Consider the following 57,671-nt stretch of genomic DNA (forward strand, 5'->3'; position numbering starts at 1 on the left):
CCGTTCACGGGCTTATCGGCGGGAAGCCGGCCGTCCAGCAGCTTAATATGCGCGCCGAGATCGCTGTATGCGCGAATCGCGGCCGTAGGCGCATTTTTCTTGTCGGGATCGTACTCCGTGTAGACTCGAAACGACTTGGTACGCAGTTCCTGCACGATCTCCTTGACCGGAACGCCGAAGCTCGGGCCGGCTTCCTGCTTGATGTACCGATCCATCGCATCGATCGTCGACGTCCGTTTCCCCGCGTCTTCGTTGCCAAAGCTGATCAGCGACCAGTGCTGTCCCGGATACAGATTTCTTTCTTTCTGGAACGTCTCCAAATCTTTGACCAGCATGCGGCTCAATATCGCTTCCGAATAGATCGGCATCGTGCCGACGAGCGCTACGGTCATAAGGATGCCGAAAAACAAGCTTAAGACGAGCCATTTATTGTTGATCATTTTACGGATGATCATGATGAAGAGCGCCAAATCGTTACCTCCTTGCAACCGTTTGCAACCCGTTTATTGCAGCACGACGAGCTGGCCTTCCTTGAGCCCTTGAACAATCTCGACCTCCGTCGAGCCGACCAGGCCGGGCTCCACGTCGACCTCGCGAAGCTTTTGATCGTCCTCCAGCACCCGCACGAAATTGCGGCCAAGATAGGAGCGCAAGCCGCTGCGAGGTATTTTCACGACATCGTCCCTTTGTTCCGTAACGATCTTCACATCCGCGATCGAGCCGATTTTGGCCTCCTTCGGAATGCTCGGCAAATCAATGTACAGCGTTCGCGCGTATTTCTCGGTCAGCCGCTGATTGGTCGTCTCCGGCGCGGAGGAAGGCGTCTGCGTAACCGTACCGGTTATCTTCTCACCTTTGTAGGTGACTTCCACCGGCAATCCGACCTGTACGTCTTTGATGGAATCGCCGCTGTCCGCTCGCAAGGCCAAGCGCATGTTGCTAGGGTCGGCAATCGTAACCAGCGTCTGGTAAGGCTCGACGAAATCGCCTTCTACAAGGGTTTCGGCGAACACGACCTGACCGTCGATTTCGGAGATCAGCTGTTTGGAGTTAAACTGCTTATCGAGCCTGTCGTATTTCAATTGTTCGACCTCAACCTGAAGTCCGGCAATCTTGAATGCCTGCTCGTCGGAATCGCGCGCATTCCGGAAGGCGTATTTCGCCTTCTCCAACGCAAGCTGCTGCTCCTTCAGCTGGATGTCCAAGCCGTCCACGATCAGCTGTGCGAGCAGATCCCCTTTCTTGACCTTGTCGCCGGATTTGACGAAAATCTTGTCGATTCGCCCCCCTTGCCCCGAAAATTGCGCGGAGCTTGTCTCCTCCGATTCGAACACTCCGCTGCCGTTGATCGACTTGACGATCGATCCTTTGTCCGCGGCGACCGTCTTATAGTTTTCCTGCTTCGGCTTGACGAGAGGCGGCTTAAGCGCTTCTTCTTCCTTAGGCAGCAGCGAACAGCCGGCCAGCGCGCCGCCGATGGAGAAAGCGATTCCAAGAGTAACAACTTTTCTAAGAATGCGAGACAATTTGCCCATCCTCCAGTTCGTATACTTGGTCTACGATTTCCATAATCGCCGGGTCGTGCGTCGTTAGCGCGATCGTCATTCCGCTGCGCTCCACAAGATCTCTGAACACTTTGATAATATGCAGCCCCGTTCGACTGTCGAGCTCGGCCGTAGGTTCATCCGCCAAAATCAGCTTCGGCTTGTGCGCAATGGCGCGGGCAATGGCCGTTCTCTGCTGCTCGCCCCCGGACAGCTCGAAAGGACGATGGTGCATGCGCGGCTTTAATCCGACTCTTTCCAGAGCCTCGACCGCGGCTTGTTTTCGCTCCTGTGCCGGATAGCCGGACACCCTTAGCACGAATTCGACGTTCTCATATGCCGACATGAGAGGGATTAGAGCGAACGATTGAAAGATGAGCCCCATCTCCTTGCGCCTGACCTCGTCCCTCTGCTTGCCGGTCATCGAAGTCAACTCGCGTCCGTTAAACGTAATTTTCCCTTCGGTGGGTTGGTCAAGCGCGCTTAACAGATTGATCAGCGTCGTTTTGCCGGAACCCGATCTCCCTTTCAAGGCAACCAGCTTTCCTTGGAACAATTGAATATCCACGTCCTTCAGCACAGTGACCGCTCCGGAACCTCTGCCAAATACGCGCTTGATCCCTTCGGCGCGAATGATTTCCTTGCCGGCCGCCTCACCGCTCGCCATCGCTGCTCTCCCCCTCGGCGGAACGCCGCTGCTTTTCCATTATTTTCAATACTGATTTTACTATAAATAAGAGAATGTACGCGCGTCAATCCACTCTTACAAGTATAGTTTGAAATAATCAATAAAAGTGCGGAAGTATCAAATTCAATAAGATAAGCCACGATTTAGAGTAGATTGCACACAAGTCCGCCGCCGATTTCGCAATTGCAGGAAACCGTTATTTACAGTAGAATGTTTATGAAAATGATTTTCTTGAATTATTACGTTTTGAAGAAACTAATTTTCTAATCGGAGTTGTCCGCCATGAGCATACTGAATGCCATCGGGGAGAGATTGGACAGTCTGCATCAGAAAGAACGCGCGCTCGCCGAATATTTGCTCCGCCATCCGAAGGAAGCGGTGCAGATGACGATAACGGAGCTGGCCGCGCAGTCGGGAAGCAGTCCGTCGACGATCTCGCGCTTTTGCAAAACGTTCCATTCCCACAGCTTTCCCGACTTCAAGCAGCGGCTGGCTACCGAGCTCGTCCAGCAGACGGCGGCGACAAACCGTTATCAGGACATCGTAGCCGGCAATCCTCTGCATGAGGTCGTATCCGCGATTACGGCTAACCATCTGCGCTCGATTACGGATACGACGCAAGTGCTCGATCTGACGCAGCTGCGGCTGGCGATCGACGCGCTGCACCGCGCGTCGCGCGTCGACCTGTACGGCTCGGCGACTTCGGGCATCGTTGCGCAGGATTTCTTCCATAAGCTGATCCAGATCGGCAAAGCGGCGGCCGCATTCTCCGATCCGCATCTGCAATTGACGTCTGCCTCTTCGCTGACGTCGCACGACGTTGCGATCGGCATTTCGTATTCGGGAGAGACGCCCGAGACGATCCACTCGCTGCGCTGCGCCGCCGCTAACGGAGCGACGACGCTGTCCATTACCCGCTTCGGCGCGAACTCGCTGTCGGAGCAAGCAAGCATTAAGCTGTTCACCTCCTCCGCGGAGGTCGGCATGCGCCGCGGCGACATGGCTTCGCGAATGGCGACGCTGCATGTCATCGACGTCTTGTTTACCGGCCTGGTCAGCGAGCACTTCGAGGTGTACGTCCCCCGGCTGAAGCAATCTTATTTAACGGTTGACCATTACACTATGGGCAAAGAGGAGAGAAAATCGAAATGAATATCCTGATTTTCGACAGCGAAGAAAAGCTCAACCTGGCGGGAGCCAACATTATCGTCAGCCAGGTGCAAACCGTTCCGCGGGCGGTGCTCGGTCTGGCTACGGGAGGAACTCCGGTCGGCATCTACAAGGAAATCGTAAGCGACTTTCAAAAAGGCATGGTCAGCTTCCGTAACGCGACTTCGTTTAACCTCGACGAATACGTCAATCTGAAGAGCGATCACCCTGAAAGCTACTATACCTATATGAACACCCATTTGTTCGCGCACATCGACCTGCCTGAAGCGCAGCGCCACATTCCGAACGGCAACGCGTCCGATCTGGAAGCCGAATGCGCGCGCTACGACGAAGCGATCGAGCTGGCGGGACAGATCGACCTGCAGCTGCTCGGCCTTGGCCATAACGGCCACATCGGCTTCAACGAGCCTGCGCACGCTTTGATCAAAGGCACGCATATCGTCGAGCTGGCCGAGAAGACGCGCGAAGCGAACGCCCGCTTCTTCGACTCGATCGACGATGTGCCGAAGCAGGCGCTAACGATGGGCGTAGGCACGATCCTCAAGGCGAAGAAAATTTTGCTCGTCGTCAAGGGCGCGGACAAAGCCGACATTATCCAGAAGGCGCTGCAAGGTCCGATCACGACCGACGTGCCGGCTTCGCTGCTGCAGACGCATCCGAATCTGATCGTGCTGCTCGACTCCGCTGCAGCAGGTAAACTGGCATGAGCGGGGCGCTGAAGGAGCTGCTCGTCGTCAACGCCCGAGTGCTTGCCCCTGCCGGTACGATTGAGCAGGGCTACGTCCGGATCCAGGACGGCAAAATTACCGCAATCGGAGCCGTTGCGGAACTGGACGGCGGGTCCGCCGATCTTGAGCGGATTGACGCTCAAGGCGCATGGCTGATTCCCGGCTTCGTCGACGTTCACGTCCACGGCGGCGCGAATCACGATTTTATGGATGCCGATGCCGACGGTATTCGGGAAATTACGAAATTTCATGCTTCGAACGGAACGACGAGCATGCTCGCTACGACGCTGACGGCTCCCCGGGAGGAATTGACGGCGGTGGTCGAGGTGGCCGCCGATTTTATGTCCAAGCCGATGCCTTACGCCAAGCTGGTCGGCGTGCACCTGGAAGGTCCGTTCGTCAGCGTCAAATGGAAGGGCGCCCAGAACCCCGCCTACATTCTTCCTCCGCAGACCGAATGGCTGGAGGAGTGGGTCAGCCGCTTCCCCGGCGTCATCAAGCTGCAGACGCTTGCGCCGGAGCTCGAAGGCTCGCTCGAATATATCGAAAAGCTGGCGGCCAACAACATCGTTCCGAGCTGCGGTCATACCGACGCGACCTACGATCAGATTATCGCTGCGGCCGACCACGGCTTGCGCCACGCTACTCATACGTTTAACGCAATGACGCCGCTGCATCACCGCAATCCGGGCACCGTCGGCGCGGTGCTGTCGGACGACCGCATCGTCGCCGAAGTCATCGCCGACGGCCACCACGTTCACCCGGCGGGAATCAAAATCGTCACTCGCGCCAAGGGCGTGCATAACGTCATTCTCGTCACCGACGCGATGGCCGCCGCCGGCATGCCCGACGGAGATTACGATCTCGGCGGACTGCCCGTTCATATGAAATGCGGCGTCGCCCGGCTGAAGGAGAACGACAGCCTCGCCGGCAGCACGCTGACGATGATCAGCGCCGTGCGCTACCTCGTCAAGGAGGTCGGCGTTGAGCTGGCGGACGCCAGCCGCATGGCCAGCGCCAATCCGGCGCGTCAGCTTGGCCTGGACGACTCGATCGGCACGCTTGAAGTCGGTAAGCAGGCGGACTTCCTGCTGCTTGACGACGAGCTGAATTTGCAGTCGACATGGGTCGACGGCCGCAAGCTGTTTGCTTAGTATTGCGCAGCGGCTCTCCCTTGCCTCATGGAGGCGGGCGGGGAGCCGCTTTTTTTTGATAGGTTTGAACTTGAGCGCATTTGTACGATAAACCGTACAGATAGCGCTGTTTTGTTGGGCGATGCGTCCATTTTATGCAATTAATCGTACAAAATACGACGTTGGAGGGGTCGGGCTGGTGGATTTATAGGATAAATCGTACAAGTTCGTACGCGAGCGGATTCGTCGGTTGGCCGCTCTCGCCATGAGTTGTCACAATTCATCCTAATTTTACAAGAAAAAAAGGATTATCCGACAAATAGGTCGAATTACCTTCCTCATGATGACTATCGGGAAAACCGATTTTGAACAAATGCAGGAGGAAAGTCATGAATTGGCGGAATAAGAAATTTACCTTCATGGTGATTCCGGATGCGAACGGCTCGGTAAAACGATTTCAGCTATCGGCGCTGGCGATTGCGGGAGCAGGCGCGTTGATCGGGGTTCTGATCGTCTGCTGCATTGCCGCGTTCCTGCTCTACCGGGACAATATTGAGCGAGTCGGACAGCTCCAACAGGAGCTGGCGGCGGCGACCGGAGACTACGAGAAAATATTAGAAAACAAAAACTTGCATATCAACGAGCTTCAAACCGATCTGACCGATCTGGCCGAGCAGACGAAATCGATGGCTACGCGGCTGCAGGATATCAACGAGCTGGAATCCGAGTTGAAGGAAATGGTCGGTCTCGATCCCTCCGCCTCCTCCAAATCTCCGCAGGCATACGCAGCGGACGACGGAAGCGAACAAATCGCTATGGACGGCGGAACGGGAGGAGAGGAGCTGCCGATCAACAAAGCGGAGATGGACAGGCTTGTCGACCGGACGCGCGACAATCTTCAGTCGTTAGACGAGCAGTTGGAGGCGATGAAGCCGAAGCTGGAGCTGACCAAGGAATCGGTAGCGAAACAGCTGCAAGCGCTGGCCGTCACACCGACAATATGGCCGACCGACTCCCGCCGCGTTACGTCGACGTTCGGCATCCGCAAGGACCCGTTTACGCGCAGAGCGACCTATCATGCCGGCCTCGACATCGGCGGCACAACGGGTGATCCGATCTATGCGGCAGCGGACGGTACCGTCGTCGAAGCGAATCGCAGCAGCTCGCACGGCAACCACGTGCTGGTTCAGCATTCCAACGGCTTGCAGACGCATTACTCCCATATGAGCAAAATTATCGCCGCCGTCGGCGATAAGGTTCGCAAAGGCGATATTATCGGAGAGCTCGGCTCCACAGGACGCAGCACCGGTCCCCATCTTCATTACGAGGTGATCGTAAACGGAGAGCACGTCGATCCCGAGCCTTATCTGAAAGCGTCAAGGAGGAGCCCGTAACGATGTTCAAAGCGAAAAAAAGCAAAATCGACCCGAATACGACCGATACGCTGATCGGAGAAGGCACATCATTCGAAGGCAGCATTCGCTCGGAGGGCGGACTGCGCGTGGAAGGCCGGATCGTCGGCGACATCGAATGCGCGGGCGATGTGACGATCGGCGAAAGCGGAGTCGCCCGCTCCCGCATTCAAGCGCGCAACATTATTATTTCCGGACAAGTCGACGGCAATGTCGCGGCGACGGGCAAGCTGACGATCAAATCCACCGGCAAGCTGCACGGCAATTTGTCGACGCCGGAGCTGTCCGTCGAGTCCGGCGGTATTTTCCACGGCACAAGCGAGATGAACGCCGGCACGAAAGCCGAAGCGGCGGAAGGAAACGCTGCGGCGGGGCGCAAACCGGACGGAGAGGCGAAGACCGCCCAAAAAATCGGATAAGTTTGCGCTAGCTTCCGCACTTCGTGTATCATTCATAGATAGACAGACAGAACGGAAGGCGGACGGGAGTGACCGAATTGGACGAGCAATTAAAAAAAGCTTACGAATTGTTGGGACTGCCTGAGGACGCAACGCGCGAACAGGTAGAGAATCGGTATTTTATTTTGCTGAAACGGGCTCGGTCGGGCAAAACCCGTTCCGAATCGGGCGAAGAGAACGAAGAGTCCCTCGACCTGAGCGAAATCAACCAAGCCTACAACCGCATCATCGGCATCGAATCGGAGAAATCCGGCACAATGGAGAAGCAGTCGAAAGTCGGCCATTTTTTCTACTACTACAAGACTCATGTCATCATCGGCCTCCTCATCGTGCTCATTGGAGGCTATATGATCAAAGAAGGCGTCGACAAGAGACGGGAAGCCGCCAACACGCCTCCCGCCAACCTCGCGGTAAGCGTATTCGGCAACTTCTATTTCGCGGATATGGAGCTGCTGGAGCAAAATATGCTCAAGCTCGTGCCCGAGTGGCAGCGCATCAAGACAACTCTTGTCTATAATCCGCGTGAGATCCAGAGCCAGCAGGACATGGCGCTGCAGCAAAAAAGCGTGCTTATGCTGATTACGGAAAAAGACGATTTGTACGTCACCGACGAGCTAAGCTTCCAGAGTCTGGCCGTACAAGGACTATTCGTTAAGCTGGACGATTTCGTCGCGAAGACCGGTCTGAAAATTCCGGAGCAGCTGCTCCGAAAATCGAAAACCGAAGAAGATACGGCCGAAGCCGCTTACGGCATCGACCTTACCGGCAGCTCCGTGTTTAACGGCATCGAAATGGCCGGAGAGCGCCAGATTATCGGTATAAGAGCAACCGAAGACAAATGGGACGACACCCGCAAGCTGCTTGAGAAGCTGCTCGCGTCGATGCCATAAGAAGCGACAAATGAAAAGGCTAATCTCTCGATCGCATTTGACGACGGTCGGGAGATCAGCCTTTTTTCATTGTGTCAGACAATCGTTACTTCCAATACCAATAAGCGAGCGCAAGCTGGACGATCAAAATCGCCGGCATGCCGAACCTGAACGAAGCATGCTTCGTCTTATGCCTCCAGAAGCTCATGCCAACGATCGCACCTGCCGAGCCTCCTATAACCGCCGAGAGAAACAGCGTTCTCTCCGGTATTCTCCGCTCGCGCCTTCTCGCCTTCTGCTTGTCGCTGCCCATCAAATAAAAGGCAATCAGATTAACGACGATCAAATATCCGACAACCGCGTACATCCCCGAATCCTCCCATGCCGATTCTTCCTGCCGATCCGTCCGGCCCGCGCTCAAGCGCGGCGCCGTGGACAGCTTCTCGACCATTGTAACGCGACGGCTCGGATTTGGATATACGATCATGGGCTACGCGGTTCTGATTTACGTGTTAAATCGCACTACGTAGGCATTGTCTCCGTCTTTGGTCTTCCACCCGTTCCAGCCCGCCGCGTCCGTAATCGTATTCGAACGGAACGTCAATTCGTACTGGCGGTTAGACTTCAGCTCGTCGTCCAGCTTCAGCACCGCTTCCGTCACGATCTTGCCCGGATCGCCCTGCTCGATATAGTCGATATCGTTTCCGCGTCCGTCCTTCTCGCGAAGCTGGAACGCGGACGGTTTCACATTGCGAACCGGCTCGCTGAACAGCACCTTAACCGTGGAACGATCAAGCACAATCGCATGTGTGACAAACGGAACCGCATTGTCGACGACCGTGCCGGCAAATACCGCCGTGTCGGCCCCGCCCGTCGTATTCAGCGCGGCTATGCCGGCAGCGCGTACCGTGTAGACGTGCCCGGAACGGAACAGGTCGGGATTGGTCGAAGATTTCGTGCGATACTGAATCGTCACCGCCCTGTCGCTTCCCGGCTTGCGCTGAACGAATGCGCTCCAATCCGCCATGGACACCTCGTTCCCGTTGTCCGTCATGGCGACAAGCTTAACGCCGCCGACATCCGCATCGGACAGCGCCCGCGTAAACGTCAGCTCCACCGTATTTTTGTCGATGGCGACCGCGCTTTGCAAGGCGGCCTGCTCGACCGGATTGGCTACGGCTCCGAAGCGCCAGTTCGTCGACGTATCCATCACGTTGCCGGCCAGGTCGGTAATGCCGCCAACCGTCAGTGTATAGTAGGTGGCGTCGCGCTGCGGCCCGGTTCTCAGCGTGACGGTTTTGCCGTCGCTCTCAAGCGTCGCTTGGAGCACGGCCAGCCCTTTGTCGATCGAATAGTGATTTGTCAGCACTGCGTGCTGAGGGTCGATCTTCTCGCTGAACTTTACCGTGATCAGCGCCGTCGTCACATCGACCTTCACCTCGGTCACTTTCGGCTTCACATTGTCGTTGCTGCCTGTCAAATACAGATCGCTGCGCGTATCCATGACATTGCCGGCCGGGTCCTTAACATTCTGCACCGTCAACTGATAGTTGCGTCCGTCCGTCTGCTCCGAGGTTGTAAACGTAACTTTGCGTTTGTCGTCGGACAGCTTAACGCCCGTAATCCGCAGACCGCCGTTCAACCGATAATTGGCGGAGTTCGTCGCCGAACTGGTCTCTACCGGCTCGGAGAACGTCAACTCGTATGTCCGGTGGGCCACTTTGACCGGCTGCGACACAAGCTGCGGCTTCGTCGTGTCTTCCAGCGCGGACGTATAGCTCCATGTCGCGCCGTCGATCGTAACTGTGTGCACCACGCCTCCAAGCTGCCGATCTGTCCATAGCACGATCGACATCCTGTCTTGGGAGACCGTCGCCTGCAGCACGTTGCGCGTGTTCCCGTATACGTCCTTGACGAGAAAACGGCTTTTGTCGATCGATTTGTCGTTCGGATCCGCTCTCTGGAACAGTTGAATGCCGATGGATTGGTTCGTCAATTGCTCAACGGAACGTACATACAGCGGCTTGACGTTCGACTGCTCGTAAATCGCGTAGGCCGCCTCCACCAACAAACCGCGCGTCGCCTCCAACGTATAGTCGCTCAGCTGCGGAATAAGCTTGCGGTCAAGCGCCATGCTGACCGCTCCCCTTGCCCACGGGGATACTCTTCCAGCTACCGGAGTAGAACCGGAGCCGCTCAAGCCGTAGCTTCTTGTCAGAATGGCGGCAAGCTGCTCCACCGTCACATTGCTCGCCGGCGAGAACGTTCTTGTCTTCGTGCCGTTAATTAGCCCCGCTCTGGCGACCGCCTCGATCTCATGGAATGACCAGCGAGTTGTCCGCACATCGTCATAGCTCGGCGCCGAGCTTCCGGACGGCAGCTTTAACAGTCGATACAGCACTGCGGCAAGCTGCTCCCGAGACATCGGATCGTACAGACGCGAGCTACCGTCGGAGAAACCTGTAAATATGCTTTTCTGCCTAAGCTCCTCGAACTTCTGATCCGTCGTTAAGCCCGAGGCTCCCCATGCGGTCCAAGGAACGCTTAACATCAGCAGCAACGCGAGCATTCCCGCTACGATTTTTCTCATCCCGCTACTCCTCCTATTCGCTGCCCGATCGCCTCATTAGACTGAACGGGATATTGCGGTATAGGGTTTGACGCAGAAAAGATACGTTTTGTTTCTTTTATGAGAAAATTCTTAGGATAAAGGATACAATTGGTAACAGGCTTGTCTACGAATTTTTAAGTCGCGGAGGAGTTGATGCGGAGATAAAAAACTGTGGAGCCTTTCAGCCTATGCCCGCGAAAACCAGCTCGGCCAGTGGCGATGAGGGTGATCGACCTTGTGGCCGTTCGCTAGCCGAAGCCATGTCGAGAAGCCCTCCTCTCCGTCGCGGAGCCGGATCACCCGCGCCCCCCTCCGGTGGAACCAACGGCCATAGGTGTTGTAGCCGGTCGCTCTGCCGTAAACCAGCTTGATGCCTCTCAGTTCGCCGAAATAATCGTTAGAATGATCGTGCCCGCAAAATACGCCCGTCACGCCTCCGGTCTCCACCAGCGCGGAGAACAGCCCCGAGTTGACCCGAGGAGCGTGCACCTTCTCGTGACGATGACCGTTGCAGACGCTGGTATTCCATACTTCGCGATACTCCGGGAGCGGAATATGCTGGAACAGCAGCGCCGGAACCGGAGTCCCCCCGTTGGCCCGCCGCAGCGCGCTCGCCTGTTCGCGATACCAAGCGATCTGATCCGCGCGAATCCAATCGTAGCCGCCCACGGACGGAAGCTCCGAGTACGCGCCGCTGTCGAGAAAATAGAGCGCAGCACCCGTTTGTCCCGCCGCATTGCCGATTCGCGCGACAAAGTTGCCGACCCCGGAGACATTGTCCGGTCCCGGTTCGGCAATCGCGCCGCTTAGCTCCAACTGCGCACTCATCAGTTTCTGCCGCGAGACGGCCCCTTCGCTATCGTGATTGCCGAAGACTGTCGCCCACGGAATTCCGCTGCCGGCGGAGACGGACAGCGCATCGCGGAAAGAGCTAACCGGGTCGGCGCAGCGCAAGCTGTCGATAATGTCGCCGGTCAGCACGATCAAATCGGGACGTTCCTCCTCCAGTACGCGCTCCATCAAAGCGCGGGTAAGCGCATCCTTCCTGCCGCCGTTCGTCCAGTGCAGATCGGTGAACTGCACAATCGTGAACGTGCCGTCGGAACGAAATTCCAAGCTGCTTCCCATGCTTCCAACCCAATCCTCTCTCTAATGCCGTCTACTCTCTTAGCGCATCGTAAAGCTTGCTAGACATACTTGATCCCATGCCGGCCGACTTCGAAGCGAGCGTTTTTCGCGCCTTGTGCAGCTCGTCCTTGAGCCGCTTATTTTCCTCCAGCAGCGATTCCGTTTCCCGTTCTACCGATTCCGCAGCCGGTTCCCTTAGCGACTTTCCGTTGGCGTAATAGCTTTCCCTCTCATAATTGCGGAAGGCAATTTCCAGCTCCGGCACGCCCAGCGAACGGATATGGCGATCGATGCAGGCCGCGGCGAGATCCCTTACGGCTGTGCCCCGGTCGAACCAGGCTACCTCGACGAAGGGGTAAGAGGGAACAACTTTCCCTTCGAATAGGGCGGTCGTATGCACACACTCCAACAAAATATAATCCTCCGGGCACCGGCACACGGCTGCCAGCTCCGCGACAAGAGTTTCGCTGATCGCGCGAACCTGCTCCGGATTTACGCCCCTGAACAACAGATGAGGCATCTATACGTACACTCCTTTTTTTCCAATTCATTCGGTCCCGCTCTTCGACGGGTCTTTAGTTCCTATTATAGCCTAAACCCTAGCTTAATCCTCGAACAAGTCTCGCAAATAAGGTGTCAGGAATATCCCGTCGGGATCTAATTGTCTGCGGCATTCCTGAAACTTATCCCACATCGGGTAGGCCTTGCGCAGCTCCGCCGCTTTCAAGGAATGCAGCTTGCCCCAGTGCGGACGCCCTCCGTGCCGCAGAAAAATCCGCTCCATATCCGCAAAATAACGCTCATGAGGCATACCTCGGTACATATGAATGGCAATATAGGCAGAATCCCTGTCGTAGGCGGGACTCAGCCAGATTGGATCGCCCTTGGCGAAGCGGCACTCAATCGGAAAATGAACGCGATAATTGCCGCGCTCCATCTGCTCACGCATCTCTCGAATGACCGATTCCATCGCCTCGGCCGGCAAATTATACTCCATTTCGTTAAAACGGACAAGCCGCTTCGTCGCGTATACTCGGTGGCTTAGCCCCACCTTGCTGGCCGTCGGAACGACTGCGGCGCACAGTCGGCTCACCGGGGCGCTCAGCGGAGGAACCCAGCGGCATAGTCCGGACAAAGCGCCGAACACCCCGTTCTCCAACACAAGATCGCTCAAATAGCCCGATAGCTTATCCGGAACGACGGGTTCCTCCGTCTCGTTCATCATTTTCAACTGGCATGGCTCCGCGTACGGAAACCAGTAAAATTCGAAGTTGCGATGATTGCGCGCCAATTCGTCCAAACGCTGAAGACAGTCGGACAGCGAGACGCGGGCGCTCTCGTATTTTAACTTATAAGAAGGCCGCAGCCTCAGCGTTACTTGAACGATTATCCCCAATGCGCCCAGCGAAATCTGTAAAGCTCTAAACAGCTCGGGATGAGAGGTTTCGGTTACGTCCAGCACTTCGCCGGTTCCGGTCACAACGGTTAAGCCGATCACCTGCGTCGAAATGTTCCCGAACGTCAGTCCGGTTCCGTGCGTGCCGGTGCTGATCGCCCCGGCGATCGATTGCACGTCGATATCGCCAAGGTTCTCCTGTGCCATGCCCTCCGAATAAAGCAGCTCGCCGAGCATCCTCAGCTTCGTTCCGGCCCATACCGTCGCCGTACAGGCTTCCTTATCCACTTGCAGAACGCCCTGCATTCGATCCAGGGAGACGAAGACGTCGTCCGACGCGGCGACAGCCGTAAACGAATGCCCCGAGCCGACGACGCGCAGCGTTCTCCCTTCTCTACGGCATAGTCCGACCGCTTCCGCAACCTCTTCGATGTGCAAGGGATACAGAACCGTGCGCGGAGTCGCGCTCACGAGCCCCGACCAATTTCGCCACTTGCGACCGCTCTTCATCATAAGAAGTTTTCCCCCGTCCCCCTATAGGTCGCGTAACGATCGACGACAGCGCCGTTCGAGATGACATACAAGGAGTCGAATCGTTCGCACAGCTCGCCTGCCTTAGCATGACGGAAAAACACGGGATCGCCCAGCGCAAGCGCCGGTTCCGACTCCCCCTTGCGGCGGAGCGGCGTCTGCACCTCCCCCGCGCCTTCAAACGGCATCAGTTCAAGGCCTGCCGGCAAAAAGGGCCGCGGCAGCTTCGATCTCTCCGCCGCGCCGGAAGCGACATATCCTCCCCCCATGCAGGTAACGATGTCCGCTCGCGGCCTTCTGACGACCTCAACCGCAAACCCGGCGGCCGGAGCATAACGGAATCCGCGGTAATCGTCGAACAGTCCCGGAGAATAAAATCCCGAGCCGGCTGTCAGCTCAGTGACGACCTCTTCCTCCCTGGAGCTGGCTAGGCTGCCTGTGCCTCCCGCGTTCACGAGACCGGGGGCCGCGCCCATCGAACGAAGGTTTTCCACGACGGCTTTCCTGCGCGCTGCCACCTCGCGGATCGAGCGTTTTTTCAGCAATCGAATCAAGCCGTTCTTTAACGAGGCTCCCGGAACGTTATCGCCGACTCCGGCGATCTGCGCTTCGTATCCCATCACGCCTTCGAGCCATACCGATTCGGATCGGACAATCCGCTCCGCAACCGGACGCACGCTATCCCATCCGCTCAGGGGAGAACGCCACACGCCAAAGCGCAGGCCCGGATAGTCGGACGACATGTCGATATCGAGGCATAGCGGAACGCGCACTCCTCTCGCCCGGGCAATTCCTTCGATTCGTTCGACATGCTCGAGACAATCCGTCATGAAAACGATGCGGCGCCCTTCTCCAATCCACTCGACCAGCCTCTCAATGCCCGATGCCTGCCATGTCGGATAGCCGAGCAGCAGATTATCGAACCCTTTTTCCGCCAGAAAACAAGCCTCCTCCGCAGAGTAGCACATCACGCCCTCGAACCGGTCGTCCGCATTGAGAATGTAGCGAAGCGTCTCCACGGAACGAATCGACTTGCTGGCGATGCGGATGGTTTTGCTTCCGGCCGCGGCTGCGATCCGGCGAATATTCAGATCCAGCAAATCCCGGTCCAAATAAGCGAACGGCATCGGGATATTCGCAAACGCTTGCTTATATATGGCATAATCGGGCGTCAGAAGGATCTTCCTCTCGTCGTATTATCGAAGCAGCTTGCGTATGATATTTAAGCCGTTTTTGGCTTTCGGATACCGAAACGGAAAATCGAAGCGGCTTGTCTGCTTCAACACGCTTTTGTAATGAGAGAACGTCCGGAAGCCGTGCTCTCCGTGATAGCTGCCGAGTCCGCTCGTCCCCACGCCGCCGAACGGCAAATACGGCGTGCCCAGATGCATAAGCGTATCGTTAATGCAGCCCCCTCCGAACGGTACCTCGCGGATGATATCCTGCTGGAATCGGGCGTTTTCCGAAAAAACATACAGCGCAAGCGGCTTGGGATTTGCCCGTACGATCGCCAGCAGCTCCTCGGTCGTCTCGTATTCGAGTACGGGCAAAATCGGGCCGAAAATCTCCTCTCGCATGACGCGCGAGTTCGTGGATACGCCCTCTAGCAGCGTCGGAGCGATTTGCAGCGCTTCGTCGTCGGTCTGACCTCCGTAAGCGATGCGGCCTTCCTCCAAGTACCCTAGCAATCTGCGATAGTGCCGCTCGTTGACGATCCGCCCGTAATCAGGGTCGCGAAGCGGCTCCTGCCCGTAAAAGGCTTCGACAGCGTTGGCGATTTCCTTAAGCAGCTCTGCCTTCGCCTCTTTGTGCACGAGCAAATAGTCGGGCGCGACGCATGTCTGTCCGGCATTCGTCAGCTTGCCGTAGACGACCCGCTTCGCGGCAAGGGCGAGACGAGCATCCTTGTGGACGATGCACGGGCTTTTGCCGCCGAGCTCCAGCGTGACCGGGACAAGCTGCTTCGCGGCAGCCTCCATCACGATGCGTCCGACCTGCGGGCTCCCGGTAAAAAAGATATGATCGAAAGGGCGCTTCAACAGCTCCGTGCTGACGGACGCTTCTCCTTCAAGTAACGCCACGTATTCGGGACGGAACGTTTCGCGCACAAGCGCCGCCAGCGTACGTGAGGTGGCCGGCGCCATCTCCGACGGCTTCATGACGATCGTATTGCCGGCGGCGATCGCCGAGACGACCGGAACGAGCATCAGGTTCACCGGATAATTCCAAGGACCTATAATAAGCGTCGTTCCGTAAGGCTCCGGAACAATTCGGCTGCTTGCTCCGAAGTGAGTCATCGGCGTACGGACCCTGTCCGGCTTCGACCAGCGGCGAACATGCCGCAGCGCGATTCTGATTTCCGAAAGTACGATGCCGATCTCCGTTGTATACGCTTCCGCTTCCGATTTGTTCAAGTCCCGCTTCAGCGCGTCAAGCAGCTTCGGCTCGAAGCGCAGCACCGCTTCCCGCAGTTTGATCAGCTGCTCCCGGCGGAACGGGATCGACCTCGTCTCTCCCGTCAGGAAATACTGCTTTTGCCGCTCTACGACGGCGTCTATTTCACTAGGTTCGATGGCTTGAATCGAATTTTGAGCATTCAACGCATTCTCTCCTTCGTCGACTCTTGGCCGCTCCGGTTTCAATCTGATTATCTAGGTAAAAGGACCCTGCTGTAAAGAGTTTTCTGACAACTTCAGCTGCATGGCACGCCTTATTTCCTCTTGGCGCTGCCGCTTCCGCTCGATAGTATCGTGTTGCGTGCTTATTCGCCTCGCCCGACAGCATCTCCCCTGTTGCCATACGCGTTTTAGATAAGTTATGATCATATTATGAAACGGAGGAATAAACCTATGAGCAAATCCCACACAAAAAAGCGTAAAAAAGAGGCCATGCAAGCCGGACTCATCGATCCCGAGCTGAATCGCCTGCACTGGCACAGAAAGCCGCAAACGCAAATTGTCATGAACAAAAAAGCAGAACAGCGCCGCACGCAATGCCGCCGTAAGGGCAGCCGCGAGGGCGCTGATTTTTTTGTCGCGATATCGTTGCTCCGGGAGGTAGCCTCATGAATTTCGTTCATCGTTCTGCGGAAAAGAAAGATTACCCCTCATGATGATAGCGACGACGGGCCAGCAGCTCCAGCAAATTCACCACGCCGTACAATAGAGCGGAGAGCAGCGCCAACATGGCGATACTGACCATGACGAGCGTCATTTGGAACACCTGTCCGCCATAGATGATCAGATAGCCCAGCCCCGCCTTCGACGAGAGAAACTCGCCCATCACGACGCCGACCAAAGTAAGCCCGACATTGACCTTCAGCGTGGCGATAAAATAAGGAATGCTGGCCGGAAGCAGCACCATTCGCAGCATCTGGCCGCGCGTCGCCCCGAACGATTCCATCAGCTTCAGCTTCGTTTTGCTAATCTCGCGAAAGCCGCTCTCCACCATTATGATCGTCACGATGATCGAGATCGCCACCGCCATGCCATAGATCGAGTAGCGATCGCCAAGCCAAATGTAGAAAATCGGACCGAGCGCCACCTTGGGCAGCGCGTTAAGCACAACGACGTACGGCTCCAGCACCTTGGAGGCAAAGGTCGACCACCAGAACCCGACGGCGATGCCCGTACCGAGCAGCATCGACACGACGATGCCGACAAGCGTTTCCCAGCCGGTAATCCAAGTGTGCCTTAACAGGCTGCCCTCGAAGGCCAGCTCCCGAAACGCGGACGCAAGCTGCGAAGGGCGGCTCGTCAGCATCGGATCGATCCAGCCCGAACGGGCGGCGAACTCCCATAAACCCAGGAAAGCGGCGAGCACGGCCAGACGCGATAACAACACCAGTCGCTGCCCGCGCTTCTGAAGGCGCAAATAACGTTCATAAAGCGGAGACGACATGGCCATCCAGCTCCTTCCAGATCGCATTGAACATGTCGTTGTAGCCGTTCGCTTGCCTTTTCTGCCACGGCGACAGTCCCACGCTCTCCTCGAAGCGAATCTCGTGAACCGCCGAAATCGTGCTTGGCCGCTGCGACATGACCATTACCCGGTCGGTCATGCTGATCGCCTCGGACAGATCGTGCGTAACGAGCACGGCCGTTTTCCCCTGCTCCTTGATGATGCGATGCACCTCGTCGGACAGCTTGAGCCGAGTCTGATAATCCAAAGCGGAGAACGGCTCGTCAAGAAGTAAAATGTCCGGTTCCGCCACAAGCGTACGGATCAGCGCGACCCGCTGACGCATTCCCCCGGACAACTGGCCCGGTCCATGCGAAGCAAATCCCCCAAGCCCGTATCGCTCCAGCAGCTCCAGCGCCTTGCGCCTCGCTCGCCCGCGATCCATCCGCCGGATCTCCGCGCCGACAAGCAAATTGTTCAGCACGTTCCGCCATTCGAACAGATGGTCGTGCTGCAGCATGTAGCCGACTTTGCGCGAAGGGCCGGACACGTCCTCTCCGTCGATGCGGACTCTCCCCTTGGTCGGCGCAAGCATGCCGGAGACAAGGGAGAGCAGCGTGCTCTTGCCGCAGCCGCTCGGCCCGACAATGCTGATAAACTCCCCCTGGCCGATCGACAGATTCACGTCGCGCAGCGCCTCGGTTTCCTGCTTCGGCGTAAAATAGCTTAGCCCAACTTCGTTCAGCTCGATGTGCGCCATGGCCTCATCATTCCGTTTTCCCGAGTTTGTACACGAAGCTCATGTCGACGACATCGCCCATGTTCGCGATCCGCTCCGCGTCCTTCAGCACGCCGTTAGCGATCAGCACATTTTGCAGCGTATCGAATTGATCCTGCGACAGCTCCGGGTTCGTCGGCCAGGTTCCCTGATTTTTATAGCGATGCACCGATTGCAAAATAAGCTCCTTCGAGGTTCCTTCGAAGAACGGAGCCAGCGCCTCCGCAATCTCGTCGTCCGAAGCGGTATTCAGCCACTCTGCGCCCTTGGCGACTGCGCGAACAAAACTTTGAATGACTTCCGGATTGCTCTTAATGTAATCCGACGTGGCGACGTACGATGTCTCCGGGAACGCTCCGAACGCTTCGCCGAGCGAACCTACGTAATGAGCTTTCCCTTCCTGAACGAGCATGGAAGCCACCGGCTCGAACAACTGAATGAAATCGCCCTGTCCGCTCGTGAATGCGCCCGCCATTGCCGGGGAAGCGATGTTGGTGATCACGTTAACTCCGGACACTCCCTCTTGAAGCAGCGTAGAATTCAACACCATCTGCGGCGCGCTTCCGGGCCGCCAGCCGATGACCGTTTTGCCGCTCAGGTCGCCCCACTTGAAGTCGTCCAGCTTCTCGCGCGACAGCAGGAACGAGCCGTCCTTGGCCGTCAGCTGATGGAAAACTTTAAGCGTCTTCTCCCCCTTCTGGTTGAAAATGTAGATCGTTGTCTCCGGTCCGACCAGCGAAATGTCCGCCGTTCCCGCAAGCAAGGCGGCCGCGCCCTTGTCCGAGCCCTGCGCCGTATTCATATCGACGTTAAGCCCTTCATCCTTGAAAAAGCCCTGAGACATAGCCACATAGTGCGGCGCGTAAAAGATCGAACGGATGACCTCGGAAAATTTGACCGTCTTCAGCTCTCCCGACTTGCCTCCGTCCTTTCCGCAGGCCGAGACGGCCAGCGCGACAAGCGCAGCCGCCAGCAGCATTGCCCATCTGCCCTTGTTCCTCATCCTTATTCTCTCCCTCATGAAAAAAAGCTTTGAATAGGTATTATCCTATTCAAAGCCGAGGGCAGGCGTTCATCCGCCGAGTCAGTCGTCCTTCAACACAATGCCGAGCAGATGGGCCACGCCGGATAGCTGGTCCGTTCTCATGATGCAGCCCTGCAAATCTTCCAACGTCGAACTGAGCGTCCGAAACTCGCAGCTGCTCAAATCGATCCCCTTCAGCTTCGCGCCGACGAGCTGAGCCTGATCAAGCTCGCATCGCGAAAATTCCGTCTGATTCAACTGCGCCTCGTAGAAATCGGACTTGTCGAAATTGCCGTCGCGAAAGGCGACATATTTCATATCCGCAAAACGGAACATCGCATATTGGCCGAAGCATTCCTCGAATTTGACGTTGCGAAGCGTCGCCGTCGACAGGTCCAGGCCGAGCATTTTGCAATGATTAAACTCCACCCGGTGCAGCACCGCATCGCGGAAAACAACGTTGGACAGATCGCAATGATCGAACACGACGTCGACGAACTCGGCGCGCTCCAGAGTCACGTTGTCGAACGTCACCCGATCGAATACGACGCAGTCGAACAGCACTTTGTCCGCCGACTGATTCGAAACCGTACCGGGAACGAACCGACACGTCTCGAACGGCATTTTGTCCTCCATCTCATAGTCGCTCACCGTCAAGTCCGCCAATGCGAACGGTTCGAGCAGCCGCGGCGCCTCCGGCGCGTTTTTATCTTTTTTCGTTGCCATTCCTTCCAGCCTCCGATCGAATAGTAGAACACTCTCGTCCTATTATGGACGAAATCCGATCGGTTGAGAAGCTCTTTTTTCGAACATTCGTTCCCCATACGTCGCTATCTTCAAGCAGCCATTCGGACAATTGCCTTTTGCCTCGATGGATATCCGACTTGACGGTGTTTTCCGGATAATCGAGCAGCCTGGAGATTTCTCCGCTTCCGGCCTGTTTATACAATCTCATGTACAAGGCCGTCCGTTTTCGGAGCTTGAACCTCAGAAGCAATCGCTGTACAGCGCTCTCGAATTCCCGGTCGAGCGCCGCTTGCTCGGGGGCGGCGAACTGCGCGAACGGAATAGGCTCAAATCGCAGTCCTGCGGTGCGCTTGCGGCGTCGCCACTGGTCCACGAACAGCCGGTAACCCGTTAAGGCCATCCATTCCTTCGCGTGCTCCGGCAGCCGATCCTGCAGACACAGCCGCACGAACACCTCCTGCACCAGATCGGCGGCTTCCTCCCGATTGCGGGTCAGTCGAAGCATGAATTTGTTCAAGTACTGAGCGTGCTGCACATACAATTCGGCTAATTCAGCTTGTTTCCGTTCCATCCTTTCGTCCTCCTGCGATCTGCCCGTCGACACCGGCTGCCGAACCCGGCGGACCGAGGATCACCCTCCTTCCGTCGAATTCCAGCACCGCTTTCCCTTCAACGCCCATTGCGTCTAAATAGCTCTTCGGAATCTGCAGCCGTCCGGCCCGATCGAGCACGACGAATTCCTCGTGACGATCCCCGAACGCGTGGGGCGCTCCCGGGACCTCGTTCTCTCCGGTCTCCCCCTCCCGCTTCACCCACTCCGTGCTCGTCATGCCGTCCCGAATGGCGACGACGCGATCGACCTTATCCGCGACGGACAGATCGTGGGTGACGATGACGATCGTGACCCCGAATTTCCGGTTAAGATTGCGGAAAATATCGAGCACCCTTTCGCCGGTGGCGCTGTCTACCGAGCCCGTCGGCTCGTCGGCCAGCACGAGCGACGGCCGGTTGGCCAACGCGATCGCGATCGCGACTCGCTGCTGTTCCCCTCCGCTCAGCTGCGCAAGACGGCTGCCCATCCGATGCTCAAGCCCGACCGCGGCCAGCAATTGCTTGGCATAGGCGCGATCGGCTTTCCCCCGAATTAGCATCGGCAATTCGACGTTGCGTAAAGCGGATAGATAGGGAACTAGGTTTCTTCCGTTATTTTGCCAAATAAATCCGACGGTCCCGCGCTTATATTCAATCAACTGCTCCGGAGTCATTTTCAGCAGATTCCACTGCCCTACGATCGCCTGTCCGGCCGAAGGACGGTCCAAGCCTCCCAATATATTCAGCAAGGTGGACTTGCCGCTCCCGCTATTGCCGATAATCGCCATCATCTCGCCGTCTTCGACGGTCAGATTCAGTCCTTGCAGCGCCACGACTTCGACGTCGTCGGTTTTGTAGATTTTGACCAACCCTTCGCAATGAATCATCGCTTCGCCTCCTTGTTCGCGCCGTCATTATCTCTCCTCGCCCAGCTTGACGGCTTGCGTAATTCGCAATCTCCGCAGCTGCAGGACGAGCAAGCAGGCGCCTGCGGCAAGCATGATTCCGGTCGCCGCGTACAGCTTCATCGTATCGTCCGAATCGAAAACGATCCGAAACGGCGGCACCTGCCGGCCTGCCTGGTCTCCGCTTTGGAGGAAGGGCAGAAACAGCCGGCTCGCGAGCGTGCCTAGCCCAAGCCCGGCGGCAACGGACAAGCCGGTCGTGAACAGCTGCTCGAGCAGCAGCATGCCGGTCACCTGAACGCGCGACAGTCCCATCGCCCGCAAAATGCCAAGCTGTACCGCTCGGCGGGACAAAGCGAAAAACCAAAAGATCAGATAGCCTAGCAGCGAGATCAACAACGAGATGAGAAAACCCAGGCTCAGAATACCGAATACGCCGCCCTGCGCGGGATGGTTGCGCCGATCGATCAGTTCTCCGCGCACGTCGTCGGCTTGCACAACCGAGATTCCCCGCTCGGCCAGCGTCTCGAGCGCAGGAGCGAGCTTCGCCCCGTCCTCCATGTTCAACCAGACGTCGTAAGGTATTTTCTCGGTCTGCTGATAAATATAATCGAGATTGGCCACCAGGAAGGGGGATTCGTCGGGATACAGACTCGGCCAATACGGGACGATCGCGACAACGACCAGGTCTAGCGGTTCGTTGCCGTAACCGATCCCGACGCGAATCGGATCGCCAGGCTGCAAACCGTACCGCTCGGCAAAAGCCGCCGAGACGAGCGCCGCTTGCTCCGTCTGGCCAAGCGCATCGAGATAGATGTAAGGATGAAGCGGAAACAGATCCTCCCGGAACCAAGCCGCGCCGGCAAAATCCGTGTTGTCGATGCCGAAGAGCCGAACGTTGCCGGCCGCTTTGCCGCCGACAGAGGCTTTGCCGGTCGCCGACAGAACCCGAGCGGCCGCCTCCACGCCCTGCAGATCTCGATAAGCCTGAAACGAGGGCTCGTTGTAATAGAGTTTGTTCGCGTCGTTCTCGTCTTGAATGCCTTCCCACGCCGTCTTCAACACGACATCGCTTCCGTATTGGTATAACGCCCGATCGTTCGCATTAACGTCCATCGTCCGTGCCGCCGAAGCGTTATATACGCCGAGGCCGATCGTCAAGATCATCAGAATCATCAACGGGTAAAAGGTCGCAGCAGATCGCGACAGCTGCGTTAGCGTCAGGTACATCGTAACCGGCACGCGATTGTTCATCACGGCGCTCCACGCGCGCAGCATTAGCGGGAACAGTCTGAGGCACAGCAGCCCCGCCGCAAACAGGAACAACGCCGGCAGAACGAACAGAATCGGCTGAATGCCCGCTTCGTTGTCCGCGCCGCCGGCAAGAGGGACACGGCCGGCGTTCAGCAAGTACCACCCGGCCGCGCACGCCGCCAGAAGCGCAAGGTCCGCATACCATCGCTGCCAGAGAGGCGGTCGGTTCGAGTTCGCCCGTCGTCGAGCATGCTCGACGACGGAAGTGCCGGCGTGCGCGCGAATCGGCATCGCCGTGGCGACGACCGCGAGCAAAGTCGCCGTGCCGCCGAACAACCATGCGGCGTCGTTCCAGCCGACCGGAATCGACTTGCGGCCCACGAACGAGAGAAATCCGCTGGAGGAACCGATCGTCTTGGCCATGAACCAGGCGAGGGCGAGACCGGCAAGGAGCGCGACACAACCGAGAATCGCCGCTTCGATCGCATAGAGCGCGACAATCTGACGCGGACTGGCTCCCCGGCTTTGGAGCACCGAAATGTCTCCCTTCTGCCGGTCCAACGCCTGCTTCGCGTTCAGCGTGACGTAGTAGAGCACCATCGCCAGCACCGGAGCGGCCAGCGCGAACAGCATCGCCTGCAGCAAGACGCTCTGGCGGTTGAACTCATGAAGCAGGTCGAGAAACGACAGGTTCACTTTCGTATTCTCTAACATCCGATGCAGCTCGATCTCCAATCGGCTTAATTGCCCGATTAACGAGGACAGATCTCCGATGCGGATCTCGCTGAGATCGAAGGCGTAGAACCAGTCGGCCGAATCGAGGGCGAGCCGCTGGTCTTCAAGCAGCGCTCCCTCCATCGTGACGCGGGTTACGAGCAGCGTATCGGCCAGCTTTTCTTTGCCGTCGATGGCCCAGCTCAGGTCCGTCTCATCCTTCAATTCATACGCCCCGACAAGCCGGACGCTAAGCCGCCTCGTCTTCCCGTCGGCGTCTTTGGCATCGTAGGCCAGCGTATCGCCGACCTTCCAGCCGTAGCGGCTTAACGTCTCGTGAAGGACGAGCGCTTCAACGACTCCGTCCTTCATGCCGTCCCGCGGCATGCGACCCTCCTTAAGCTCGATCTTCTCCTCGACTCCGCTCTGCTCCGCCAGCTCCATTCGGGCAAGCTGCGCAGAGCCCTCGCCCGAGGCCGTCTGAACCTTCCGCACGGTGGAAGGAGGCAGGGCGGTTCGGCTCGAGAACGCCTCCGTCGGAAATCCGATGCGCCCGGGCAGCTCCTCCCGAATCCAACGATCCGCTTCGGCGAGACCTTCCAGATCGGTCTCCTTGGCGACGCCGGATTGAAACTTCATATACAGAGAGCCGGCCGGCAAGCCTTTCGTCTTCTCCGCGAGCGAATTGGCGACCACGCGCTTCAATGTGCCGTCGGCGTACATCGGAATGCTCATCGCGAACGCCGCAGCTACAGTGAGCCCAAGCAGAGTGCTGATCGTAAACCAGCGGTTCTGCCACATTTTCAGAAACAGGTAGACGAGAATCCGCATTATTTTCCCACGACCTTCTGGCCTTCCTCCAGCCCTTTAATGATTTCGACGGCCGTCGAGGTCTGCATGCCGATCTCCACGTCCACCTCGCCTTTGCTCCCGTCAGGATTAGTTACGAGCACGTAATTGCGACTATTCTGTTTTCGCAGCGCCGCCGGGGGAATGTACAACGCATTCTCCCTTCTCTCGACGGTCACGGCGGCGGTCAGCGGATTGCCGTGCAGCGCTGTCGCCGGGAGCTTGCCGACCTCGATCAACGCGTACGCATCCAACGTATCTTCGTCCTTGGGATCCGTGCTTACCGGCAGCCTTCTCACCGTTCCCTGCAAATCTCCGGCTGCGTTCAGCGACACCTTTGCCTTCATGCCCGGAGCGATATTTTTAAGATCGCCGCTATTAAATCGCACGGCTACGACGAGAGAGCTTAAGTCGGCGATTCGCCCGATTTTCTCGTACGCTTTGGCGAAGTCCCCTTTCTCCGCCGTGAAGCTGACGATCGTGCCGTCGTAAGGGGCGAGCAGCCGCGATTCGGCCTTTTGCTCCCTCAACTTGGCCAACTCGTGCTTCATCAACTCGTACTCGAGCTGCCTCTTGCGCAGAGAGATATCCTGATCGGTCGTCGATTCCCGAAGCGCGGCTTTCATGTCCAGCTCCGCCTTCTCGATGTCGATCTCTTTGCGAACGATCTGGCTCTCCAGATCTCCCGAGTCCAGCTCGGCCAACACCTGATCTTTCTTTACCCGATCTCCCGCTTTTACCCGAACGTCGATGATCCGGCGGTTGTCGACCGTGAATACCAGATTCTCTTCCCGGTCGGACATCAGCTTGCCGCTTCCGCTTGCGGTCTGCTCCAGAGCCCCGCGCTTGACGGGATATTCCGGCTTTTGCGAGATTTTCGGCGTGCGGATCTCGGGCAGTTTCTCCGGCTCCTCCTCCTGGGGCAGCAAGGAACAACCGGCCAACATCGCGATCATTGCCGTCCAGGCAAGCGCTTTGACGGCCGTACGCCCGGCTTTAGTCCGGAACGATCCGGCCGTCGACCATTTGATAGACAACATCCGCCGCCCCCCATAGTGTAGAATCATGCGTCGTCATGCAGATCGCCATGCCTTCCCGATCCGCGATGTCTCGAAACAAGGCAATGATGCGAGCGGCCATCACCGAATCGAGCTCCGCGGTCGGCTCGTCCGCCAGCAAGACGCGCGGCTTATGCGCGATCGCCTTGGCGATCGCCGCCCGCTGCTGCTCGCCTCCGGACAGCTCGGACGGACGATGGCTCGACCGCTTCGCGAGCCCGACAAGATCCAGGCATTCCTCCGCCCTTCCTCGCCATTCCAATCGCGGAAGCTTCGCCATTCGCATGCTCAGCTCCACATTCTCCTTTACCGTCAATAACGGCAATAGCGCGAACGATTGAAAAATAAAACCGATCTCCTTGCGGCGGACGACGGTCAGCTGCTTATCGCTCCAGCGGGACAAGGAGCGATCCCGGAATACGACTTCGCCTTCGGTCGGCCGGTCGAGACCGCCGAGCAGGTTCAACAAGGTCGTTTTTCCCGAGCCGGATCGGCCCCGCAGCATCGTTAACCGTCCGGACCCTATGGACATCTCGATGCCTCTCAGCACCTCTACTTGCCGACCGCCGGCAAGGAATGATTTGCGAACATCCCGCGCTTCAAGGCAAGGCGCCGCGATCGGCTCCGGCTTCGAGATTTCCGCCGCGCACGCGACTCCGTTCTCCTCACTCCGCATCGGCTTTCGCTTTCGTCAGTTGATCCTGGCCTTGCGTCTGCAGCGTCTGCAGCGCGTCGTCAAGCGAAGCGGTTCCGTCGACGACCTTCTTGATTTGCTCCGTCGCAAGCTTCGAGAACGACTCCGCGAAACCGTTCGGCAGCGCTTGAAGCATAGAACGGGTGTCGGCTTTCAGCGCATAGAAGGCATCCACGTTTTTCCCGTTTCCTTCTTTCTTGTACGCCGTTCTGGCCGAGAGCGCGGGAGACGATTTCGACCCTGTTTTAGCTAGCTGCTCTCCGTTTACGTATTTCAGGAACTCCCACGCCGCGGCAGTGTTCTCCGAAGACGCGTTTATGGAGAATACGCTGTCCAGCCCCATGCCCCCGGCGATATCCGGCTGGGAAGGATCAACCGGAATCGTTACAACGTCCCAGTCGATCTCCTGCGGCATATTTAAAGGCTTCATACCGCCGGAATCCTTGCTCGTCGCCGACTGCCCCATTCGGATAGCCCCTGAAGACACCGCGTCCAACATGCTCATCATCATCGGTCCGTCGATCGTCATCGCCGCTTTTCCGGACATAAAGCTGACCGAATCTCCGCCGAAGCTGACCGTCGTCTTGCTGCCGCCGGTGCTTCTCATCGCGACCATCCCGCCCTTGCCGGAGCCGTCGGAAGGAATAACAATGCTGCCGGATTTATACCCGTCTATCACCGATTGGAAGATCTCCTTCCACTCCGGAGAAGCGATCGATACCGTCCCGGTTTCGGAATCCGCATAGAGGAGACCTTTGGCCTCGCCGATCGAACGGATCAAGCCGAATGAGTCCGCGACCGACATCGAAGGCGCCAAGCCCGCCAACGCGTCGTCTCCTTCCTTCTTGGCGGGGAAACGCGCGGCCAACTGTATTACTTCATCCCAGCTCATTCCATCCGTCGGATACGGGATTCCGTTCTGATCGAACAGCGTTTTGTTGTAGTAGAGCGCCTGGCTGGCGAAGCTCGGGCTCAACCCGTACAGCTTGCCGCCTCCGCGCGCTTTCAGCAGTTCGACGACGGAGGGAAGAAAGCCGTCCAGATCGAATTCGTCCTGCTTCACGACGGCGTCGAGATCGTATAGCGCCCCTTTTCCCGCCAGCGACGCGTACTGCTCCTCCGTCAAATACATCGCATCGGGCTGCTGCTCCGCGAGAATCTTCTCCATCTCCGCAACCGGATCTTCCGCGTCAAATACGGACTCCGTCGAGACGACCTCGAGCTCGATATTCGGGAACATCGCCTGAAAAGCGTTGCCGTATTGCATGAAAAACGCCTCTTCGTTGAAATACGCCACCTTCAGCGTCCCTTTATCCTCCCTGCCCAGCTTGCCGACCGATCCTTTGCCGCCCGACGATGTACACGCCGATAATGTCACCATCAGCGTTAGCGCCCCGATTGCAATTCCGGTCCTTCCGTTCCAACGTCTCTTCATTTCTCTCACCCTTCGTCGATTGATCTGCTTCCTAGGGCGTGTATGCATACTCCGAGGATAGTAGACTTTGTTGAAAGATACCTCTGAGCGGGTTTGCATACACGCCCTAAGCCAGTATGCTTTCGTTTTCTTAAAAATCGGTTAGAGCCGCTGGATGGAAGTTTCAATATGGCCGGGATGGGGATCGAGACAGTTTTAAACGACCCACCCGAGCTAATGTTGGACGAAGAGGTATCTGGGAGGGACTTATTCGATCTGCTCGAGCCGATGCCGGGGTCATAGGTATCTGGGAGGGACTTATTCGATCTGCTCGAGCCGATGCCAGGCAGATACGTAACGGTCTTAATGATCCACCCGAGTCGATGGAGAAAAACATCGGCACTCGGGTGGTGGGGGAGTCAGGACGGCCATGATCGGGTCTCTAGGAGATAGATAACCCTTTCTTTGTAATCGATCTTCTCAAGCAACTCTGCTTATGAGACAGCCCCTTCCAATAGGAAGACGTCACTGTTCTCTATTTATTACTGAAATTCAACGCAGATCGTCGCGGCCGAGTAAGCTTCCACGTCGAACGACACGGAACGGTCGTCTAAGCATACGGACTCCGCGGGCGAGATTCGGCGCTCGTTCGTATCCACGAAATACGCGGCGGTAGGCTTAGCGAACAAGAGCAACGAAGCGGTCGTCCGCCGTCCGTCCGTTTCGTACGCGCGCACGATCCAGCGCTTCCCTTTGCGCTCCTCCGGCATTTTCACCGCGGACACGGCTACCGTGCCTTCCGTCAGCTTGAGGAAGCCGGAGTCGAGCGCCAAGGCCCCCGGGTGCGGCGTTCCCGAAAGCGCGCTAAACGGATGATTAAACCGGTATGCCTTCTCGATTCGTTCGCGAACCGAGGAAGTCGGATCGACGAGATCGATCGCGAAGCTCATCCGATGATGGTTGCCGAGCTCCGGATACGGGTCCGGGTCGTACGAGCTGCGAATCAACGAAAGCGACAACGACCGATCGGTCCCGCGAAAGCCGTATTTGTTGTTCGTGACGAGCATCAGGGACGGCTTGCCTGGTTTGCCCGAATCCCGGCGCAAGCCGATCGCCCAGCTGTTAGCCGGAACGTCCATGTCGAGCGGCTTGCGCTCCGTCGTTCCGAACGGCACGTCGTACTGGTAGGAATCGCATTCGTAGCCCAGCGGCCAATGGAAATTGAGCTGGGGGATGCTGCTGTCCGCCGTGCCGATCTCGTGCCAATCGCACTCCGCCCGGAAATCGAGGCGAGAGCTGCCTCGGTCAAGCGAAACGGCGACCTTCAGCTTGGAGCGGCCGAATTCGAGCTCGTATTGCAAAGTCTGCCGTACCGGCCCTTTCCCGCCCCATTTCAATTTGACGTTCTCGTGCACACTTGAGACATTCATATAACGACCGACCCACCAGGAGCTCATCCCTTTGCCGGGATCTTCCTGAATCAGTCGGAACAGGCCCGCGGGGCGGGACGGGTCAACCAGCTGCTCTCCCGTCGTTTTGTCGATCATCGAGACGATCGTCGCGTTCACGGGGTGGAAAGTTACCCGGAGCCGCTCGTTCTCCAGCTCGAACGCCTCGACGCGGTCGACCCGCGGATCCGTCGGCAGAAACGGGGTCCAGGCCTCGTCTCCTTCGCTTACGGTATAGGTGCTATAGCCGCAAGCAGGCGCTTTGGCTTGGACGAGCAGCCGCATATAGCGATGTCCCCAATATTTGTTGAAGCCTTGATCGACGACTTGATGCGGCGTTTCGTTCCCTCCGCTATCCCTGACGACCGGCGAGCGTCCCGGCTCGTTCCAGTCCCATAGTACGATTTCCGCCGTCTCTTCGCGATCGTGCGCGGAAGGATTGAAGAAATGGACGATCCGCGTGCTGCCGCGGCCGCGCTCGACTTGCGTCGGCTTGAATTCGGAGGCTCCGAAGCCGACTCCGGCTCCTTCCGATATCGTCCGCTTATCGTCTTCAACCGCCAAGCCCGACGTATCGATCGAGGCGGCGATCGCTTCGAGCGCCAGCTTGCGGTTCGTGCCCGCGATCGCCATCGCGTTCTGGAACAGCCCGAGTGCATGCTCGCGGGTTTCCAGAACGCCGGAGCCCGGGAGGATGTCGTGAAACTGGTTGAACAGCACGTCTCTCCACGCCTCCTCAAACGAGGCTGACGGGTAATCGATTCCGGTCGCAACCGACGCAGCGGAGGCGAACGTCTCCGCTTCGTTGAGCGCGGCTTCCCCGGCGCGGTTGGCCGTCTTGATTCGGCTCTGGGACGTGTAGCAGCCGGTGAAGACGAAGTTTTGCTCCCCGGTGACGACCGGCAGCTTGTCGGCAATCGATTCGACCTGCTTAAAATACTCGGCATAGGTGCCAAAGCGGATGCGCGGATAGATCGGCCAGTCGTTCATGTCCTTCAAGCGTTCCAAATCCCGCCGGGTCGGACCGCCTCCGTGATCACCGACCCCGTACACGTTCAAATACGTTTTCAGGCCGGTGCGCCGGCCTATTTCCGGGACGTACGAGCCAAGCGCCGCCTGCGCGTAATCGTTGTACCAGGTCGGCTCGCGGTAGGCGATGACCGACTTGCCCGACGGTGCCACCCAGCGGTATAACACTTGCTCGTCGTTGCCGCGGCAATGATAGTAATAGCCGACGCCTCCGTTCGCCAGAATTTCCGGTACGTGAACGCTGTGGCCGAAGGTGTCCGGCTCGAAATCGAGATTTAAGCCGTCAGGGTCGAGATCGAACAGCCGGGCCAGATAACGCTTTGTATATAGCAGATGGCGGGACAAGCTCTCGCCGCTGGGCATGTTTTTGTCCGCTTCCACCCAATGGGAAGCCGTCACCTCCCATCGCCCTTCCCGAACCCTTTCTTTAATTTCCGCGAGCATATCGGGAGCATGCTTCTCGACGATCCGGTAGATGGACGCCTGCGATTGCGAAAAAGTAAAGTCGGGGTACTCGTTCATTAAGTTCAGCATCGTTCTGAACGTATCGCTCACGATCGACACCGTCTCGTCCCAGGACCACATCCAGTTCATATCAATATGGGCATGCGCCACGCACAGAATCTCGTAGCTTTTCGCTTCATGAGCCAGCGCGCCGAGCAATCCCTCAGCCTGCAAGGCCGCTTGCCGGGCAATGAAGCCTTCGTCCTCGATCCTTTCCTCCGCAAAGGTCAGCGCCCGTTCGATCAAGGCGGCGTGTCGGCCTCCTTGCACTTTCGAAAGCTCGTGGGCGAATACCAGTTGGGAGATTAGCCGTTCTCCCCAGTACCCGCGATGGGAAGCGATTTTGTCGTCAAAATAATGCTTTGGCGCATGTCCGAGAAGTTTCCTGAGTCTTGAATCGATCGATTTCACGCATAATCCTCCAATCGCTGTTTACCCTTTTACGCCTACCATGGCGAAGCCTTGCACGAAGTATTTTTGCAGCCACAGATACACCAGAACGGGCGGAATCATCGCCACGGTCGACAGCGCGAAGATCGCCGGATAATCCGGAGCCTGGCCGGTGGCGAATTGCCGGGACAGCAGTAAGGCGACGCCCGTGGCGATCGTTTGTTTGTCCAAGCTGTGAATGGCCACGAGCGGCCACAGGTAATCGCTCCAGATCGCGACGAAGGCAATGATCGTGCCCGCGACCAGAATCGGGACCACCATCGGCAGGTAGATCAGGAAAATTCTTCGGAATGTACCCGCTCCGTCTACTCTTGCCGCTTCTTCGTATTCGTATGGGAGCGAGTCCAGCATCTGTTTCATCAAGAAAAGACAATATAGCGTAATATAGCCGAACAGTCCGCCCACCAGAAGCGCTCCCCAGCTGTCGATCATGCCGTGCCCGCCCAGTCCGTTCCACCCGTTGCCTCCCGCGAGCGGCCATCGTGCGAACAGCAGATATGTCGGGATCAACGTCACCGTCGAGGGAATCATCATTAACGTCAGCAGCAGGAGGAATACGGCGTTTCTCCCCTTAAACCGGAGCTTGGAAAAGACGTATCCGACGACCAGCGCAATCAAGGCGGTCATCGTCACGAACCAGACGCCGCGCAGCAACGTGTTGAAGAACATCCTGAAAATTTGCGGATCTCCCAACGCTTGGGCATACCGTTCAAAATGCCATTCCGTCGGAAGCGGGACGACCAGCGTCGCATAATAGTCCTGCTGCGTCCCGACGGAAGCAAGCAGTTGAAACAAAAACGGATAAAACATGATCAAACTTCCCGCGACGAGCACTCCATAGATCGCGAGTCTTTCCGGCCACGACCGTTGTCGCGCCATGGATACCGCCTCCTTTCCCATTTAAACGATGCCGCGCTTGGAATTCCGATATTGCATGATCGTGAAAACCAAGGTCGCAAGCAGCACCATCACCGACGACGCGCTGGCCATGCCGAAGCTGAACCCTTGGAACGCGTCCTGATAGATGCGGTATAAAATAATGTTCGTCTCGCCGTTCGGCCCGCCGCGCGAGATGAGCTGCACCGGCTCGAAAATCTGAAAGCTGCCGATGATGCCCGTCACGAGCACGAACATCGTGATCGGGCGCAAGGAAGGGATCGTGACGTGCCACAGCGTTTTCGCTTTACTTGCCCCGTCTACGCGAGCGGCTTCGTACAAAGTCGTATCGATTCCTTGAAGTCCCGCCAAATAGATGACGACCGTTCCCCCAACACCCTTCCAGACGGTCAGAAGAATGATCCAGAAGCTCATCCAGAGCGCGCTCGTCTGGAAGACGATCGGCTCCATGCCGAACCTTACCATCATCTGTTTCAGCAGACCGTCAACGGGATTCAGCACTGCGACCGCCATCTGCGAGATGACGGCGAACGGAACGAGCGCCGGCAAATACCAGATTGTACGGATCGCCGAGCTTCCGATCACCTTCTGGTTGAGAAGGACCGCGATCAGAAAGCCGAGCACAGTCGTAAAAAACAGGCAGATGAGGCCGTAAACTCCCGCCCTGGCCAGCGAGGCCAAGTAATCCCCCTGGTTAAAAAAAGTAACGTAGTTTTTGAGTCCTACCCAGATCGGCCCTCCTTCCAGCCCGTTCCATTCCGCGAAAGACAAATAAACGACGAACAGGGCCGGAAAGACGGAAAAGATCGCGAAGCCGAGAAGGACCGGAAACAGGATCGAGTAGCCGATAACGCCGTCCCGGTTACGCCGCAACGACAAGCGAAACCGGGAGGTTGACCCTAAGCGGGGCTGATTCATTGTGCTTGCCCTCCGATGGCTTTCAAAAAATGTCCCTCACGGGTTCTGTCGCTCTAAGTTACGAAGACAGAATAAGATGGTAGAGACTCGGTCCATTGCCGTTCTGCGGGCTGCCGTCCGAGAACTTGACGTACACCGTCTTCGTCGGATTGTTAACCAGCCAGCCGTCCAGAAGACTCGAATCGATCGTTCGGCCGAGCCCGCCGTTCGCGTGCGCCGCGCTGCCCCAGTTCGTTCCGTCCTTGGAGATTTCCACGACGTAATCCCCCGCGATGTCCATCGTCAACGTCGCGCTGGCGATAGAATCGGCCAGATCGAATTTGTAGACGAACGTCCGATTTCCGTCCGCGTAACGGTGATTCCCGTCGATCGAGCCCGTGTTTTGAACGAGAAACTGGTTATCCTCGAAGCTCGGCGTCAGCAGATCCGCCTGGGAGATTTCCGTCGATAGCGTCAGCCGGTACAGACTTGGCCCGTTGCCGTTCTGCGAGCTACCGTCCGAGAACTTGACGTACACCGTCTTCGTCGGATTGTTAACCAGCCAGCCGTCCAGAAGGCTCGAATCGATCGTTCGGCCGAGCCCGCCGTTCGCGTGCGCTGCGCTGCCCCAATTCGTTCCGTCCTTGGAAATTTCCACGACGTAATCGCCGCCGATGTCCATCGTAAGCGAGGCATGGTTCACGTCGTCGGCCAAGTCGAACTTATAGATCCAATTGGCGATACCGTCCGCGAATCGGTGACCGTTGTCCATCGAAGAGAAGTTATCCTCGTAAAAGTAGGTCCGTTCCTTGTTGGAGTCGTCCGCGTCGAAGCTGATCCCCCGGATGTCGGTATTCAATTGGCGAAGGGTCGCGATTTGGTCCTGCGGCTTGAGAAATACGAACTTGCCGGGAAATTCCGCGTTCAGCCGGTCCACTTCCGCCTTCACGTTGTCGAAGAACGCCGGATCTCCGTTCGCATCTACGCCGTAATAGGCGAGAATCGGATAAATATTGCGGAACACGGGCTGGTTGGCGTCGATCGAAACGTTGCTGAGCACGTTGTAGATCTCTCCGTAATTAAAAATCATATCTCCCTGGGGGACCGTATAGATGCCATGATAGGCGTGAACGCGCGAGGCGTCGTCTCCCCTCAGGATGCCGGCGATGCCGGAGCCGACGAAGCTGTCCGCCATCTGCTTATGGCTTGGGCTGTTCTCGGGGCTGCGCCACAGGTTGACCGTGCGGATGCCCGCGTCGGATAACCATTGCTTGTTTTTGGACAGCCAAGTTCCGTAACCCGTCGCGGAGTAGTCTTCCGTATAAATAAACTGGTAACCGGACGGACCTGCCACCAATTCGATATTGTCGCCCGCCTGGGAATAGAGATAGTCCAATAGCGGCGATCCGGCTTCCTGCAAGGTCGGAGCGATCGTAATGCCGACAGGCACCTGCCCGACCGACGAATTATTGAAGTGGTTGATTAACTGTTGGGTGTACTGCCAGTTATCTCCGTCGCTCGCCGTGATCGAGACGTACACTTTGCCGGGTTGAGCTTCTACGGCCTCGCCTTCCGGCTGTTCGTACGTTTGGTTGGGGAAGCTGGACCAGAAGCTGCCGTTGGAAAAATAATCGGATACGACGTACCCGACCCCATGAGGATTGGTCGTCGCGTTCAGGTCGTCCGCGTCCGGGGAATAGCCCAGCACCGACGTTCCCGGCGCATATCCGCCCGCTTGGATGATCTCGACGATCTTCGCTTTCTCTGCGGGAACGCGGGGGTCCAGATAGAAGACGAACGACTTGCTTGCCACCGCATAATCGAAAATCGTCCAAGGACGCCCGGTCCAATTGTCCAGTGGGCCGGCCGTTGTCCGAAGACCCGCCGAAAACACGATCTGCTTGTTCAAGGAAGGCATAAGATGCAGAAGCGCCCAGTCGTAAGCGTCGAGCTTGTCGGTCCAGTTCAAGCGGATATCTTCGACCGTCAGGCTTCCGAATTCCGACAGCAGAGCCGTTTTCAATCCGTCCGTCACCGACAGCCCGTTCTCCAGGGCCCCCTTCATCAGAGCCAGATTAAACGTCCAATCCTTATCGCCGTCCCAGACGATCAGCTTGCTTAACGTATGCCGATAATCCCTGTACATCGTTCGCAAGCCGGGATTAGCGCCCGATAAGAGAGTGACCGCGGAATAGCTCTTGCCGCTTTCGTCCAGCCATTTTTGATCGAGATCCGTATCTCTTATTAATACATAGACTTGCGCGGAGGTCTGATTGACCAGCCCCTGAAGCGCGATGGCCGCAAGCTTCGCCTCCGCCGAATCGTTGCGCAGGTCGTACACGTACACGGAGCCGGCCGAAGCCATTTTCGGAAACGCGCCTCCGGCCGCGCTCGCGGTCGGTGCGGGCAATACCGCCGACAAAACCGTCAGGATGCCGGCCAATGCCAAGTACAAGAAAGCTTTTACTTTTCCCGTGATCAACTTGGATTTCCCCTCTCGTCCTAGGGCGTGTATGCAAATCTACTGTCCTCGGAGTATGCATACACGCCCTTGTAATCGAATCGTTAAGGCGTAACGACGACTTTGACCGTCTCTCCCTTGTCTTCCCGGCAAAGCTTCATCGCCCTGCCGATCTCGTTCAGCGGCAGACGATGGGAGATGATCGTATCCGCGGGAATCGCGCCGCTCTTGAGCATCTTGAGCACAATCGGATAATAAAGCGCCGGGCTGGCGAAGCTCGCCCGCAGCTGCAGCTTGCGGTAATGAAAATCGTTGGCGTCGAACCGGATCATGCCCGATCCCGTCCCGATTCCGATATAAGAGAGAATGCCTCCGTAAGCTAGCAGCGGGATCGCTTCCGGAATCGTCTGTACCGGCGCCGTCAGAAGCACGCGGTCGAAGCGTCCTCGCAGTTCCTCGTACTCCGTCCACGGACGGTCGGCGGCCAGCGTCTCCGCGCCTAGCTTCGCGGCCGCCTCCAATCTCGCCCGGTTGCCCGGGCGCCCGATGCAGACGACTTGGTCCGCGCCGCTTCGCAGCGCGATCGGGATCGCCATCAGGCCGATCGGTCCCGGACCGATGACGCACACCCGGTTGCCGTGTTCGATCTCCGCCGTTTTGACCATGTCGTACGCGACTCCGGCCGGCTCGGCCAGACATGCCGTCTCGGGCGTCATCCCCTCGTAGGGGACGATTCCGCAAACCGGAGCGAGCAAATAATCGCTGAAGCCCAGGGAGGGGCCGGCATTCCAGAAATGCGGCGCTTTGTTGCACAAGTCCACTCTGCCGCTGCGACACAGCTCGCATTTCCCGCAATAGCTCGCCGATTCCAGCACGACCTTGTCCCCGATCTTCAAGCCGCCCGCATGCGTGCCCAGCTTATCGATTACGCCGGCGATCTCGTGCCCGAACGGTTGCCAATCCTCCAGCTGACTTTCCGCGTTGCTCAGATCCGTACCGCAGATCCCGCAAGCCTCGACCCGGATCAGCGCATAACCGTCCGGAACGTCGTCGGGCAAGTCGACCTCCCGCAGCTCGCATTGCCAAGGCGATCTCAGATAGGCGCTTCTCGTCTTCATGGTTCGTTTCCCCTTCCTTCCCGTCAGATCTCGCTTCGACGCGCGGCCGCGAAAATGTCGTCTATAAGCGTATCCACGGCGCAAGCTTCTTCCGCCGTGGCGAGCGGGACGTCCTCTCCGGACAGCGCCGCGCGGATCAAGCGGTATTCCTCTTCGAAGTTATCAATCATTCCCGCGTTGAAGCTCTCTCTCGTCCGAAGCGCTTCGTCCCAGATTTCGGCAACCGGCGATTCGAATTGCGGGCGCTCCCACCAGGTCGTATGCAGTGTAGCCAACCCGGAATCGCCGCGAAGCTCGAGAAGTTCGTCCCAGCCGTTCTCTCTTCGACCGACTCCGGACAGCGGTAGCCACCCGCATTCTACAGTCACGGTAGCGCCGTTCTCCATCTCGATCAACGCGTGGGTCATGGCGTCCACGTTCGGATAACAGCCGTCCCGGTATTGCATCCGCGCCGCCAGCACCCTTCTGACCGGTCCCGCGAAATGAAGCAGCAGATCCAGCATATGACTGCCGGAATTGACGAATACGCCGTCCATCGTCGATTTCGACGATTTCGCAAGCTGGTCGGCGATGATCGTCCAACTGGCTTCGGGCATCGGATGGAAAACGCGCACCAAGCCGCTTCGCATCGTCCCGATCCGCCGGGCATACTCCTTGAACTTGCGCGCCGTCGGATGTACCCGCTTCATGTAGCCGACGAAGAACGGGTTCCCGGACTTGCGAACCAGTTCCGCCAATTCCCGAGAGTTTTCCGCCGAACGGGTCATTGGCTTTTCGCAAAGCACGGCGTGGCCTGCGTTAACGGCCGCCTTGGCTACTTCGAAGTGATAGGCGTTCGGAACGGCCACGGTCACCAGATCGGCTTGCTCCGACAGCAACAGGGTCGTATCCGCCGTCCAGCGGCAATCGTACTTTTCAGCGAAGCGTCTGGCCGCTTGCTCGTTGCCGTCCGCAACGACGCCCAGCTCGTAGCCCAAAGATTTGATAGACCGGGCGTGATAGTCGGCGATGTTCCCGGCGCCGATGAGATTTACTTTCATGATCATGCTCCTCCCGATAGTTTTGGTAAGGACTGTCTCATATGTGATAAGAGCAACACGAAAAGATGATCGATAGACTATACGCTCCTGAAATTAAATGGGTAAACTCGTTATAATGGGATTTCAGGAGCGTATGAGGCAGTCTCCAGGCCATGATGGACCTACAACACTTCCAGATAATTCTTAGAAGTTAACCGTATAATCGTTGAAGACGCTTTAGTGGCATACAATCCATGATCTTGGTTGATTTATTCGGTTTTTCCTACAAACGTTCGTCGTTTGAGCCTGAGCCGAGCAGCTTTGTACGATTTTTCGAACAAACGTCCGCCGTTTAAGCCTGAGCCGAGCAGCTTTGTACGGTTTTCCGACTAACTTCCCTGCATAAACTCTTGTGTGCAAATTGATCCGCCGTAAAAGTTCAATTTGCAATAAATTAGAAACGTTGTGGGTCCGTGACTATGTCTCCAGGAGATATATGCACTTTTTTATCGTTAATCTTTTGTGACTTTACTTAGGAGACAGCCCCTTTTCCGTCGTTATTTCAACAGATCCTCGGCCGTCTTCTGCGCTTCGGCCAACGACGCTTCGATCGGCTTGTCGCCAACGAGCACCGATTCTTGCGCTTTATGCCAAGCCTCCCACACCTTCGGACCGTTCTTGGCATAGACGGGAAGCGGACCGGCCTCCTCGTTCTCCACGATCTCGGCGTAGACGGCCAACTGCGGAATGGCTTTGATCAACTCGGCGTTGGAGCCCGCCAATTTATTCGACGGCATTCTGCCGGAAGCAAGCGCGTATTTTTCTTGATACCCCTGGCTGGCGATGATTCGCAAATATTCCATTCCCGCCTCTTGATTTTTCGATTGCTTCAGCACGAACCAGATCGTGTTGCCCACGATCACGTTGGCGCGTTTCCCGCCATCCGGCACCGGCAGCGGAACGAAGCCGCAATCGCAATTCTCTGTCGCGGACCAGGAAATGTGCCAAGGCCCCGCCACGCCGAACGCCGCTTTCCCGTGGTGAACCATATTGTATAAAGCGCCTTCGTCGTTGAGCGCAGTCGATCCGGAAGGCGCGGTTTTCGACAGCTCTTTCAGGAAAGCCAACGCTTTCGCGTTTTCCGGAGTATCGAACGTCACCTGCTGCCAATCCGGCGTCGTCAAGTCGCCTCCGAGCTGACGCATGAACGGCGCGATGCGGAACGTCCCTCCGAGCCCCGTCGTCTGTACGACCGAACCGTAATACTCGCCTTTGCCCGCCTCCGTAATTTTCCGGGACATCTCCAGCCATTCGTTCCACGTTTTCGGCGGCGCGTTCGGATCGAGTCCGGCCTTCTTCATGACGTCTTTGTTGTACATCAGAGCGAAAATGCCCGTCATGCCGGATACGCCGTAATTTTTCCCGTCGAACTTCGCCGCGGCCATTGGACCCGGAACCAAATCTTTCGTATATTCCTCCGGCACTTCTGAAAGCGCATGCATTTTAGCGAATTCGGGAATGAATTCCTCGCCGAAGGAGACGTCCGGCGGATTGCCGGCCATGACGGAGACCATCAGGTTTTGCCGCAGTTCGTCCGCCCACCCCTTGTTGACATACTCGATCTTGATTCCCGGAAACTTCTTCTCCATCTCCGCTTGAATGTAAGCGTAAATGTCTTGATTTTTTTCGATTTCCTCCGGAGTGGACAAGTTCTCGTTATTCGGCAAGGACAGGCTCGGACTTCCCCATACGGTCAAAGTAACCGGTCCGTTGCCCGACGATCCGGAAGAAGTCGCCGTCGCGTTACCGGAGCTTGATCCGCCGTTGCTGGAACAGGCGCCTAGCACGAGAGAGAATGTCAGCGCCATCAAACCTAATCTAAATCCAAACTTTTTTCCGTTTTTCACTTTTGTTGCCTCCCCTTTTGATCTGGAAAAGACTTTTCCGCGTGCGGATTGGATGTTTCGTTATTTTAATTTCCTGTTTCGCCTTTCCGTGTCACCTCCGTTATATAAAGGATTTCGAACCAACTCGGTCCAAACCAACCACCCATTACAAATAGTACATTTACTCCATTTATCATATTACAATTTAAAATGTCATGAGTCAATCACTCGAATAGAATCATTTTTTTCTTAAAAAGAGGAATAGGATTGAGTACAGGAATAGTTAAATAGGATGAATCATGCTTAGCTCCTTAATCAAATTGCATTTCCAGCTCTTTATATGTTATTATTACATAACAAATATAACATTTTAAAAAGAACGAGTGTTCAGTGGAGGGCATTATGGGAGAGAAGGAGAAAAAAGCTCCTCTTTATATCCAGATCCGGGAGTATATCAAAAACCAAATCGAAAGCGGCGTCCTTAAGCCTGGAGATCAGATTCCGACGGAGACGGATTTAACGAATAAATTCCAAGTCAGCCGAATCACGATCAAATCGGCGCTAAGACATTTGGTGGACGAAGGTTTGATCTATCGTGTGGCCGGAAAAGGCTCGTTCGTTTCTTCGGAAGAATCGCACGGCCTGCCGCAGGAGGAGGAATCCGTTTATACGCCCAAGACCAAAATCGGATTTTTGATGCCTCAGCTCGGAGATATGCTAAGCATTCAGCTGCTTCGGGGGATAGAAGAGGTGTGCCGCGAGGAAGGTCTCGTCCTGATGGTAAAGTCGGTGTTGACCCAGTTGGAGGAACGGCTGGCGATCCGGGAGATGATCGCCGAAGGCGCCGAGGGATTGATCATTTTTCCGGTGGACGGCGAAGCCTACAGCGAGGAAATTCTCAAGCTGAAATCGGAACAGTTCCCGTTCGTGCTTGTCGACCGGTACTTGCCCGGCATTAAGACGAACGCCGTCTTTTCGGATAACCAGCAAGGAGGATTCGTCGGAACGGATTATTTGGCGCAGCGCGGCCACAAGAATATCGGGATCGTTTCTTTTACCAAATCCAAAACTTCCAGCTCCGAAGACCGCTTCAGCGGCTATTTGGGCGCCGCCAAGCAGAATCGTCTTCCATTGCAGCATCGCTATTGGCTGACCCAGTTCGACGACGTTTCCTTCCAGGACGAACAAAGCATCAACGATGAAGTGTTCGATTGGCTTCAGCAGGAGCCCGATATTACCGCCATATTCGCTTTCTCTCCGCAAATCGCAATATGCGCGGCCCGGGCGGCCGAACGTCTGGGGAGAAAGATTCCCGAGGAGCTCTCGATTATCTGCTTCGACAATCCGCAAATCCGCGATATGCACGGCGATTACTTCACGTGGATTGAGCAAAATATCGAATGGATGGGGACCGAAGCCGTCAATCTGCTTCTGAGAGTCATTCGCGATCCGTCGGTGCTGGAGCAACTGGTCATTCCCGTCTCGCTTCGCGAAGGTCTGACCGTGTCCGCTCCGAATCGATAAAAGATGCTATACGCTCCTGAAATCTGAACGGGTAAACCCGATGCAAGGTATTTCAGGAGCGTATGAGGCAGTCTCCAGGCTAATCATGGCCTGCAACCGTTGATTTTGGTCAACTTATACGGTTTTCCCTACAAACTTCCATGGTTTGAGCCCGATTCGAGTTGCTTTGTACGACTTTTCGAACAAATATTTTTATTTCAAGCCCGATTCGAGCTGCGTTGTACGATTTTCCGACTAACTTCCCTGCGTAAACTTGTGTGTGCAAATAGATAAATCCGCAGTAAAAGTTCGATTCCCAGGCAATCGGGAACATTAAGGGTCATTAAGGGTCAGGATAAGGCCCCCAGGAGGTACATCCCCCTCTATTTAAGAGACAACCCCGTTTCGCATCACTTGCTACAAAGGCAGCGTTACGCTTACGAGAGTTCCGACGGACGGCTTGCTCTCGAGTCGGATTTTGCCTCCGTGCCGTTCCACGATCCAGCGCGCGATCGCCAGCCCTAACCCCGTGCCGCCCTCCCGCCCGCGGACCTTATCGCCGCGATAGAAACGGTCGAATACGCGGGGCAGATCCTCCGGCGCGATGCCAATGCCCGTATCCTCGACTTCAAGCTGCACGGTATGGGCTAATTTTCGGCAGACGACGCGCACGACGCCCCCCTCCGACGTATACTTGATCGCATTGTCCAGCAGTATCGCAAGCAGTTGGTGTAGACGCTCTTCGTCCGCTTCCAGCGGAATACAATCATCGATCTCGGCATTCAAAATAAGTTCTTTCACTTCCGCCAGCATCTCCATCTTATTCACGCTCTCGCGAACGATGAGATCCAGCCGGACCGGCTTGCGCTCCAGCTCCAGCTGATTGGAGTCCGACCGCGCCAACGTCAGCAAGCCTCCAACGAGCTTGTTCATCCGCCGGGCTTCCTGCAGAACGGTGGATACATGCTTGCTGTCCTCCTCGATGGTATGATCGGGATGGCGCAGCAACAGCTCCGCGTGCGCTTGAATAACGGACAGCGGCGTTCTCAGCTCGTGAGAGGCGTCCGACACGAATTGCTGCTGCTTCTCCAGCGACATGCGAATGGGGATCAGCGCGCGGTTGGCCAGGTAAAATCCTGCCCCGATCGCCACGAGCAGCCCTGCTGCGCCTCCGAGCAGCAGAATGAGACGCAGCCTGTCCAGCATTCCGATTTCGGCGGATACATTGCTGAGAAACTGCTGCGTCTTGACCGTATAGGTCACATCCTCAACGCCGCTGGATACCGACAGACCGCTATTGGCAATATTAAGCACCCGAAAATACTGATTCCCCGCCTTCACCGTATAAAGCTCATCCAGCTTCGACGGCTTCAGCCGTTCCAATTGCTCGTCGGTAAATCCATTTTTATTCGGCAGCGGCAGCGCCTCGTCCTCATCCGTCCATAGCAGTTGAATCACGGGCCTGTCCATTTGCGCAACCCGAAACGTCACGGCCCTATCCAGCGCAAGCCCCTTCAGGCTGGAAATCTGGGGCGACACGGTAGCCACCGTCGTCGTGCCGTTAACGCCGTTCATCGCCTTATCGACCTGAGCGAACAACATCTGCTTCATCACGATATACACCGTCAAATTCAAGCCGATCAAAATGACGGACAGCACGGCGGCGTTCCGAATCGTAAGCTGCATGCGGGTACGATTAATCATCACTTCTTCTCCTTCAGTAGATAGCCGACTCCGCGCACAGTTTGGATGCAGCTGTCGAGTCCGAACGGCGCAAGCTTTCTCCGCAAATAATGAACATATACGTCGACGACGCCCAGCCCCGCGTCGGAGTCGATTCCCCACACCCGGTCGAGCAGCTGCTCCTTCGTCAAAATCTGCTCTCTGCCGAGCATGAAATATTCCAGCAATTCGTATTCCTTCAGCGTAAGCTTAAGCGGCTTCCCTTGCGCGTAAGCCTCCTTGTGCTGACATTTCAAGCCGAGCTGCCCGTATTGCAATTCGCCGTCCGGCGCTCCAGCCGACAGCTGGCGCAGCAGCGCACGGATGCGCGCCAGCAGCTCAAGCGTCGCAAAGGGCTTGACCAAATAGTCGTCGGCCCCGGAATCCAATCCCTTGACGCGGTCGGCCACGGCGTCCCGCGCCGTCAGCAGCAGCACGGGCATCGCAGCTCCTTGCCTCCTCAGCTCGGAGAGAACCGTCAAGCCGTCCATTCCGGGAATCATAATATCAAGCACGAGGAGGTCATGGACGCGCTGCTGCGCCAAATACAAGCCGTCCGGTCCATTGTCGGCCTCGTCCACCTGGTAGGCTTCTTCCTTAAGCACGGTCGCCACCGCCTCTCGCAGCAGGCCGTCGTCCTCCACCACCAAAATTCTCATCAGGCTCTCCCTTTCGCTTATATCAGTCCATTTTATAGAAGAAACCTTAATGAATGCTTAGAAAAAGGAAGCAAGCGGCGGTCGATCTTCCGCGGGCATAGCGGTTATAATAGAGAGATCACAAGATTCGCCAGGAAGCGCGGGGATAACATGACACGAACGCCGGAATCGGTACTGCTCTATTCCAAAACAAGCCTTCCGTTCCCTAGGAAAAGCTTGGTCGAACGAAGTAGGCTTATTGAACGCCTGGAACGGGGAGTCCACGGCAGGCTTACGCTCGTCAGCGCTCCCGCGGGCTTCGGTAAAACGACGCTGCTTGGCCAGTGGCTCGGCCTAAGCGGCCGCGAAGCCTCGTGGGTATCGCTAGAAGAGACGGAAAGCGATCCCGTTCGTTTCTGGAGATATGTATCGGAAGCGCTCTCGCCCCGGATCGAGCCGGCCGCCCGCCAGGAATACGAACAGCTCATCCGCTCGTTCCCCAGCGTGTCGACAAGCACCTTTCTCGATGCGTTCATCAACCAGCTGCGCTTTCTAAGCCGGCCGACCGTACTCGTGCTTGACGATTACCATACGATCGCGGAGCCGCGAGTTCACGAGAGCGTCGCTTATTTTATCGAGCATAAGCCGTTTGATCTTCATCTCGTGCTATCCGGCCGCAACGAGCTTCCCTTCTCCGTATCTCGCTGGGTCGCCCGGGACGAGCTTGCCTTGATCGACGCCGCCCAGCTGCTGTTCACGGAAGACGAATCGGAAAGCTTCTACAGCAGCGCTTCCCCCTTCCTTGAATCTCGCCATGTTCGCATGCTGCACGAGCGGACCGAGGGCTGGATTACAGGGCTTCAGCTCGCCTCGATTTCCCTGCGCGACGCCGAAGATCGCGACACATTCATCGAACGCTTCAAAGGACATCACCGTCATGTAGCGGATTACTTATTCCACGAGGTCGTCGCCACGTTGCCGGAGGAGGTGCGGCATTTCCTGTACGCCACTTCCGCGCTGCGGCGGCTGGACGCCAAAGCCTGCGACTCCGTCACCGGACGCGCGGACGGAAGAAGCCTGCTGGAACGGCTCAAATCGCAAAACCTGTTCCTCGTTTCGCTGGACGACTCCGACACCTGGTTTCGCTATCATCATCTGTTCGCGGATTTTCTGCGCAATCGGGTTAAGGAAGCCGAGCCCGCGCTTTGGAGGAACGCCAACTTGGCCGCTGCCAGAGGCTTTGCCGGCCGGGGCCTCCTCGATGAAGCGATTGACCACGCCCTAGCGGCGGAGGATTACGGACTTGCGGAAAGCTGCCTGGCCCAGCATGCTCCCAGCGTGCTCAAGCTCGGAGAGTTCCCCACTTTGCTAAGATGGTTCGACTGCTTTCCTCCGGAAACGGAGCTGTCTGCGGAAATGTCGCTGCTGCGAACCTTCCTGTATATCGTGACCGGCCAACGCGAGCCCGCCGGACGCAGTCTGGCGAAGCTGGAGGCGCAGGAGCGCGAGACGAAAGACGAAGACGCCCGAAGGCAGCTGCGCAGTGGCTTATTGTTCGTCAAATCGAATCTGCTGTTCATGTTCGGGGAATTCGAGCAGTGGATGGCTTTTTCCGATGGCATTCTGGACGAGTTTCTGCCGCACACCCCCTTCTTCTACAGCTTTAACTACAATCTGACCGAACCGTTGGCCCGGCGAACCGCTTTCGGGCTGAAGGGCATGCTATCCAATCAGACCGAGGAGATCGGGAAGCTGTTCGTCGGCGCGCTCGAGCGACACGGCTGGGGTGATTCTCTGATCAGTCTGTATGTTTTACAGGCTTTGGCGGAGGGCTACTACGAATGGGACCGCTTCGAAGAAAGCGCCGAACTGCTTCGCAGAGTCGAGCGCTCCTCGCGCTATAATCTTGTGCCGGGCCTGTTCGTCCCTTGCCGGATTACTCAAGCGAATCTGTATTGGGCTTCCGGGCAGCGCGCACTCGCTTACGAAACGTTGGACGAAGCTAGAGCTCTCCTCGACAAGTCCGATGACATCTGGACCGGTTACTTGACCTCGGCCAAAGCGCGTTTTTTCCTGCGGGAAGGCTCGCTAAGCATGGCGAAGAAGGAAGTCGCGAAGCTGCGGGTCGGGGCCAAAGACAGACCCTCCTATCATCGCGAATACGATTATTTGACGCTATGCCGGCTGCTGTCGGCGCAGCGCAAGGAGCCCGAAGCGCTTCGGCTGCTCGAACTGTTAAAGCCTCAAACGGAACGCGAGGGGAATTGGATGGGGCAGGCGGAAATCAGCCTGCTGCAGGCCGTGCTTCTCGATCGGATGGGACGGCGGGAGCAGGCGATGAAAGCTTTACGCGAAGCGTTGACGATCGGGGAGACCAACGCGTATATAAGGACGTTCCTCGATGAGGAGGAGCAAACGGAAAAGCTGCTGCGAAAATATACGTTCTGGATAAGCGAAGAGGAAAGCAGCGAGGAAGACGCGGGAGTCGCGGCGGGATCAAAGACTTATGCGGAAGAACTGCTTGCCCGATTTATGGGTAAAGCGTTTGAGGAGATAGCCGCGACGACGGAGCAGCCCGCTCTTGTCGAGCCGCTTACGCGCACGGAAATCCGCCTGCTGGACCTCATTCGCCAAGGAGAGTCCAACAAGCGGATCGCGGAAAAAATGTCTCTATCGGAAGGTTCCGTCAAAGTGTACTCCTCCCGCCTATACGGCAAGCTCGGCGTTTCTTCGCGAACCCAGGCCGTCGTTGCGGCGCAGAGGCTTGGCCTGCTTCAAGACGACTAAAGACGTTATCAGCTTACTTATGCCCGACTATAGACGGATTGCCCGGCCACAATCGTTTCTTTTACTGCAATCGCACCGCTCTGTCCGTCATAATCGAACAAGGTTAAATCCGCCGGGCTGCCCATTTGCACCCGCCCTGCCTTGTCGTCCTGCATGACCTTGGCAACCCTTAACGTTACGGCTTCGACGGCTTCCGTTAAATCCATATCCGTATAACGAATCGCGTTCTCGATTCCTCTATCGAGCGAGGCGGCTGATCCCGCGAGAATATTCGGATTATCCGTCGTATGCAAGTGTCCGTTCTCGTGAAGCACAACTTTGCCGCCAATCAAGCTGTTATACTGTCCGGGAGGCATGCCCCCGAACTGCGTCGTATCGCTGACCAAAATGCTTTTGTCGCGTTTGACTCTAAGCATGGCCTTCAATACCGGCGGAGTCAGATGATGTCCGTCCGGAATAAACGTCGCCCATAGACGATCGTCCGCCAATTGATGCCAGATGTAATTCGGATGACGCGGCAACACCGGATGCGATCCGTTGCCCAGATGCGTGCATACCGCAGCTCCGGCTTGAACCGCGTCATCCAGTTGCTGAGCGGTTGCCATCGTATGTCCGATAGCAACCACTACGCCCGACTTGGCCAGTCGTTCGATAAACGCAAGCGCACCTTCTCTTTCCGGAGCGAGCGTCACCATGACGATCCGCCCTTCCGCCGCATCCTGCAAACGCATGAATTCGTCCCAATCCGGGTCTCTCGTGTAAGCTCGCGGATGCGCCCCCCTGCTCCCATCCTCGCTGGACAGATAAGGTCCTTCCATATGAATGCCTTTAATTGAAGCGCTGGCGTACGAATTCGTCCGGCAATATCGAGCAATGATCGCCATCGCTTGATGCATTCGCTCAAAGCTTCCCGTAATGACCGTAGGCAAGTAAGCTGCGACTCCCTTGGCATGAAGCGCCCTGGTCACGCCTTCAATGTCCTCCGTCGTCGTTTGCTCCGCGTTTAAGTCATACCCGCCAAAACCGTTCACCTGCAAGTCGGTCCACCCTGCCGAAACCCAAGGCAAACGGCTGTCGGACTGCAACAACCGGGTAATTTGCGTAATTACGCCGTTTGCCGTCTCAATTTGTACCGCTTCTCCTGTCGTCGTCAACCTGCCCTGCCATGTCACCCGCATCGCCTCCACCTGCAGCAGTTAGCACCACTCGTAAACTAGCGAGGATGATTGTTTATCCAGATATAGACTCCAATTGGCATGCGACTTCATAATAGTGGCCGGAATGTTAACGTCAATGCCGTTCTTCAACGTATCCATAATTGCACGAGCTTTTGCTTGACGAGGCACAACCGATATGACATTGCGGCTTTTCAGTATTTGCTGAACCGACATCGAAATGGCTTGCTTAGGCACATCTTCCAACGTGGCAAACCATCCTTCGCCAACCTGTTGCATTTTGCAAGTATCCGACAAATCCACGATTTTAAAAGGTCGATCGTCGTCAAAATCCGCAGGCGGATCATTGAAGGCAATATGCGCATTCTCGCCTATTCCGATCAGCGCCACGTCAATCGGAGCCTTGCCGATCTCTTCGTTAAGCCGGTCCAGCACTTCGTTCAGATTGCCTTCGCCATCTACCAGCCAGTACTTCCTTACATCTACATGCTGCAAAAAGCGCTCCTTGAGATACTTGCGAAAACTGGCGGGATGCGCCTCCGGCAAACCGACGTATTCATCCAGATGGAACATCTCTACTTTGTCCCACGCGATATCCATCTTGACGAAATGCTGCAGAAATTCGAATTGCGATGCCCCCGTTGAAAGTACAATTCTGGCTGTCCCGTTCACCGATATCGCTTCATTAATTAATTTTGCACTTTCTCTGGCCGCCTCTAACCCCGATTGATCCGCCGATTCAAGGATGTTAATTTTCATTCGAATTGCCCTCCTGATAAAATTCTCCGAGTTGTACCATTCTTTTCTCTACTCTGGAACGTTCGGCCGCAAAAGCCATCAGATGACTTTGCACCGATTCTTTGGCTGATGTGCGGCTCGTTTGCATGCCTTGCCCGAGTTCCGCCGCGCGGACCGTTCGCGCAAAGTCCTGCACAAGACGTCCGTCTCCTCCGCCATGACCGACATGCCCTTCCGCCGGTTGCAGCTTGATTAATTCAGTCCGTCCCGTACCGAAAGGACGGATTTCAATTTCATCGCTTTCCATCGTTGCCCGAATCTCGCCCGTCGTCCCCATCAGTTTGAGCGTACGATTGCACTTCTCCGTAAATGCGCTCATTGTAAAGGCTGCCGTAACTTCATTATCGAAATCCATCGCGACGACTTGATGGTCGACTACGTCATTATCGCTCTGGAACACGCAGCGACCGAACGGACCTTCCTTCATCGACTTGTATCTCGCTTCGAAGCTTGGATCCGTGCTAGCGGCCTCCGCCTTCCATCCGCCGTTCTCGATCATATACGTATTCGGCGCATAATAGAGGCAAGAATCGGCGACCGGGCAACCGTCAATACAGTATTCCGGCGCTCCCTCGGGCGCATTGTTTTTATTGAAATAAGACAAGTGCCCATAAGAGGAGACGCTCTCGCATTTGCCGCCGGCAAACCATTGGATAATATCCATGTCGTGACACGACTTGGCCAGAATCATCGGACTGGACTTCTCTGCGCTGTTGAAGTAGCCGCGCACGTAGCTATGCGCCTGATGCCAATAGCCGACATTCTCATTGTGCTGAATAGACATCAACCGGCCGATTCGTCCTCCATCCAACAGTTGCTTGATCGTCTGGAAGAAAGGGGCGTAACGGAGCACATGACAAATCGTAAGAATACGGTTGTGTTTTTCCGCGATCCGCTCAAGCTCGATACACTCTGCCCAGCTTGGCGACATCGGTTTTTCCAGCATGACATGATAGCCGGCTTCCAGCGCCTTTATTGCCGGCGCATAATGATCCCGATCTCGCGTACAAATAAACACCGCATCGGATTGTTTGCCCGCAGCGAACAGCTCATCCCAGCTTGTGAAACACTTCTCTTCCCGAAGGTTGAAGGCTTCTTGAGCTCGACTGCGCTTGAAATCATCCGGCTCTGCGACAGCAATAACCTTCATTTCTTGCGGACGCGTGTGTGCATATTCACCGTATCGGATTCCCCGGAGCCCTGCGCCGATTATCGTAATTGTAATTGGTTTCATACAAGCTCCATCCGTTCTATTCATATTGGTCTATCTGTAAATCGTAGTGATGCAATATTCCAGGTAGAACGACGCTCATCACATCGCGTTCATCCGCTATACCTTGCGCCAGCCACTCCGACATGCGAATGGATTCGTCGGCATCGAACAACGGCTTACTTAGAAGATTCGTATCCAACCGAGCCGCCAGCTCCGTATAGACACGGAACAAACCGACGCCATACAACTCGATTCGGCAATCTCCCGTTTCGTATAACGTCGCTGCAAAATTCGCCGCGCGAAGCACATCATAGACCCGTAATGCAGCCAAACTGTCCCCAAGCCAGATCAATTCATCCGCGAGCTTATGCATCATCCCGAAGAAATGATCGTTCGGTCTGCCATAGAGCAGGCCCGGTTCATGAGGCCCTTCCCCGGAAACATTCAGCACAAGCACTTGGCGCCCCGAGGCGCACATGGATCGAATCCAATCCCACCGCTCCGTCAACTGCGTCGTACCGCCCGGCCATAACGCGATCGCTATTGTTGAAGTAGGGTCTCCGCCTGTCGAATTGTCCGTATCGTCGCTGGCGCGAAACAAATACCCGCTGTTCATGACTCCAGGCTGCGACCACCATAGCGCGTACTGGGTGCCGACACCCTCGAGCGACCCCAATTGAACGAATCGGGGGTTCAGCGGACACAGTTCACGATCCTTCAGCACTATGTTCTTCAACCATTCCTCTGCAGCAGGAGACTGTTCATTCACAGCGGAAGCACGAGCCCGCGCAAGCTCGGCAGCCTGAATCGCGAACGTATCGCTCAGCGTTCTGGCATCGGCATATTCCCGCTTGACCTGTCCGCCGGAGGTACATTTCAATAGTTCGGGGTTAATCGGCGCAAGCTTGCTCTGCCTTGCCCTGTTCCGATACGCTTCCCGCTCCGTTTCATTGCACCCTAGCAAATGCTCGGCGAAGAATTCCGTCGCCGCAATAGCCAGATTATCGGTATACCGATGGACAGATTGATCCTCCATCAGGCGTAACCCTTTTTCCGTTCCAAGCATTTCCCAGAATCTTCGGCAACGCTCAACCGTACGCCGCGTAGCTTCAATCGGGAAGAAGTCATACGTAGCGGCGCAGACAAGCAACGGTTTCGGCGCAAATGCCAACAGTAAATCCTCATGATCGAAGCCAAGGCCGCTTAATCCCTGCCAGATCTGCTCCGCATCTTGAACACCGCCGGCATACATGTATTGCTGTCTGTTCATAATGAAAGTAGCTGGCGCAGCGGCCGCAATCCGCTCATCGCAAACCATCATCATCGCCGTCTGCAGCCCCCCGCCGGAATTGCCCGTTACGCCAATACGGGTGCGATCTACCTCCGGACGCGAGAGTAGATAATCCACCGCACGCATCGCATCGTGGATAAAATATCGGGCTAACCCCTGTCCAAGCGCATAACATTGAACGCCTAGACGCTGGTGTTCTCCAGTTCCCCAAACTTCTTGCCCTTCCGAATTTCGTAGCAGCGATAATCTTTCGCCTTGTCCAATCGGGTCGATGGAGAACACAATTAGCCCCGCCTGCACCATACGCAAACAGACTTCATGATAATACAAGCCATGCTTGCCTTCCTCTTCATGACCGTTCAGAAACAAGACTGCGGAGGCGACTTCCGCCCGCTCCTCGGGCAAATACAGATTACCCGTCACATATTCATGCGGTCTGGCTTCGAAGACGATATTCTCCACCGAATAACCTTCGCCGACGATTACATTCGTAACGGAAGCATTTAGGGAGGCGTCACTTATCGGCAAGCCGCCCATCGACTTCATAAATGCCATTCTCATCGCTTGACGACGCGCCGCTAATTGCTCCGGGCTATCGATGCGATCTCGCGCCGCATCGCCAGCTTCGAAAGCCCGGTCTGCGCGTTGATAGATGTGCCGACTGAGCTGGTCCTTCGTCTCGTACAGCGAGCATATATACCGTTCAAGTTCACGAATAGAGTCGATCATCGCAAATTAGCCACCTGAAGTAATTTTCCTTCCGCAATCGAACGATTAGCGGTAGCGCCGATCAAACATGAGTCTGCCCCTGCCAGACTGTCTGCCTGTTGGCCGAGCGGGTCTTCGACGCCGCCTATGAATATCGCTTTGCGCAGCTTCTCATCTCCGCCGCCATGACCGGCAAGCTGCGTTGCGACTTGAATACGCTCTGTAGTGCCGTCCAGCTTAATGTGCGTAATTGTACTCGCGTTCGCCGCACTCATATCCGCATTGCGATAGGTCTCGCCAACTTCCAATCTCCCTTTGCTCCCATTAATCGTCGCTTTCCAACCTTCATACGGACTGTAAGCGACCAAGGAATACGTCAGAACCGCTCCGCTCTCATATTCCAGATTGACGCTCATCGTGTCGTAAATATCGATGCGCTCATCGAATACGCACCGATCTCTCCAGTAGCCGTCTTCATGCTCCGCACCGACATAATATTGGTTCATGAACGAGTCCGCCGTAATATCTTTATAGAATGAACAGGTTGTTTGATAGTCGCAGGTCATGCAGCGCTCGCCCTTAGGGCCGCCCTGACCTTGATCCCCATATACACGCCGATCGCCGAATGCCTGAAGTCGCTTCGGCCTGCTGTCCACCCACCAGTTGATAATATCAAAGTGATGCGTAGACTTGTGCACGAGCAAACCGCCGCTGTTCTTCATCTCCGCATGCCATCTTCTGAAATAATCGGCGCCATGATCGCGATCGAGAAACCATTCCAGCTGGATGTGATAGACATCGCCAATCGTTCCAGCCATAATTAACTCTTTGATTTTGGCGAAATAAGGAGCGAACCGCAGATTAAACGTTACCGCTACTTTCTTGCCGCTTCTCCGTTCCGCTTCGACGATAGCCCGCGTCTTCTCTTCATCAATCGTCATCGGCTTCTCGGATACGACATCGCACCCCGCCTGAAGCGACTCGATAATATAGGTATGATGCGTGTAGTCGGTACTCGCGACGACGACAACATCCGGCTTGACCTCGCTTAGCATGCGATGAAAATCGGCATATACCGGCACTTGACCGCATTCTTCGCTCAGCAGCCGCGCCCGCGCCTGATTCGGATCAAACACACCGCAGAAATCCACATACTCTCGCAGCTCCGTCGCCATCGGCTTAGCGAACATATACAATGCCCTTCCGCCAGCCCCGACAAGCACGTATTTTTTCTTCGTCACCATTGTTCTCTCCTATCCTTTCATTCCAGTCGAAGCGATGCCCTGCACGAACTGCTTCTGCGCAACCAGATATACAGCGACTACCGGCAGCGTCGTAATGACCGCGCCCGCCATAATGACTGCCTGACTTACGCTCCCCGTCTGGTTTTTCAAATACAGCATGCCAAGCGGCAGCGTGTATAAATCCTTCGTCTGCAAATAAATGAGCGGCCCCAGCGTATTGTTCCAGGCCCCCATAAAGGTGAAAACGCCGAGAGCGGCGAGTGCAGGTTTGCACAGCGGCAAATAAATTCTGACAAAAATGCCCGGCGGACTGCATCCGTCGATAACAGCCGATTCGTAAAGCTCCTTCGGCAGCGACTTGATATATTGGTGCAGCAGGAAGATTCCGAACGCGCCGGCCAGAAAGCTTGGAATAATAAGCGGATAATACGTGTTCAGCATGCCGAATTGCTTCCAGATGAAATAGGTCGGGATCATCGTCACTTGACCGGGGATCATCAAGGTCGCCAGCATCGTAATGAAGATCAGAGATCGGCCCTTGAACTCGAACATGGCCAGTCCGAAAGCGACGACCGCACAGCTCAGAAGCGCCCCGATCATGTCAAAGAATACGATGATAAAGCTGTTCAATGTATAGCGTTCAAAATTAACTTTGTTCCAAACCTCGGTGAAATTTCCGAAGTCGACGGGATCGGGAATGATCTGCGGCGGCATCGCGGCCAATGCCCCGGTTGTCTTCAGCGATGTAGAAACCATCCAAACGAAAGGGAAAAACATGACGATTGCACCGGCTATCAGAAACAGGTAAATGATCATTTTGATCGGGAGGGGAGTAGATCTAGTCATAATGCACCCACTTCTTCTCAAAGTACCGTTGGAACAGCGTCACAGCCAGAATAATAAAGAATAGTATCCAAGCCATCGCGGATGCAGGCCCCATTTTGAATAGAATGAACGAATCGCGGTATACGACAAGATTCGGGATCATAATCTCTCGTGAAATGCCCGCTTCGATTCCCCCGAAGATCCCGAGAAATACATCGAACGCCTGAAACGCGGATATCGTTGATAGAATGACAACGAGATAAACCATCGGCGTTACAATCGGGAATACAATGTGCGTAAGCTGCTTCCAGCCGGAGGCGCCGTCGATCTGGCCTGCTTCCAGCACTTCCTTAGGTACGTTCTGCATGCCGGCAAGCAATATAATCATCGATTGCCCTACGCCCTTCCACACGTTCACAAGCGCAACGCTGCCGATGACGACAATCCACGATTTATTGTCTATCCAATGAATAGGATCGATATGCAACAGACTAAGAAACCAGTTGATCACCCCGTACTGGTAATTAAACATCCAAGTCCAGACCACGCCGCCCGCAAGCCAAGGCGTTACAACTGGCATAAAATAGAACAAACGGAACATGGATTTGGCCCGAATCGCCTGATTTAACAAAAATGCGATCAAAAAAGCAAATAGCGTTTGCATGGGTACGAAAATTAGCGCAAATGCAAACACGTTTCGCATCGAAATCCAGAATTCATCCTTATGAAACATCGTCGTCCAGTTTGTTAACCCCACCCACTTGGGAGCGTTAAACAAATCGTACTGCGTAAAGGAAATATAGGCGGAGAAAGCAACAGGAAATATTAGAAATACAACGACATTAATGACGAACGGGAGCGTAAATAGATAACCCCAGTAATTTTGCTTGCGCATAAAGCTCCTGCCTTTCTACGCATTGAAAGGCGCCAGCCCCAACAAGGCAGCACCTTTCAACGATATACGAACGATGGATTATTGATTTTCGTCCAACACTTGCTGAACGCTCTTATGAGCGGCTGTCAAAGCGTCTTCTACACTCTTCGTCCCTTGAACAACCGCATCATTCACCTCTTGCTGAACAAGCAATCTCCACTCCGCCCAGCTCGCGTTCTCATCCGTCGTTACGCCGCCCTCGGATACGCCTTCGATAAAGCCATTTTTGTTCAATGGCTTAGTTGTGCTCGTTCCAAACACTTCGTAAGCGGATTTTTTGACCGGGATCGACGCACCGCTTTCCGCAACAATCTTCTGCGCTTCATCGCCCAGATAGAACTTCAGGAATTGCCATGCCGCTTCCTTGCTATCGTCCGATGCTCTGGACGAGATCAGCCAGGAATTTGTAACCATCGGCACGTAGCGATTGCCGTCTACCGCTTTCGGCACCTTCACGACATCCCAATCCGCATCCGGGAAGCTCGTATTCATTCCGACTTGCTGGCTGTATTGCATCAGGTACATAGCCGCTTTACCGGTTGCGAACACGTCCATCTCGGTGCCGTTCACTTTTATGAAGTCGTTATTCGTAAAGTAGCCTTCTTCGATGCCTTGCCGCAATTGCTTCAATCCTTCGAGCGTTTTCGGATCGTTAAGCATCGATTTCGTTTTGGTATCGTCGAGAACCAAGCCGCCCGCTTGCTTGATCCACGGGAACCATCCCGTTGCAATCGACGTATTTCCGATATACCCGACTTGCTTCGTATCTTTGCCTTCTTTGATCGTCAGCTTCTTCGACGCTTCGATCAAGTCGGCGAAAGTCCAATCGTCTGTCGGCAGATCTACGTTGGCCGCTGCGAAAGCGCTCTTATTGTAAGCCAACGCCACCGCATTAATACCGTGAGGAACTCCCCACACTTGACCTTCCGATGTCTTGGCCGAGAATAGAGCATCAATATAATCCGAAGCGTTCAGATCGCGCTCGATGTAAGGCCCCAAGTCTTCGGCAACGCCGCGCTTGCCATAGCCCAGAATGGTAGCGTTCTCTTGGAACCACACATCGGGCGTTGAATTGCCGGCAATTTGCGTGGCGATCTTGGATACGAAATCGCCCCATGGCGCGTCTTCAACCTTGACTGTAATATGCGGATGAGTGGCGATGAACTGATCGATAATCTCTTTCTTCGTAACATCATAGGAGCCCGGCAAACCGATGGTCAACGATAGCTGTTTCGTAGGCTCGCTCGATGGCGGCGCCGACGACTCGCTCGCTTGCGGGGATGCGTTCGATGGCGACGCGGCCGGCGAATTCCCAGAACCGCCGTTGTTAGACGAACACGCCGTGAACACTAGAGACATAGCTAACATAGTCGTCCATAACCCGTATTTCTTTTTCAAAACCTACCAACTCCCTTTTCGTCTTATAAATTGCGTTTAATCGGGATAACAGAAATCGTTAACGTCCACAGAAAGAAGTAAAAGTAATCGATTTCTATTTGGATTATAGCATGGAAACCCTTTCAAGGCAACTTTTCTGTCAATAATTCTATGTGAAATCACTCATAAATCCATTTTTAAACATTGTATTTAGTAATCGAGTACTTTAGTGTGTAGAGCTTTACCTGCCATAGCTCTAGTCTATCGCGGCTCGACAGAGCCCCTTTCCAGCAGCTCCGGCTGAAGAATAATATCATACGCGGGCACATCCGCTCCATTCATCTTATCCAGCAGCATTTTGCAAGCAAGCTTGCCCATTTCATAATCCGGCTGTTTAATTGTCGTTAGCTGCGGATTAATCATCTGACCAAGATCAATGCCGTCAAAGCCGATAACCGATATGTCTTGCGGCACGCGGATATTCCGTTCCGACAATTCGCGAATGACGCCGAACGCCATCATATCGTTACAAGCAAATATAGCGGTCGGCGGTACGGGCCTGCCTAGCAGCCTCGCCGTCAGCATCTTGCCTGTATCGAATTCCGATAAGGCATTGTCGACGAAGTCCGCCTTCGATTCTTCCACCAGCGGTTCAAGCCCCTCCAGCTTCATCGCTTCCATGTAACCGGACAGGATGCTTTTGCGGCTTGGCCGATCGACTTTCGAAGTCACATAGCCGATCCGCGTATGCCCTTTGGATTGTAGGAACTTCGTCGCCAAGTGCCCCCCTTTCTGGTAGTCGAATTCGATCTGGCTGATCTGATCTTCTTCAATCTTCTGATCAATGGCGATTACATGTACGCCCGCTTTAATCATGCTCTTAAATTGAGACTTGTCGCTGGAGATCGAGGAGATCACAACGCCTTTAATTTGTTTCTCCAGAATCGTCCGTATATATTCATCTTCCAGCAGCGGATCATGAAGCGAATTGCAAGCAATGACAGTAAAATTGTTATGCCGGGCAATCTCTTCAATCCCGAACAAGACAGACGAGTAGAACGGGTTCATAATCGAAGGAACAATGACCCCGATTGTTGTACTTTTGCTTCCCTTCAGTTGCCGGCCAAGCAGATTCGGAACATAATTCATCTCCTCGGCAAGCGACAATATACGCTCTCGCTTTGCCTTGCTGACCGGGTAGCTGCTATTGCTGAGTACGCGCGACACCGTCGCCGATGAGACATTGGCCGCTCTGGCTATATCATGTATCGTTGTTGGTTTATTCATAACTATCCCTCGCTCGCGATCAAATGCATCTTACACTTCAATGCCTACACATAATTTAATCCCACGGTATACGGAAACGGCAAAGGCAAATCTTCCGTTTCGGGATGACCGGAGGAAGGCGGATCGAATAAAGCTCGAATACGCCGCTCATCGTCGAGCGGTTCCAACTGCGCCTCCAGTTCCGACGCCGATCGATTTGTTTCCATCAAATACGGTTCCAGTTGAACGCATAGCTGCCGCAGATTGACCAAATGGATCAAACCTGAATTCTGCAACGTCTCGCTCGGAATCGCTCGGAAATATTCATGCAACTGCCGCTCGTACCAATTGACTTGAACCTCAAGCTGATCCCACACCCCCGCTCCAAGGTTATGGGCATAGATCGCACATAGCGCCTCGGTATCGCCGGCCCACTCCACTACGAATGGGGAACGTGCGGATAATGACTCTGAAACGTCGCCCTCGTCAGGAGCCGCAATTACTGCAAAAGCCTTAACTTGCCCGCCCTGTTCGGCAACCCATACTTGATGGTGAAACATAACATTGCTTGCATAAGCTTCGCTACAGATCAATGCGGCTATATCCGTCAAGCTTTGCTCATAACAGCTGAATCGCGCCCTGGCCAATTCGGTCAGTCGGAACAAATCCGTAGGCAGCCATCTCCTCACCTGAATTCCGGAAGCTGCCCCCTGAACATTCCTGGCAGACAAAGAATAGCGCTTCATACTGCCGAACGGATAGCAACCTGCTCGCTCGTAGAGAGAGCGATGTCCGGACACTAGAATCAACGAGGCTTCCGATGCCTGGGCATGCTCGATAACCGCGGACATTAAGCCGCTTGCATACCCTTTCCCTCTCGCCTCC

General features: G+C 55.8%; 48 protein-coding genes (2 of these 48 running past the window's edge). 9 read left to right on the forward strand and 39 right to left on the reverse strand.

Features of this window, described 5'->3' with window-relative positions:
• The 3 genes in view from J4772_RS22345 to J4772_RS22355 are tightly spaced (at most 33 nt apart) and all read right to left on the reverse strand, a layout consistent with a single transcriptional unit that may run on beyond the window.
• Window positions 1-470: the start of an ABC transporter permease gene (locus tag J4772_RS22345; RefSeq protein ID WP_209071445.1), read on the reverse strand. It extends 2,407 nt beyond the left edge of the window; the window shows 470 of its 2,877 coding nt (coding positions 1-470); its start codon is at window positions 468-470; the stop codon falls past the left edge of the window.
• Window positions 471-503: 33 nt separating this feature from the next.
• Complete coding sequence (locus J4772_RS22350; RefSeq protein WP_209071446.1) at window positions 504-1,526, reverse strand: efflux RND transporter periplasmic adaptor subunit; 1,023 nt, start codon at window positions 1,524-1,526, stop codon at window positions 504-506.
• The gene (locus J4772_RS22355; protein ID WP_116061474.1) at window positions 1,510-2,211 is read right to left on the reverse strand and encodes an ABC transporter ATP-binding protein; all 702 of its coding nucleotides are present in this window, start codon (window positions 2,209-2,211) and stop codon (window positions 1,510-1,512) included. The genes J4772_RS22350 and J4772_RS22355 overlap by 17 nt, the downstream gene beginning before the upstream one ends.
• A 303-nt stretch (window positions 2,212-2,514) precedes the next feature.
• Here J4772_RS22355 and J4772_RS22360 point away from each other — a divergent pair, with 303 nt between their 5' ends.
• The 6 genes from J4772_RS22360 (at window position 2,515) to J4772_RS22385 (ending at window position 8,023) form a co-directional block, all read left to right on the forward strand.
• Window positions 2,515-3,384 (forward strand): MurR/RpiR family transcriptional regulator, encoded by an 870-nt coding sequence (locus J4772_RS22360; RefSeq protein WP_116061475.1) that lies wholly within the window; start codon window positions 2,515-2,517, stop codon window positions 3,382-3,384.
• Entirely contained in the window at window positions 3,381-4,109 is a 729-nt protein-coding gene (nagB, locus tag J4772_RS22365; protein WP_209071447.1) for a glucosamine-6-phosphate deaminase, read from the forward strand. The genes J4772_RS22360 and nagB overlap by 4 nt, the downstream gene beginning before the upstream one ends.
• Window positions 4,106-5,284: an N-acetylglucosamine-6-phosphate deacetylase gene (gene nagA / locus J4772_RS22370; protein WP_116061477.1), complete on the forward strand. Its 1,179-nt coding sequence runs from the start codon at window positions 4,106-4,108 to the stop codon at window positions 5,282-5,284. The genes nagB and nagA overlap by 4 nt, the downstream gene beginning before the upstream one ends.
• A gap of 368 nt (window positions 5,285-5,652) precedes the next feature.
• The gene (locus tag J4772_RS22375) at window positions 5,653-6,657 is read left to right on the forward strand and encodes a peptidoglycan DD-metalloendopeptidase family protein (protein ID WP_209071448.1); all 1,005 of its coding nucleotides are present in this window, start codon (window positions 5,653-5,655) and stop codon (window positions 6,655-6,657) included.
• A gap of 2 nt (window positions 6,658-6,659) precedes the next feature.
• Complete coding sequence (locus J4772_RS22380) at window positions 6,660-7,094, forward strand: bactofilin family protein (RefSeq protein WP_209071449.1); 435 nt, start codon at window positions 6,660-6,662, stop codon at window positions 7,092-7,094.
• A gap of 77 nt (window positions 7,095-7,171) precedes the next feature.
• On the forward strand, window positions 7,172-8,023 hold the full coding sequence (locus J4772_RS22385; protein ID WP_147310199.1) for a hypothetical protein: 852 nt from the start codon (window positions 7,172-7,174) through the stop codon (window positions 8,021-8,023).
• A gap of 85 nt (window positions 8,024-8,108) precedes the next feature.
• Here the strand turns inward: J4772_RS22385 and J4772_RS22390 are convergent, their stop codons facing one another.
• From J4772_RS22390 to J4772_RS22420, 7 genes are all read right to left on the reverse strand, one after another.
• Window positions 8,109-8,489, reverse strand: a complete 381-nt coding sequence (locus J4772_RS22390; RefSeq protein WP_371822696.1) for a DUF1294 domain-containing protein — start codon at window positions 8,487-8,489, stop codon at window positions 8,109-8,111.
• An 18-nt stretch (window positions 8,490-8,507) separates the two neighbouring features.
• Window positions 8,508-10,592, reverse strand: a complete 2,085-nt coding sequence (locus J4772_RS22395; protein ID WP_209071450.1) for an Ig-like domain-containing protein — start codon at window positions 10,590-10,592, stop codon at window positions 8,508-8,510.
• 207 nt (window positions 10,593-10,799) lie between these two features.
• Complete coding sequence (locus tag J4772_RS22400; protein ID WP_209071451.1) at window positions 10,800-11,741, reverse strand: metallophosphoesterase family protein; 942 nt, start codon at window positions 11,739-11,741, stop codon at window positions 10,800-10,802.
• Window positions 11,742-11,772: 31 nt separating this feature from the next.
• Complete coding sequence (locus J4772_RS22405; RefSeq protein WP_209071452.1) at window positions 11,773-12,261, reverse strand: DUF1904 family protein; 489 nt, start codon at window positions 12,259-12,261, stop codon at window positions 11,773-11,775.
• An 84-nt stretch (window positions 12,262-12,345) separates the two neighbouring features.
• Complete coding sequence (locus J4772_RS22410; RefSeq protein ID WP_371822697.1) at window positions 12,346-13,650, reverse strand: D-arabinono-1,4-lactone oxidase; 1,305 nt, start codon at window positions 13,648-13,650, stop codon at window positions 12,346-12,348.
• Window positions 13,647-14,795: an amino acid deaminase/aldolase gene (locus tag J4772_RS22415; RefSeq protein ID WP_209071453.1), complete on the reverse strand. Its 1,149-nt coding sequence runs from the start codon at window positions 14,793-14,795 to the stop codon at window positions 13,647-13,649. The genes J4772_RS22410 and J4772_RS22415 overlap by 4 nt, the downstream gene beginning before the upstream one ends.
• Before the next feature lie 69 nt (window positions 14,796-14,864).
• Window positions 14,865-16,241: an aldehyde dehydrogenase gene (locus J4772_RS22420; protein WP_116061582.1), complete on the reverse strand. Its 1,377-nt coding sequence runs from the start codon at window positions 16,239-16,241 to the stop codon at window positions 14,865-14,867.
• A 276-nt stretch (window positions 16,242-16,517) separates the two neighbouring features.
• On the opposite strand from J4772_RS22420, the gene J4772_RS22425 reads away from it, so the two are divergent.
• Entirely contained in the window at window positions 16,518-16,736 is a 219-nt protein-coding gene (locus tag J4772_RS22425) for a hypothetical protein (RefSeq protein ID WP_209071454.1), read from the forward strand.
• A 31-nt stretch (window positions 16,737-16,767) separates the two neighbouring features.
• Here the strand turns inward: J4772_RS22425 and J4772_RS22430 are convergent, their stop codons facing one another.
• The 17 genes from J4772_RS22430 to J4772_RS22510 form a co-directional block, all read right to left on the reverse strand.
• Window positions 16,768-17,568 carry an ABC transporter permease gene (locus tag J4772_RS22430; RefSeq protein WP_247740817.1) on the reverse strand — a complete coding sequence of 267 codons (801 nt, stop codon included), beginning with the start codon at window positions 17,566-17,568 and terminating at the stop codon, window positions 16,768-16,770.
• Complete coding sequence (locus J4772_RS22435; RefSeq protein WP_209071456.1) at window positions 17,549-18,328, reverse strand: ABC transporter ATP-binding protein; 780 nt, start codon at window positions 18,326-18,328, stop codon at window positions 17,549-17,551. The genes J4772_RS22430 and J4772_RS22435 overlap by 20 nt, the downstream gene beginning before the upstream one ends.
• A gap of 7 nt (window positions 18,329-18,335) precedes the next feature.
• Window positions 18,336-19,349: an ABC transporter substrate-binding protein gene (locus tag J4772_RS22440; protein ID WP_247740818.1), complete on the reverse strand. Its 1,014-nt coding sequence runs from the start codon at window positions 19,347-19,349 to the stop codon at window positions 18,336-18,338.
• 81 nt (window positions 19,350-19,430) lie between these two features.
• A complete protein-coding gene (locus tag J4772_RS22445; RefSeq protein WP_116061490.1) occupies window positions 19,431-20,096 on the reverse strand; it encodes a pentapeptide repeat-containing protein in 666 nt (221 codons plus the stop codon).
• Complete coding sequence (locus J4772_RS22450) at window positions 20,077-20,688, reverse strand: RNA polymerase sigma factor (RefSeq protein ID WP_209071458.1); 612 nt, start codon at window positions 20,686-20,688, stop codon at window positions 20,077-20,079. Before J4772_RS22450 ends, J4772_RS22445 begins: the two co-directional genes overlap by 20 nt.
• Window positions 20,669-21,595, reverse strand: coding sequence for an ABC transporter ATP-binding protein (locus tag J4772_RS22455; RefSeq protein WP_209071459.1), 927 nt, complete (start codon window positions 21,593-21,595; stop codon window positions 20,669-20,671). The genes J4772_RS22450 and J4772_RS22455 overlap by 20 nt, the downstream gene beginning before the upstream one ends.
• 27 nt (window positions 21,596-21,622) lie before the next feature.
• Window positions 21,623-24,412 (reverse strand): ABC transporter permease, encoded by a 2,790-nt coding sequence (locus J4772_RS22460; protein ID WP_209071460.1) that lies wholly within the window; start codon window positions 24,410-24,412, stop codon window positions 21,623-21,625.
• Window positions 24,412-25,470 carry an efflux RND transporter periplasmic adaptor subunit gene (locus tag J4772_RS22465; RefSeq protein WP_247740819.1) on the reverse strand — a complete coding sequence of 353 codons (1,059 nt, stop codon included), beginning with the start codon at window positions 25,468-25,470 and terminating at the stop codon, window positions 24,412-24,414. Before J4772_RS22465 ends, J4772_RS22460 begins: the two co-directional genes overlap by 1 nt.
• Window positions 25,427-26,164 carry an ABC transporter ATP-binding protein gene (locus J4772_RS22470; protein WP_209071461.1) on the reverse strand — a complete coding sequence of 246 codons (738 nt, stop codon included), beginning with the start codon at window positions 26,162-26,164 and terminating at the stop codon, window positions 25,427-25,429. Before J4772_RS22470 ends, J4772_RS22465 begins: the two co-directional genes overlap by 44 nt.
• On the reverse strand, window positions 26,154-27,617 hold the full coding sequence (locus J4772_RS22475; protein WP_209071462.1) for an extracellular solute-binding protein: 1,464 nt from the start codon (window positions 27,615-27,617) through the stop codon (window positions 26,154-26,156). The genes J4772_RS22470 and J4772_RS22475 overlap by 11 nt, the downstream gene beginning before the upstream one ends.
• 521 nt (window positions 27,618-28,138) lie before the next feature.
• Window positions 28,139-30,988: an alpha-mannosidase gene (locus J4772_RS22480; protein ID WP_247740820.1), complete on the reverse strand. Its 2,850-nt coding sequence runs from the start codon at window positions 30,986-30,988 to the stop codon at window positions 28,139-28,141.
• A 21-nt stretch (window positions 30,989-31,009) separates the two neighbouring features.
• Window positions 31,010-31,906: a carbohydrate ABC transporter permease gene (locus J4772_RS22485; protein ID WP_116061496.1), complete on the reverse strand. Its 897-nt coding sequence runs from the start codon at window positions 31,904-31,906 to the stop codon at window positions 31,010-31,012.
• Between the two features lie 21 nt (window positions 31,907-31,927).
• Window positions 31,928-32,842 (reverse strand): carbohydrate ABC transporter permease, encoded by a 915-nt coding sequence (locus J4772_RS22490; protein WP_209071463.1) that lies wholly within the window; start codon window positions 32,840-32,842, stop codon window positions 31,928-31,930.
• A 58-nt stretch (window positions 32,843-32,900) separates the two neighbouring features.
• Window positions 32,901-35,303, reverse strand: coding sequence for a GxGYxYP domain-containing protein (locus tag J4772_RS22495; RefSeq protein ID WP_209071464.1), 2,403 nt, complete (start codon window positions 35,301-35,303; stop codon window positions 32,901-32,903).
• 83 nt (window positions 35,304-35,386) lie between these two features.
• Entirely contained in the window at window positions 35,387-36,400 is a 1,014-nt protein-coding gene (locus tag J4772_RS22500; RefSeq protein WP_209071465.1) for a zinc-dependent alcohol dehydrogenase, read from the reverse strand.
• Window positions 36,401-36,423: 23 nt separating this feature from the next.
• The gene (locus J4772_RS22505; RefSeq protein WP_209071466.1) at window positions 36,424-37,440 is read right to left on the reverse strand and encodes a Gfo/Idh/MocA family protein; all 1,017 of its coding nucleotides are present in this window, start codon (window positions 37,438-37,440) and stop codon (window positions 36,424-36,426) included.
• A 536-nt stretch (window positions 37,441-37,976) separates the two neighbouring features.
• Window positions 37,977-39,326: a sugar ABC transporter substrate-binding protein gene (locus J4772_RS22510; RefSeq protein WP_116061501.1), complete on the reverse strand. Its 1,350-nt coding sequence runs from the start codon at window positions 39,324-39,326 to the stop codon at window positions 37,977-37,979.
• A gap of 381 nt (window positions 39,327-39,707) precedes the next feature.
• Here J4772_RS22510 and J4772_RS22515 point away from each other — a divergent pair, with 381 nt between their 5' ends.
• Entirely contained in the window at window positions 39,708-40,829 is a 1,122-nt protein-coding gene (locus J4772_RS22515) for a GntR family transcriptional regulator (protein WP_209071467.1), read from the forward strand.
• A 396-nt stretch (window positions 40,830-41,225) separates the two neighbouring features.
• Here J4772_RS22515 and J4772_RS22520 read toward each other — a convergent pair whose 3' ends face one another.
• Window positions 41,226-42,512 (reverse strand): sensor histidine kinase, encoded by a 1,287-nt coding sequence (locus tag J4772_RS22520; protein ID WP_209071468.1) that lies wholly within the window; start codon window positions 42,510-42,512, stop codon window positions 41,226-41,228.
• Window positions 42,512-43,189, reverse strand: a complete 678-nt coding sequence (locus tag J4772_RS22525; protein WP_116061504.1) for a response regulator transcription factor — start codon at window positions 43,187-43,189, stop codon at window positions 42,512-42,514. Before J4772_RS22525 ends, J4772_RS22520 begins: the two co-directional genes overlap by 1 nt.
• Before the next feature lie 150 nt (window positions 43,190-43,339).
• Between J4772_RS22525 and J4772_RS22530 the strand changes: the two genes are divergently transcribed.
• Entirely contained in the window at window positions 43,340-45,955 is a 2,616-nt protein-coding gene (locus J4772_RS22530; protein ID WP_209071469.1) for a winged helix-turn-helix domain-containing protein, read from the forward strand.
• Between the two features lie 17 nt (window positions 45,956-45,972).
• Here J4772_RS22530 and J4772_RS22535 read toward each other — a convergent pair whose 3' ends face one another.
• The 10 genes from J4772_RS22535 to J4772_RS22580 form a co-directional block, all read right to left on the reverse strand.
• A complete protein-coding gene (locus J4772_RS22535; protein WP_247740821.1) occupies window positions 45,973-47,133 on the reverse strand; it encodes an N-acetylglucosamine-6-phosphate deacetylase in 1,161 nt (386 codons plus the stop codon).
• 18 nt (window positions 47,134-47,151) lie between these two features.
• Window positions 47,152-47,889, reverse strand: a complete 738-nt coding sequence (locus J4772_RS22540) for a glucosamine-6-phosphate deaminase (RefSeq protein ID WP_116061507.1) — start codon at window positions 47,887-47,889, stop codon at window positions 47,152-47,154.
• Window positions 47,879-49,162 (reverse strand): Gfo/Idh/MocA family protein, encoded by a 1,284-nt coding sequence (locus tag J4772_RS22545; RefSeq protein WP_209071470.1) that lies wholly within the window; start codon window positions 49,160-49,162, stop codon window positions 47,879-47,881. Before J4772_RS22545 ends, J4772_RS22540 begins: the two co-directional genes overlap by 11 nt.
• A 16-nt stretch (window positions 49,163-49,178) precedes the next feature.
• Window positions 49,179-51,161, reverse strand: a complete 1,983-nt coding sequence (locus J4772_RS22550; RefSeq protein WP_209071471.1) for an alpha/beta hydrolase family protein — start codon at window positions 51,159-51,161, stop codon at window positions 49,179-49,181.
• Entirely contained in the window at window positions 51,158-52,384 is a 1,227-nt protein-coding gene (locus J4772_RS22555) for a Gfo/Idh/MocA family protein (protein WP_209071472.1), read from the reverse strand. The genes J4772_RS22550 and J4772_RS22555 overlap by 4 nt, the downstream gene beginning before the upstream one ends.
• 9 nt (window positions 52,385-52,393) lie before the next feature.
• A complete protein-coding gene (locus J4772_RS22560) occupies window positions 52,394-53,230 on the reverse strand; it encodes a carbohydrate ABC transporter permease (RefSeq protein WP_116061511.1) in 837 nt (278 codons plus the stop codon).
• The gene (locus J4772_RS22565; RefSeq protein WP_116061512.1) at window positions 53,223-54,104 is read right to left on the reverse strand and encodes a carbohydrate ABC transporter permease; all 882 of its coding nucleotides are present in this window, start codon (window positions 54,102-54,104) and stop codon (window positions 53,223-53,225) included. Before J4772_RS22565 ends, J4772_RS22560 begins: the two co-directional genes overlap by 8 nt.
• 78 nt (window positions 54,105-54,182) lie before the next feature.
• Entirely contained in the window at window positions 54,183-55,541 is a 1,359-nt protein-coding gene (locus J4772_RS22570) for an ABC transporter substrate-binding protein (protein ID WP_116061513.1), read from the reverse strand.
• A 240-nt stretch (window positions 55,542-55,781) separates the two neighbouring features.
• Complete coding sequence (locus J4772_RS22575; protein ID WP_209071473.1) at window positions 55,782-56,807, reverse strand: LacI family DNA-binding transcriptional regulator; 1,026 nt, start codon at window positions 56,805-56,807, stop codon at window positions 55,782-55,784.
• A 44-nt stretch (window positions 56,808-56,851) separates the two neighbouring features.
• Window positions 56,852-57,671, reverse strand: the 3' portion of a protein-coding gene (locus tag J4772_RS22580; protein ID WP_209071474.1) for a GNAT family N-acetyltransferase. 257 nt of this gene lie beyond the right edge of the window; only the last 820 of its 1,077 coding nucleotides appear in the window; its start codon lies beyond the right edge, outside the window; the stop codon is at window positions 56,852-56,854.

It is taken from the genome of Cohnella sp. LGH (assembly GCF_017671885.1).
In the GTDB taxonomy this organism is placed as follows: Bacteria; Bacillota; Bacilli; order Paenibacillales; family Paenibacillaceae; genus Cohnella; species Cohnella phaseoli.

Bases quoted from the DNA above. Each gene is read 5' to 3' on its own strand.
- J4772_RS22355 (WP_116061474.1), bottom strand. From the start codon at position 2,211: ATGGCGAGCGGTGAGGCGGCCGGCAAGGAAATCATTCGCGCCGAAGGG.
- J4772_RS22360 (WP_116061475.1), top strand. From the start codon at position 2,515: ATGAGCATACTGAATGCCATCGGGGAGAGATTGGACAGTCTGCATCAG.
- nagB (WP_209071447.1), top strand. From the start codon at position 3,381: ATGAATATCCTGATTTTCGACAGCGAAGAAAAGCTCAACCTGGCGGGA.
- nagA (WP_116061477.1), top strand. From the start codon at position 4,106: ATGAGCGGGGCGCTGAAGGAGCTGCTCGTCGTCAACGCCCGAGTGCTT.
- J4772_RS22375 (WP_209071448.1), top strand. From the start codon at position 5,653: ATGAATTGGCGGAATAAGAAATTTACCTTCATGGTGATTCCGGATGCG.
- J4772_RS22380 (WP_209071449.1), top strand. From the start codon at position 6,660: ATGTTCAAAGCGAAAAAAAGCAAAATCGACCCGAATACGACCGATACG.
- J4772_RS22390 (WP_371822696.1), bottom strand. From the start codon at position 8,489: ATGATCGTATATCCAAATCCGAGCCGTCGCGTTACAATGGTCGAGAAG.
- J4772_RS22395 (WP_209071450.1), bottom strand. From the start codon at position 10,592: ATGAGAAAAATCGTAGCGGGAATGCTCGCGTTGCTGCTGATGTTAAGC.
- J4772_RS22400 (WP_209071451.1), bottom strand. From the start codon at position 11,741: ATGGGAAGCAGCTTGGAATTTCGTTCCGACGGCACGTTCACGATTGTG.
- J4772_RS22405 (WP_209071452.1), bottom strand. From the start codon at position 12,261: ATGCCTCATCTGTTGTTCAGGGGCGTAAATCCGGAGCAGGTTCGCGCG.
- J4772_RS22410 (WP_371822697.1), bottom strand. From the start codon at position 13,650: ATGATGAAGAGCGGTCGCAAGTGGCGAAATTGGTCGGGGCTCGTGAGC.
- J4772_RS22415 (WP_209071453.1), bottom strand. From the start codon at position 14,795: ATGCCGTTCGCTTATTTGGACCGGGATTTGCTGGATCTGAATATTCGC.
- J4772_RS22425 (WP_209071454.1), top strand. From the start codon at position 16,518: ATGAGCAAATCCCACACAAAAAAGCGTAAAAAAGAGGCCATGCAAGCC.
- J4772_RS22430 (WP_247740817.1), bottom strand. From the start codon at position 17,568: ATGTCGTCTCCGCTTTATGAACGTTATTTGCGCCTTCAGAAGCGCGGG.
- J4772_RS22435 (WP_209071456.1), bottom strand. From the start codon at position 18,328: ATGGCGCACATCGAGCTGAACGAAGTTGGGCTAAGCTATTTTACGCCG.
- J4772_RS22440 (WP_247740818.1), bottom strand. From the start codon at position 19,349: ATGAGGAACAAGGGCAGATGGGCAATGCTGCTGGCGGCTGCGCTTGTC.
- J4772_RS22445 (WP_116061490.1), bottom strand. From the start codon at position 20,096: ATGGCAACGAAAAAAGATAAAAACGCGCCGGAGGCGCCGCGGCTGCTC.
- J4772_RS22450 (WP_209071458.1), bottom strand. From the start codon at position 20,688: ATGGAACGGAAACAAGCTGAATTAGCCGAATTGTATGTGCAGCACGCT.
- J4772_RS22455 (WP_209071459.1), bottom strand. From the start codon at position 21,595: ATGATTCATTGCGAAGGGTTGGTCAAAATCTACAAAACCGACGACGTC.
- J4772_RS22460 (WP_209071460.1), bottom strand. From the start codon at position 24,412: ATGCGGATTCTCGTCTACCTGTTTCTGAAAATGTGGCAGAACCGCTGG.
- J4772_RS22465 (WP_247740819.1), bottom strand. From the start codon at position 25,470: ATGTTGTCTATCAAATGGTCGACGGCCGGATCGTTCCGGACTAAAGCC.
- J4772_RS22470 (WP_209071461.1), bottom strand. From the start codon at position 26,164: ATGCGGAGTGAGGAGAACGGAGTCGCGTGCGCGGCGGAAATCTCGAAG.
- J4772_RS22475 (WP_209071462.1), bottom strand. From the start codon at position 27,617: ATGAAGAGACGTTGGAACGGAAGGACCGGAATTGCAATCGGGGCGCTA.
- J4772_RS22485 (WP_116061496.1), bottom strand. From the start codon at position 31,906: ATGGCGCGACAACGGTCGTGGCCGGAAAGACTCGCGATCTATGGAGTG.
- J4772_RS22490 (WP_209071463.1), bottom strand. From the start codon at position 32,842: ATGAATCAGCCCCGCTTAGGGTCAACCTCCCGGTTTCGCTTGTCGTTG.
- J4772_RS22500 (WP_209071465.1), bottom strand. From the start codon at position 36,400: ATGAAGACGAGAAGCGCCTATCTGAGATCGCCTTGGCAATGCGAGCTG.
- J4772_RS22505 (WP_209071466.1), bottom strand. From the start codon at position 37,440: ATGAAAGTAAATCTCATCGGCGCCGGGAACATCGCCGACTATCACGCC.
- J4772_RS22515 (WP_209071467.1), top strand. From the start codon at position 39,708: ATGGGAGAGAAGGAGAAAAAAGCTCCTCTTTATATCCAGATCCGGGAG.
- J4772_RS22520 (WP_209071468.1), bottom strand. From the start codon at position 42,512: ATGATTAATCGTACCCGCATGCAGCTTACGATTCGGAACGCCGCCGTG.
- J4772_RS22525 (WP_116061504.1), bottom strand. From the start codon at position 43,189: ATGAGAATTTTGGTGGTGGAGGACGACGGCCTGCTGCGAGAGGCGGTG.
- J4772_RS22530 (WP_209071469.1), top strand. From the start codon at position 43,340: ATGACACGAACGCCGGAATCGGTACTGCTCTATTCCAAAACAAGCCTT.
- J4772_RS22535 (WP_247740821.1), bottom strand. From the start codon at position 47,133: ATGCGGGTGACATGGCAGGGCAGGTTGACGACGACAGGAGAAGCGGTA.
- J4772_RS22540 (WP_116061507.1), bottom strand. From the start codon at position 47,889: ATGAAAATTAACATCCTTGAATCGGCGGATCAATCGGGGTTAGAGGCG.
- J4772_RS22545 (WP_209071470.1), bottom strand. From the start codon at position 49,162: ATGAAACCAATTACAATTACGATAATCGGCGCAGGGCTCCGGGGAATC.
- J4772_RS22550 (WP_209071471.1), bottom strand. From the start codon at position 51,161: ATGATCGACTCTATTCGTGAACTTGAACGGTATATATGCTCGCTGTAC.
- J4772_RS22555 (WP_209071472.1), bottom strand. From the start codon at position 52,384: ATGGTGACGAAGAAAAAATACGTGCTTGTCGGGGCTGGCGGAAGGGCA.
- J4772_RS22560 (WP_116061511.1), bottom strand. From the start codon at position 53,230: ATGACTAGATCTACTCCCCTCCCGATCAAAATGATCATTTACCTGTTT.
- J4772_RS22565 (WP_116061512.1), bottom strand. From the start codon at position 54,104: ATGCGCAAGCAAAATTACTGGGGTTATCTATTTACGCTCCCGTTCGTC.
- J4772_RS22575 (WP_209071473.1), bottom strand. From the start codon at position 56,807: ATGAATAAACCAACAACGATACATGATATAGCCAGAGCGGCCAATGTC.